Source organism: Flexivirga caeni, from assembly GCF_003724155.1.
Lineage (GTDB): Bacteria > Actinomycetota > Actinomycetes > Actinomycetales > Dermatophilaceae > Flexivirga > Flexivirga caeni.
Genome location: NZ_RJJQ01000015.1, coordinates 1 through 56677, shown reverse-complemented (window position 1 = coordinate 56677; position 56677 = coordinate 1). Strand labels below are relative to the sequence as shown.

The following is a 56677-nucleotide window of genomic DNA, read 5'->3' as shown; positions in this document are numbered from 1 at the left end:
TGCAACGAATTCGCGTTGTCATAGATCGCGATCAGCGCCTGCAGCGTCGTGCGTATGTCGTTGAACTGCATCTCCTGCGCGTGCAGCGACCGGCCCGAGGTCTGCACGTGATACTTCAGCTTCTGGCTGCGCTCGTTCGCGCCATACTTGTCGCGCATCGCCACCGCCCAGATCCGCCGCGCCACTCGGCCGATGACGGAATACTCCGGGTCCATGCCGTTGGAGAAGAAGAACGACAGGTTGGGCGCGAAGTCGTCGATCGCCATCCCGCGCGCGAGATAGGCCTCGACGTAGGTGAACCCGTTGGCGAGGGTGAACGCGAGCTGGCTGATCGGGTTCGCACCGGCTTCGGCGATGTGGTAGCCGCTGATCGACACCGAGTAGAAGTTGCGAACCGCGTTGGCAATGAACCATTCCTGGATGTCGGCCATCATCCGCAGGGAGAACTCGGTGGAGAACAAGCAGGTGTTCTGGCCCTGGTCCTCCTTGAGGATGTCCGCCTGCACGGTGCCGCGCACGGTCGCCAATGCCTTCGCCCGCACCTGCGCGGCCTCGGTCTCGCTCGGCTCGCGCCCCTGCTCGGCGGCGAACTTCGCCAGCTCCTGGTCGATGACGGTGTTGAGGAAGAACGCCAGGATCGTCGGCGCCGGACCGTTGATCGTCATGGACACACTCGTCGACGGCGACGTCAGGTCGAAGCCGTCATACAGCGCCTTCATGTCGTCCAGGGTTGCGACGGAAACGCCCGAGGTGCCGACCTTTCCGTAGATGTCGGGCCGCAGATCGGGGTCTCGCCCGTAGAGCGTCACCGAGTCGAAGGCTGTCGAGAGACGCGTAGCCGGCTGACCTTCGGAGAGCAGCTTGAAGCGCCGGTTGGTGCGGAACGGGTCACCCTCGCCCGCGAACATCCGCGCCGGATCCTCATTGTCCCGCTTGAACGGGAAAACCCCTGCGGTGAACGGGAAGTATCCGGGCAGGTTCTCCCGCCGCAGGAACGACAGGAGCTCGCCGTGATCCTGGTAACGCGGGAGCGCGACGCGGCGGATCTTGTTGCCCGACAAAGACTCCTTGGTCAGCGAGGTGCGGATCTGCTTGTCGCGGACGTGCACCACCTGCTCGTCGCCGCTGTATGACGCAACCACGCCCGGCCAGTCGGCCAGCGTCCGCCCGACCGAGGCCGGCAGATCCTGCCCGGCCTCGTCGATCAGGTCGGCCAATTCGCGGGGAGCCTTGTCCCCCAGCGCATCCCGCGCGGTCGTCAGGTGCTGCACGCGCCGCACGGCGTCGACATAGGACTCGGTGTCGGCGTGATATCCGTGCACCGTCTCAGCGATCTCCGCGAGATAGCGCACCCGTTGCGGCGGCACCACCTGGCGCAACACCGACGAGTGTCGCACTGCGACCGGAGCAAGGGCACCATCAGCGAATTCCATTCCCTTGCCGGCGACCTCGGACTTGAGCTCCTGGAAGAGCGCGGTGACGCCATCGTCGTTGAACGTCGCGGCGGAGGTGCCGAAGACCGGCATGTCGTCGGGCTTCTTGCCGAACGCTTCCCGGTTGCGCACCATCTGACGGCCGACGTCGCGCAGGGCATCCAGCGCGCCACGACGCTCGAACTTGTTGATCGCCACGACATCGGCGAAGTCGAGCATGTCGATCTTCTCGAGTTGGCTGGCCGCACCGAACTCCGGTGTCATCACGTAGAGGTTGACGTCGGCGAAGTCGACGATCGCCGCGTCGCCCTGGCCGATGCCGGGCGTCTCCACGATCACCAGGTCGTATGCCGCGGCCCGCAGCACGGTCAGCACCTCGGCGAGTTCCTCGGGGACCTCGCGCCCGCCGCGGGTGGCGAGCGAACGGAAGAAGATGCGTTCTCCGTCAAGGGAATTCATCCGGATGCGGTCGCCCAGCAGGGCGCCGCCACCCCGCCGTCGCGTCGGGTCGATCGCGACGCACGCGATGCGCAGCTTGTCCTGCTGATCCATCCGGAAGCGGCGGACCAGCTCGTCGGTGAGACTCGACTTGCCGGAGCCGCCGGTGCCGGTGATGCCCAGGACGGGCGTGTGCCGAGACGACGCGGCATCCCGCAGTTGCTCCAGCAATTCCGGCGCCAGCACGCCCTGCTCGGCGCCGCTGATGGTGCGGGCCACGGCCGCCCGGTCGCCCGAGATCACCGCGTGGGCGTCGGGACGCGACACGTCATACACATTGAAGTCGCAGTCCTTGATGACCTCGTTGATCATGCCGACCAGCCCGAGCCGCTGACCGTCCTCCGGGCTGAAGATCGTGACACCGGACTTCCGCAGCCGGGCAATCTCCTCAGGCACGATGACCCCGCCGCCACCGCCGACGACCCGGATGTGGCCGGCCCCGGCGTCGCGCAGCAGCTGCGTCAGGTATTCGAAGTATTCGACGTGCCCGCCCTGGTAGGAACTGACCGCGATGCCTTGCGCGTCCTCCTCGATCGCCGCGTCGACGACCTCCTGCACGCTGCGGTTGTGCCCCAAGTGGATCACCTCGGCGCCCTGGCTCTGCATGATGCGTCGCATGATGTTGATCGACGCGTCGTGCCCGTCGAACAGGCTCGACGCTGTGACGATGCGGATCGGGTTGACGGGGACGTGAAGCGCAGGTGCCTCGGACATGGGATCTCCACTCTGGCTGGGTGCCTCAATGGTAGGACGTCCAAGTATTAGCGACCAAATGCGCTGACTAACGAATCACCTCACGGCGGCCATCGGCTGCTCGCCGGGTCCAGCCGCGCCGGTCGAGATGTTCCAGCAGGGGTATGGCGACCCGGCGCGTCGTGCCGAGCGCCGTCCGGGCCTGGCTGACCGTGAACGGGCCTGGCAGCCGGGCAAGCTCGCGCATCGCCAGCGCCGGGGCGGTCGGAAGCAGCACGATGCCGTCGGCAAGACGGAGCAGGCGGCCGGCATGCTCGGCAGCGGCGAGCTCGCGCCGGCCGAGGCCGAGCGCCGTGAGCTCGTCGGCGTCCGGTGCCGCGAAGGAATCGGCGTGCAACCGTGCCTCGACCGCCGCGATGCCCGGCTCGGCCGGACCGAGATCAGCGGACTCATCCGGAAGCGTCACCGCCGGGCCGCGCAGCGCCAGCCCGGCCTCTCGAACCACCAGGTCGAGCAGTTCCGTGTCCGGAAGCCGGCACGCGTCGGCGGCGGCCTTGCGAGAAAGCCCGGGCGACAACGGGTCCCGCGACCGATCGGCCAGCAGAGCTGCGTGCAGCTGGGCCGCCCAGCGCCGTACGGCGTCCTCGTCGAGCCACCAGTCCCCTTCTGCGCGGACGCCTTCGAGCGGCAGGTCCGGCATGCCGATGCCCATCCGCCGCAGCATGTCGTCACGCACCGCACCGCGTCGCCGCAGCTCGACCCGGATGTCCCCGGCCCGGTTGGCGGCGGCGAGTTGCGCGGCACGCTGCCGCCCGGAGCCACGCCGACGCAACGGCGGCGGGTCGACGTCGAGCACCTGGACCCCGGCTGCGATCGGCGCAGCAGTGTTGTCGCGCAGGATGATCCGGTCACCGACGGTGATGGGCAGTTGGCGTCCGAGGGTAAGCCGGCCGGTCTCGGCATCGAACGGCCGCAGGCGGGCCGGCACCGACGCCGTGCCCAGGTGAATGGTGACTTCCGCCGCCGTCTCGTCCAGTTTGCGCCCGCTGGTCCGTCGCACGTCGATCGAGTCGGTCAGGTGCCACACGCCGGGCGTGAGCAGCACATCTCCCCGGTGGATCTCGTCCGAGCCGATCGACCGGAGATTGAGGGCGACCCGGCTCACCGGGCCGATGCTGTCCACCGCGCGCCCGTGTTCCTGCACACCGCGGATCGTCACCTCCTGGCGACGGCCATCACCGACGAGCAGCAGCCGGTCGCCGGTCCGGAGCGTGCCTGCGGGTAGCGTGCCAGTGACGACGGTTCCCGCCCCCTTGATCGAAAATGCTCGGTCGATCCACCAGCGAATGCGGCTGCCGGGCAGGAGTTTCGGCGTTGCAAGCAACGCGCCCTCCAGGACCGACAGCAGCTCCGGCAGTCCCTTGCCGGTGACGGCCGAGACGGGCACGATGGGTGCGTCCTGCAGGCCGGTCCCGGCGAACTCCTGCCGAATGCGAGCCGCCACCTCGGGCACCCGCTCGGCAGCCAGATCCGCCCGGCTGATGACGATCACCCCGTGTTCGATGGCCAGCGCCGCGACCGCATCGCGGTGGTCGCCCGACTGCGGACGCCAGCCTTCGTCAGCAGCGACGACGAAACAGACGAACGGGGCCGGGCCGAATCCGGCGAGCATGTTGCCCAGGAATCGTTCATGGCCCGGCACGTCGACGAACGCGACTCGCACACCGGAAGGTGTGGTCGTCGAGGCGAATCCGAGGTCGATCGTCAGACCGCGCCGCTTCTCCTCGGCCCAGCGGTCGGGGTCGGTCCCGGTGAGCGCGCGCACCAGGGTGCTCTTGCCGTGGTCGACGTGACCCGCGGTCGCGACGACATACACCGTTATCGCCCCAGGGCAGCGACTACGGCTGCCGTCAGCCGCTCGTCGTCGGCCTCCGGCACGCACCGCAGGTCGATCAGGCAGTGTCCGCCGTGCACCCGCGGCAGCACCGCTGGATCGCCGACACGCAATGCGGGAGCAAGGTTTTCGGGCAACGCCACAGCCCAGCCGCCGAGTGGGACTCCGGGCGCGCCGCCACCACCGACGCGGCCGTCATGCGGCACCACCTCTCCGTCGGTCGCCGCGGCCAGCAGGGCCGCTCGCTCCGCCAGGCGGTCCGAGTCCGCGTGCAGCGAGGCTGCGGTCGGCGTCACCGGGCCGTTGAGTGTCGCTTCGAGTGCGGCGAGTGCGAGCTTGTCGGCCCGGACGGCGCGGGCGAGAGGGTGCTGCGCCATACGGTCGACAATCTCCTTGCACCCCAGCACAATTCCTGCCTGCGGGCCACCGAGCAGCTTGTCGCCGCTTGCGGTGACGACGTCGGCCCCTGCCGCCAGCGTGGTGCCGGCGTCCGGCTCGTCCGGGATGACCGGGTCGTGCTCGAGGAGCCCACTGCCCAAGTCGACGAGCAGGGGGAGCTTGTTTTCGGTTGCCACTGCGCGCAGTTCGGCGACCGTGACCGATGCGGTGAAACCATCGACCCGGAAGTTGCTCGGGTGGACCTTGAGAATGGCGCCGGTGTCGGGCCCGATGGCTTCGGCATAGTCGCGCAGATGCGTGCGGTTGGTGGTGCCGATCTCGCGCAATCGTGCACCCGTCGACGCAATCAGGTCGGGCAGCCGGAAACCGGCGCCAATCTCGACGAGTTCGCCTCTGCTGACGATTATTTCGCGTCCTTGCGCGAGTGTGGTCGTGGCCAGGACAAGCGCCGCCGCGCCGTTGTTGACGACGAGCGCCTGCTGCGCTGCGGGGCAGCGCGCGAGCAGGGCGTCCCGGGCCGACAGCCCACGCTTGGAACGCGCGCCGGAGGGGAGATCCAGCTCGACGTCGACGTACCCTGCGGCCGCGGTGACCGCGTCGATCGCCCCCGGCGACAGCGGAGCCCGTCCGAGGTTGGTGTGTATGACGACACCCGTCGCGTTGAGCACCGGACGCAACCCGGTCGGTGGGCGCTGGAGCGAGTCGGTCAGCACGGCGACGACCTGTTCCGGCTCGATCTCACCGCTGCGGGCCTGCTGCTGCGCCGCGGACACCAGGCGCCGCAGGGCATCCGGGCCAAGCCGGCCGGCAGCCGCCGCGACCTCGGGCGAGGCAAGCAGCGCGTCGGTGCGCGGGATGCGGCTGCGCGGATCCTGCGGCGACATCGGCACCTCCGGTCGGGTACGACATGAGTTTGGCGGAGACGGACGGGAATCGAACCCGCCAGACCGAGCTGCTCGGTCTCACCGGTTTTGAAGACCGGGGGGCCCACCAGGAACCCTGACGCCTCCACCCGCCAACCTACCCGCTCCCCCCTCTCGCGAGTGACGGCTTCCTCGCCGAGCGACGGTGCAATTACGCCGTCGCTCGCCGAGGAAGCCGTCTTTCGGCGTGGTGGGGCGGCACGTCATACGCTCGTACGTATGACCGGCATCGAGACGCGGCGACTGACCGATTACGCGCGCGGGGGCGGCTGCGCGTGCAAGATCCCCGCGGGTGAGCTGGAGGACGCGGTGCGCGGCCTGGTCGGCCAGACCGGTCCTGATGTGCTCGTCGGCCTCGACGACGGCGACGACGCTGCCGCGGTGCGCGTCCGCGACGACCTGGCGGTGCTGTCGACGGCTGACTTCTTCACACCCGTCGTGGACGACGCCTATGACTGGGGACGCATCGCCGCGGCGAACGCGTTGTCCGACATCTATGCAATGGGCGGGCGGCCGGTCGTCGCGATCAACCTGGTCGGCTGGCCGCGCGGCGTGCTGCCGATGGAGCTGATGACCGAGGTCCTGCGCGGTGGCCTGGACGTCGGCCGGCAAGCCGGTTGCCCGGTCATCGGGGGGCACACGATCGACGATCCCGAGCCGAAGTACGGTATGGCGGTCACCGGTGTCGCGGACCCGAACCGGTTGCTACGCAACGATTCCGGAGCCCCGGGTATGCCACTGACGCTCACCAAGCCGATCGGTGTGGGGCTGCTCAACAACCGTCACAAGCAGACCGGGGAAGTCTTCGAGGCGGCAGTCGCGTCGATGACCGCGCTCAACGATGCCGCGGCTGCGGCCGCACTCGCGGCCGGTGTCACCGCCGCGACCGACGTGACGGGCTTCGGACTGCTCGGCCACTTGCACAAGCTGTGCCGCGCATCCGGCATCGGCGCCGTGATCGAGCGGTCCGCGGTCCCTGCGGTCGACGGCGCCCTCGATGCGCTCGCCGCGGGCTACGTCTCCGGCGGGACGCGGCGTAACCTGAGCTGGGTGCGCCCGCACCTGGAGACCGCGGCAGGCATCACCGACGACGACCTGCTCTTCCTCGCCGACGCCCAGACGTCCGGCGGGCTGCTGGTGGTCGGCGAGGTGCCCGGCTACCCGGTGATCGGGCACACGGTCGCTACTCCAGGCATCGAGATCCGCTGACCAGGTAGCGCACCCGTCCCGTTCTCGCGACCGTTGCCGGTTAGGTACAGGTTCGCGGCGAAATCACGTGCCGAAACAGCGACCGTTGCCACTTGTGCACGCGACCCGTGGTCAGTGGTCGGACAAGCGAACTCAGCCGACGGTGGTGATCGAGTCGTCCGTGATGCCGGCGGCGCGACGCTCTTCGAGGCGACGGCGCTGCGGCTCGATCGTGTAGCGCGGATCCTTCGCCGAGTTGATGCCTGCCTCCAGGATGCCGAAACGGGTGCAGGCCGAGGCCCCGAGCAGCGCGATACCAGCGAGGGCCGCGGGCAGACGATGGCCGCCGAGCAGCAGCGCACCGAAACCGCCTGCGGCTGCAAGGCGTTCGCTCCAGCGCAGCAGCGTGCCCGGCCGGCCCTGGTGCAGCGGCTCGGCCGCGACCGGGTCCATCCGGCGCTCCATCCAGCGCGTCCCGATCAAGTCACCAGCAACGCCGATCACCGCAAGCACCCGGGCCGGGCGGGTCTCGCGGGTCGGCGTCGTCACCATCGCCAGCCCACTCGCGGCCAGGCTGGCCGAGCTGACGAACACGAATGGCAGGTCGCGGTGGGCAGCGTTCCAGGTCGGGTTCGCGGTGTCGGACAGCAGCACGGCGGTGTATGCCGCCAGCGGTGGCCCGAACGCTGCGGCAACCGCCCCGCCCACCGGCTCGGCGAACGACAGCAGACCACGAAATGGCCCGAGCGGCAGCCGGTTTCGCGTGAGCCGGTCGATTTCGGACACGGCAGCCACCCCCATGCCGCCGCTGTATGCCGTGAGGATCCACGACCCGATGCTCATCGGCGAGGTCGGCTTGATGGTGCGCAGCATGTTGTAGAAGCGGTCCGGCCGGCCGAGGTCGGCCACCAGCGCAGCACCGCCGATCGAGACAGCAGCGATCGCGCCGAGTCGAGCGTTGCGGCACAACAGTTTTCGCCCGGTCAACTGGGCACCGAAGGCGAGCAGCCCGGAGCCGCCGGCCACCCCGCCGAGGAAGAGGTATGACGCGATCAGGTCTCCCCACGGCGGTGGCTTGACGATCGCGCGGCCGTAGTATGAGGTGAACTCCACTTCGGGAACCATCATCATCTCGGCCGAGCCATCGGTGCGCTGCCGTCGCTTCGGACGCCGAATCCGCCCGAAATTACGACCTTTTCGGCGCGGTTCCGGTGGCCGGAACTGATCGAAGTCGGATGTGCTCACCGGCCACCGCCGACGAACGCGACGACGGCCGCTGCGACCATCCCTGCCGCGGCGAAGCCCGCACGCCGGAACATCACCTGCAGGTCGGCCGTCGGCACCCGCGGGTCCGGTGGCAGGCCGTAGACCTCCGGCTCGTCGAGCAGCAGGAAGACCGACCCCGTGCCGCCGACTCCGTCGAGTTCGTTGGCGCCATACAGCCGCGCCTCCGGCATACCCTGCTCATGCAGTTCTCTGACCCGATCACGAGCAGCCGCAACGAGTTCCGCGTGTTCACCGAACTTGATGGACGTGGTCGGGCACGTCTTGGCACATGCCGGGGTCTGCCCGTCGACCAGGCGGTCGTAGCAGAGTGTGCATTTCTGGGCGACTCCCCGGCGGGGCACCTTCGGCTGCTCGCCCTTGCGCTCGCCCTCCCGGGTGGTGGGTGCGGCCGTGCCGTCGCTGCGGCGTTCGATGACGCCGAACGGACAGCCGGCGACGCAGGTGCCGCACCCGTTGCACACGTCGGGTTGCACCACGACAGAACCGAATTCAGTGCGGAAGAGCGCTCCGGTCGGACAGACATCCAAGCACCCGGCGTGCGTGCAGTGCTTGCACACGTCGGAGGCCATCAGCCAGCGGAACTCCGCGGTGTCAGGTGGGGTGCGATCGACGGGCGCGTCGGCGGTCGGGGCGCCGATCCTCGGCATACCAAGATCGACCAGGCGGCGCCCGGACTCGCGGGCCTGCTCGACGCGCGCGGCGTCCTGCTCGATGAACGCGACGTGCCGCCAGGTGCTCGCGCCGAGCCCCTGGGTGTTGTCATAGGACCAGCCGGTGAGTTCGAGATCCCCGTCGCGCGGATTGCGGTTCCACTCCTTGCACGCCACCTCGCACGCCTTGCAGCCGATGCAGATCGAGGTATCGGTGAAAAACCCTCTGCGCGCTTCATGCTCGGTCCAGCCGGAGTCGGTGGCAGGGTCGGTCGGGCCAGACAGCTCATGCGCCCAGCCACCGCGCACCGGGTTCCAGGAGTTCACCATCGGGTCCATCCTTCCTGGTCTCGGTCGTCGCCCGGCGCCGGATCGTGCAACTCGGCCGGCGGATCGGTGATCCGCTGGTTATCAGTCTGCACGGTCACCCCCGCCCGTTCGTTGTATGACGCGAGCAGCGCCTCGGCCGCGGCTCCGCGTGGCCGCCGGCCGGCGACGATGTCGCACGACCCGACTTTCGACTCCTGGATGAGCACATTGGGGTCCAGTGTCACCCCGATCAGGTCGTTCGCGGCATCGCCTGTAACGAGTGCTTCGTTGCCGACGCCCCAGTGGTAGGGCAGCCCGATCTGGTGCACGGTGCGGCCGTCGATCGTCAGCGGCGTCATTCTCTCGGTGACCAGCACTTTCGCCTCGATGACGGCCCGTGGCGACACGATGGTCGCCCAGCCTTCGTTGACCAGACCGCGCTCCGCGGCAAGCTGCGGGGACACCTCGCAGAACATCTCCGGCTGCAACTCGGACAGGTAGGGCAGCCAGCGGCTCATCCCGCCGGCGGTGTGGTGCTCGGTCAGCCGGTAGGTCGTGAACACGAACGGGAACACGTCCGCACCCTGCTCCCCCGCACTGGGCGCATCCAGGTTGTCCTCGCGCGGGTAGATCACTCGTGCCGGACTCTGCTGCTGCGGATAGAGCAGATTGCGGACCGGAGACTCCTGCGGCTCGAAATGGGTCGGCAATGGACCGTCCACCAGCCCGGACGGCGCGAAAAGCCAGCCCTTGCCGTCCGACTGCATGATGAACGGATCGTCACCGCCCAGAGCCGCCGGACCGCCCAGAGCGGGATCCGGCCGGCTGTGCGGCGCGCGGTCGACCGGGAAATCGGGCACGTCGTCCCCGACCCAGCGCTGCTGCTCCTCGTCCCACCAGATGTACTTCTTGCGGTCACTCCACGGCTTGCCGTCCGGGTCTGCGGACGCGCGGTTGTACAGGATCCGCCGGTCGGCCGGCCACGCCCAGCCCCACTGCGATTGGCTGACGCCTGCGCCACCACCGGGCACCCGGCGCGCTGCCTTGTTCTCGTCGCCCGCGAACACCCCGGCATAGATCCAGCATCCGCTCGACGTGGAGCCGTCCGCCTTCAATTCGCCGAAACCAGAGACCAATTCGCGCTGACCGTGCTCGCCGGTGCGGTAGCCGTTGATCTCACGCAGGACCGCCTGCGGGTCGGGGTTGCCGGTCTCGTCGTCGGGGTAGTCCCAGGTCATGTCGAGCAGTGGGCGGTCGCGTTCATCGCCCGAATCAGCGACAAGGCTGCGGATGCGCTGTCCCAGCTCCAGGAAGAAGTCGAGCTCGCTCTGGCACTCGCCCGGCGGCTGCACCGCCTGGTGCCGCCACTGCAGCAGCCGCTGCGTCTGGGTGAAAGAGCCGGCCTTCTCCACGTGGGTCGCCGCCGGGAGGAAGAACACCTCCGTCTCGATGTCCTCGGTGCGCACCTCGCCGGACAGCACCTCCGGCGAGTCCTGCCACCAGGTCGCACTCTCGATAAGGCTGAGGTCGCGCACGACCAGCCACTTCAGGTGCCGCATCGCCTCGCGCTGCAGCTTGCCATTGGCGGACCCGACGGCCGGATTCTGGCCCAGCACGAAGTAGCCCTCGACCTGATCGTCGATCATCGCCATTGCGGTCTCGTAGGTGCTGTGTGGACCGGTCAGCCGCGGCAACCTGTCGAAATACCAGTCATTCTCGGCGGTTGCGGCATCCCCGAAGTAAGCCTTCATCAGGCTCACGAAATAGGTGTCGGCGTTCGCCCAGAAGCCCTTCTGCTGCGTGTTGCCGACTGCGGCCAGGTAGGCGTCCAACGTGTCGTGCCGACCTGCCACCGGCATCGGCAGATATCCCGGAAACAAATTGAAAAGCGTTGGTATGTCGGTAGATCCCTGAATGCTGGCATGCCCTCGCAGCGCCATGATCCCCGAGCCGGGCCGGCCGACATTGCCGAGCAACAGCTGCAGCACCGCCGCGGTCCGGATGAACTGGGCGCCGAAGGTGTGCTGCGTCCAGCCGGTGGCATACGCCCAGCAGGTGGTGCGCTCCCGGCCGGAGTTGCCGGTCACCGCGTCGGCGAGATAGATGAAGTCGGCTTCGGAGATGCCGCACACCTGCTGGACCAGTTCCGGGGTGTAGCGCGCGTAGTGCCGCTTGAGGATCTGGAAGACGGTCCGGGGGTCTTGCAGCGTGTCGTCGCTGCCCTCGTCATACGCCCAGGTGGTGTTGTCGTAGGTGCCGGTCTCGGGGTCGAACCCGGAGAAGAGTCCGCCGAGGTCCTCAGTGTCGCGGAAGTCGGCGCTGACCAGCCGCGCCGCGTTGGTGTAGGCGAGCACGTAGTCCCTGAACCACAGGTCATGGGTCAGCACGTGGTTGATGAGCGCCCCGAGCAACGCGACGTCCGATCCGACGCGGATCGCGATGTGCTTGTCGGCCACGGCAGACGTGCGCGTGAAGCGCGGGTCGACGTGAATCACCTTGGCACCGCGGGCTTTTGCTTCAGCGACCCATTGGAATCCGACCGGGTGCGCCTCCGCCATATTGCCGCCCTGCAGCACGATGCAGTCCGCATTGGCCATGTCTTGCAGCGTTTGGGTGGCGCCGCCGCGCCCGAACGAGGTCCCCAGACCGGGAACCGTGGCGGAGTGTCAAATGCGGGCTTGGTTCTCGATCTGGATCGCGCCGGCCGCGGTGAAGAGCTTCTTGATCAGGTAGTTCTCTTCGTTGTCGAGCGTCGCACCACCGAGCGAGGCAATGCCCATGGTGCGGCGCAGGATCCGGCCTTCGTCGTCGCGCTCCTGCCACCTGTTGCGCCGGGACTGCACGAAGCGCTGCGCGATCATCTCGATGGCGCTGTCCCGATCGAGTCGCTCCCACTGCGTGCCGCGCGGCTTGCGGTAAAGCACTTCGTACTGCCGGCCGGGCGCGTTGACCAGTTGCTCGCTCGCCGAACCCTTGGGGCACAGCCGGCCCCGGGAGATCGGCGAATCGGGGTCGCCCTCGATCTGGACGACCTTCTCGTCCTTGACGTAGACCTGCTGGCCACAGCCGACCGCGCAATAGGGGCAGACGCTCTGCACCACCCGGTCCGCGGTGGTCGTGCGCGGCTGCAGGTCGCGGGTGGTGGGCGACGTCGCAGCGACGCCGCGCCCGGTCCTGTCGCCGGTGCGCAACTGCCGGACCACCGGCCACTGCAGCGTGCTCAGCCTGCCCACGAGGTAACTGTAGCCACCTCGATGAGTCCGCAGTCCTCAGTCGACTCCCCATTGACGCTCGAGCCCGCCATTGACGCCGCTGCTGCGGCGTCAATGGCGGGTTCGAGCGTCAGCCGCGGTTTCGATCGTCAGTCGGCGAGCGCGGGGACCGAGTCACCCGGGACCGGGCCGCCCGTCACCGAGTCGCCCACAACGGGTCCCTCGGTGTTCGGCCGCCAGCCCAGCGCCGGCGCGACGTGCTCGGCGAAGGCCTGCAGCACATGCGCGTTGTAATCGACGCCGAGCTGGTTCGGCACGGTGAGCAGCACGGTGTCGGCCGCCATGACCGCGGCATCGCCGCGCAGCTGCTCGATCAGCCGGTCGGGCGCGTCGGCATACGTCTTGCCGAACGTGGAGTGGAAACCGTCGATGACGCCGACCTGGTCGCCGTCCTGTGCGCCGCCGAAGTATGCCGCGTCGAGCTCGTCGACGATCGGAAAGATGCTGCGGGAGACCGAGACTCGCGGACGACCGGTGTGACCGGCCGCGGCATACGCCGCCCGGAAACGGTCGATCTGTTCCCCCTGCAGGTCGCCGAACGCCTCGCCGTTGGCCTCGGTGAGCAGCGTGGACGACATCAGGTTGAGCCCGAGTGCGCCGACCCACTCGGCGGTTTCGCGAGTGCCCGAACCCCACCAGATGCGATCGCGCAAACCCTCGGAGCGCGGTTCGATGCGCAACCGGGTGCCGGGCAGCGTCCGCTGCGGGTCGGCGTCGACCATCCGCTCGCCGCTGATCGCGTCGAGGAAGGTCGCGAACTTGGCCCGCGCCAGATCGCCGCCGCGCGGATCCTGCGCGCCGGTGTAGCCGAACGCCTCGTAGCCGCGGATCGCGGTCTCGGGTGAACCGCGGGAGATCCCGATGGCCAGCCGCTGATCGCTCAGCAGGTCCAGCGCACCGAGTTCCTCGGCCAGCTGGAGCGGGTTTTCGTAACGCATGTCGATCACGCCGGTGCCGACCTCGATCCGCCGGGTGCGCGCCGTGATCGTCGCCAGCAGCGGGATCGGCGAGGAAAACTGGCGCTCGAAGTGGTGGACCCGGAACGAGGCGGCATTGACACCGAGCTCGTCCGCCGCGACAGCGAGTTCCACCGACTGCTTGAGCGCCGCCGCTGCGTCGGGAGTCTGCGATCCGCGGACCGGCCCGTAATGCCCGAAACTCAGGAAACCGAAGGCTTTCATGGAAAATTCAACAACCACCGGATGCCGACTGTTCCCAGGCTCGGGTGGAGGCCGTCGGCTGGGCTACGGCTTCGGCCGTAACCATCGGCGGCACCAACGTCCCGTGTCGCACAGGATCAGTCGGCGATCAGCGACCACAGCCCGTCGGAGCCGGCATCGCGCACGATCGCCGCGAGCCGGCGATCCCACTGGTCCACCGAGCCGAACTCAGCACGCCAGGCCAGCGCGGCACGGGTGAATCGGTGCAGGTCGTGCTCGATCGCCGTACCGATCGCGCCATGCACCTGATGGGCGTTGCGAACGACAGTGGTCGCGGCGTGACCGGCACACGACCTGGCGACCGCGATGCGGAACAGCACCTCGTCGCCCGCCCAGTCGGTGCGCATCGCTGCGGCGAGCGCCGCCTCGGTCGCGGCTCGCGCGAGCGCGCACTCTGCGGCCATGTCGGCGATGAGGTGCTGCACCGCCTGGAAACGAGACAGTGGCCGACCGAACTGATGGCGGGTGGTCGCGTGCTCGCAGGACAACGCCAGGGCCCGGTCGAGAGCCGCACACACCTGGACGGCACGTGCGACTGCGCCTTTCCGGCGGTGCTGTTCGACCAGTGAGCCCTCGATGGGGGTGCCCTGCACCGCACCGAGGTCGACGGAGACCCCGTCCCGGGGTTCACCGATCACGTTCGTCCCGGGGACGATCTCGGTGGTTCCGGACGGGTCGACATCGGCGACCAGCCAGCCGCCGCCGGCCGGCCAGACGAGGACCAGGCGCTGCGCACATCGCGCCCAGGCCACCGCGAGCGCCAGGCCGTCCACGTCCACCTCGGCGAGGGTGCGCAATCGGTCGTCCACCGGCAACCCGGCTGCCTCGAGCAGTGAGCAGGCGAGCAGATCGTGCTCGGCCAGCGGGGCGCGAACACCCGACGCAGCAGCCGCGGACAACAGCTCTGCCGCCTCCAGCCAGCCCGCACCGCTGCCTCCGGAATCCTCGGAGCCGGTCAGCCGGGCGAGCCCGAGTCCGGTCAGCTCCTCCCAGAGCGCGCCGTCGAAGACGCTCGCATCCTGCTCGCCGGCGGCAGCATGCTTGGCGAAGACCGCCTGCATCACACCGGACAGATCACTGTCGACACCCGGAAACGTCGTCATCGCAGCCCCAGCCCGCGCGCGATCATGCCACGCAGGATCTCGCTCGTCCCGCCGCGCAGGGTGAAGCCCGGCCGCTGGTCCAGCCCGGTGTCGACCAGCTCCCGCCATACGGGGTCGGGCGGTTCCTCGTCACCGGTCAGCAGCGCTGCCACTTCGGCAATGTCACCCTCGGTGGCCGTGCCGAGCAGTTTGACCACGGCGGCGGGAACGTCTGCCGGCTCGTGCCGCTCGAGCGCGCCGGCCACGGCGGCCGACATTTGGTGCAGCCCCGCGACGCGGCCGACGAGGCGACCGAGGTCGGCGCCGTCGTGCCGGCGGGTGAGCTGGGCGAGCAGCGGGAACGTGGACAAAAATCGCTCCGGGCCGCTGCGCTCGAAACTGAGCTCGGACGTGACCTGGGTCCAGCCCGCGCCGATCGTCCCGAACACCTGCTCGTCCGGGACGAAGACATCGGTGAAGAAGACCTCGTTGAAGTGGTGCGACCCGCTCATCGAGACGATGGGCCGGATGCGGATCCCCGGTGAGTCGAGGTCGACGAGGAACTGGCTCAGCCCATCGTGCCGGTGCGCGGGGTCGACCGGCGAGGTGCGCACGAGCGCGATGAACGCGTGTGCGAGATGGGCGCCCGAGGTCCAGATCTTCGATCCGTTGAGCTGCCAGCCACCGTCCGCCCGGACGGCGGAGCTGTGCACGCTGGCAAGGTCCGAGCCCGAGTCGGGTTCGCTCATACCGATCCCGAAGAAGACCTCACCGCGCGCGATGCCCGGCAGGTAGCGCTGCTTCTGCTGCTCGGTGCCGTACGTGAGCAGGGACGGGACGATCTGCCGGTCGGCAATCCAATGAGCCGCCACCGGCGCGCCGCCCGCGAGCAGCTCCTCGGTGACCACGAACCGTTCGAGGAACGAGCGGCCGTGCCCGCCATACTCCTGCGGGACCGTCATACCGAGCCAGCCGCGCGCGGCGAGCGCCCGGGTGAAGTCCTCGTCCCACGCCGACAGCCAGCAGTCGACGCGTGGGCGGTAGGCGCCCCGCCCGCGCTGGTCGGCCAGGAACCGTCGCACGTCGTGCCGTAACTCGGTGGTCGCCGCCGGGTCCGCTGACATCGGCGGGACGAGCCGCAGGGCCGCGCTCACGTGGTGCGCCACCTCTCCAGGCTGCGCTCGTGTTCCGGATCGAGATGCGCGAGCGGCTGCATCGCCGCCGCCATACCGAGCACTGACTCGAGCGCACCGGTGCGGGACTCCTGCAGGAGCCGTTTAGCCATCCGCAACGACTCGGCCGGGTTCTTCGCAATCCGCTCGGCGAGAGCGCCGGCCTCGGCCAGCAGGTCCTCGTGCGGCACGACGGCACTGACCATGTTCCATTCCCTGGCGGTGGCGGCGTCGATCCGCTCCCCGGTCAGCGTCATCAGCGCGGCCCGCTCGTAGCCGACGGCACGGGGTAGGAACCAGGTCCCGCCGTCACCGGGGATCAACCCGATCGAGACGAAACTCTCGGCGAACGAGGCCCGCTCGGATGCAACCCGGATGTCGCACATCATCACCAGGTCACAGCCGGCGCCGACGGCTGCCCCGTTGACAGCCGCAATGATGGCGACCTCCAAACGCTCCAGTGCGCGCGGGATTCGCTGGATCGAGGACACATAGGCACGCCGCTGCTGGCGCGGATCCAGCCCGAACATGCCCTGCCGGTCCGCCATCTCCTTGACATTGCCCCCGGCGGAGAAGATCTTGCCCGCGCCGGTGAGGATCACCGCCCGGACGTCGAGATCCTGGTTGGCTGCCTCGACCGCCTCCTCGAACGCCGCCACGAAATCCAGACCGGTGATGGCGTTGCCGACGTGCGGGACGTCGATCGTCCACGTCTGCACGTGCCCAGAGGTGCTGACCACCAGGGGTGAGTTCATCTGCGGTTACCTTTCTGCGCTGATCAGGGTGTCAGAGGCGAGACAATCGCGAGTGACCTGCTCGACGGATGCTATGCCGCAGAGCGCCATCGTGAGGTCGAGTTCGGCGACCAATCGCTCCATCACCGCCTGGGCACCGGACGCGCCATCGATGGCCAGGCCGTAGAGCCAGGGTCGCCCGATCAGCACCGCGGATGCCCCGAGGGCGAGCGCCGTGAAGATGTCCGCACCACCGCGGATGCCACTGTCGAAGAGCACCGGCACGCGACCGCCGACCGCCGGAGCCACCGCGTTGAGTGCGTCGAGCGAGGCGACGGCACCGTCCACCTGACGGCCGCCGTGATTGGACACGACGATCCCGTCGACGCCGTGGTCGAGTGCGGTCTCGGCATCTTCAACGGACTGAATTCCCTTGAGCACTATGGGAAGACGAGTCCAATCCCGCAGCTTCGCCAGATCGTCCCAGGTCAGGCCGGGACTCGGGAACACGTCGAGGAAGGTTTCCACTGCCGCCCGTGGCAACGGGGACCGCAGATTGTCGCGCAGCGAACCGGGGTAGTGCCGGCTGATCGAGACGAGCGTGCGTATGGCGGCCGGCGTCGGGCGCTGCGCGGGAGTCGCCGGCGCATCGAGGTCATCCGAGCCGGCTGCCCGCCGGTCGACCCTGGCTCGCACCAGGTCCAGGAACACCGGGTCGGAGAGGTATTGCGCGATGCCTTGTCCCTGCGCGAAGGGCAGGTAACCCAGGTCGAGGTCCTTGGTCCGCCAGCCGAGCACGTGCGTGTCGAGCGTGACGACGATCGCCTGCGCGCCGGACGCTTCGGCACGTCGCACCAGCGATGCGGCGAGATCGTCGCTGTTGCTCCAATACAGCTGGAACCACATCGGATTGGCGCCCAGTGCCTGCGCGGTCTCCTCCATCGGCACCGAGCCCTGCGTGGAGAGAACCATCGGCAGCCGGAGAGCGCGGGCAGCCGTCGCGACCGCACGCTCGGCATCCCGGTGCGCCATCTCGAGCACCCCGACCGGTGCGAAGAGCACCGGAGCACGCAGGTCGTACCCGAAGAGAGTCACCTCCAGCGAGCGCTCCCGCACATCGCGCAACATTCGCGGAACGATCGGATATCGCTGGAACGCAGCCTGATTCGCTTCGTCGGTGCGCTGCATCCCGGCGCTGCCCGCGACATACGCCCAGGCCTGTCGGCTCATGCGGCGTCGCGCCGCGGCATACAGCGCCGCCGGCTCGACGGGCACTCGCGGCCGGTGACCGTAGGCTCCCGCCGAGTAGATGGCTGCCTGCACCGCCCGACCGACGCCGGTGGGTTGCATCCCGTGCCTCCTTCAGTCGACCTGCACGATCTCGGTCAGCAGTTCGCCGGCCCGGTAGTGCGCCAGCCGCAGCGCGGGGGCGCCGGCCGGTGTATCGGCGAGAGCCGGGTCGTCGGTGACCGCCCGCAGCACCCCGACCACTTCGGCGCTGATCCAGATGCCCTCCGCGTGACGGGCGCGCATGAGTTCGTCCATGCGGGTGCGTTCCTCGACCATGCACAGGAAGGACGACCCGAAGACGATCGGCAGCCGCCCGAAGCCGAAACCTTCGGCAGCAACGACGTCGAAGGCGTCGCGGCGAGAGACCACGATGTCCTGCTCGTCGACGAGTTGCGCGGCGCGCAGGATGCGTTCCTGCACGTCGACCTCCTCCGGCTCCAGCTGCGCAAGCATCCGCTGCATGACGTCCGGCTGTCGCGCGTCCAGCGGATGCAGGTCGTAACCACGCCGCGCCGAAATGTGCTGTCCGGCAAACAGATCCGGCTCGAACGAGTCAGCCACCAACTCCAGGCCGGCCGCCGCCCCCACCGCGACGAGCTCGACCGCGACAGGACCCGCGAAGGCATCCCGCAGATACCGGTCTGCCAGGCGGAACATGCGCACGCCCGCCGCGGGGTCGTTGCGTGGCAACGGGTGCTCCTGCAGCAGCCGGCCGATCGGGCCTCGCCGGTCGCGCAGCCGCTCGGTCCACAACTGGTAGGAGCGATTGTCCGGGGCCATCGTCCCGTCGAGCACGGGGAAGTATGCCGCCAGCGCCTGCTCCCCGTCGTCCAGCCGCAGGTCGAGGCTGGTCGCGCGCAGCAGCCGTTGCGCGGCGTGCCAGTCACCGAAATCGACCCCGTATGCCGCGAACGCAGTGAACGTCCGGTCGTCGAAACCGGTCTCGGCACCGGCAGTGGCGCACCACTGCCGGTAGAGCGGGCCGGCAAAGCGCTCGGCGGCAGCGGCGAACGCCGCCCTGCTTTGCGTGGTCTGGCTCATGCCGCCTTAATCTACGTGCCCCTAGATGGCCCTCGGCGAACAGCCGGGCCGCGCGACCGAATGCCTCACCGGGCAACGAATCTGTGCGCCGCCCCTGAGGCTTCTGGCACGGCGGCACAGCGCGATCACTCCGTATGACGGACCTGGCCGGTTGTGCTGGCCGGCATGAACACACCACCAGTGCCACATCCGAAAAGAACTGCAACCCCTCTCGATCGACGGGGACTGGTCGGCCCGGGAGTCGTCGCCGGCACCGGCATACTGACCGCGTGCTCGTCCGGCGGCGCCTCCACCACGGCCGCCGGCAATACGAAACCCACCTCGAGGTCCGTCATACGGCCAGTTCGGCGATCTGCAGCAGGTTGAGCGCCGATCCCTTGCGCAGGTTGTCGGCGCAGATGAACAACTCGATCGAGTTCGGGAAGCCGTCGACGCGTCGAACGCGGCCGGCAAAGATCGGGTCAGCTCCGACAACGTCGACCGGAGTCGGCCACGCGTCATCGAGAGAATTCGCTGAATCATCAAGAACGACAACTGAATTGGATGACTCAGTGAGGATCCGCACGGCGTCGTCGCGGTCGGACTCGGCGGCGAAGGTCGCATGGATCGACACCGAGTGGGTGCGGACGACAGGCACCTGCACGCAAGTGACCGCCACGGGCAGATGGGAGACCCGCAGCAGGCTGCGCAATTCGTCGCGCACCGCGCTCTCGGTCGTCGTCGCTCCGGCATCCGCCTCGTCGCCGACCCACGGGATCACGTTGAACGCGATCGGAGCCAGGAAGGGCGAGGTGCCCAGGTCGGACAACATCCGGCGCACGTCGCCGGGCGACTGGCCGACGCCCTGGTTGCCGGCGAGCTCCATGGTCTCGTCATACAGGCGAAGCGCCCCGCCGGCACCGGCGTCGGTGACTGCCTGGAACGTGGTGACGACCACGGAGGTCAGCTGCCACGCGCTGTGCAGCGAGTGCAACGCGCCCACCATCATCAGCGTCGCCGCGCTGGGACTGGCGACGATGCCGGATTCCGGCGCGCGCGCCGCGTCCGGATTGATCTCGGAGACCACGAGCGGCACCTGCGGCGTGTGCGTGAACGTGCCGGAGCTGTCGACGACGATCGCGCCCGCCTCGACCGCGATCGGCGCCCATTTCGCGCTCACGATCGCCGGCACCGCCATCACGACGACGTCCGCGCCCGCAAGCGACTCCGCACTGAGTGCGCGGACGACGACCTCGCGGCCGAGGATCGAGACACGCCGGCCCGCGGAACGACTCGACGCGATGGGCCGGATCTCGCCCCAGACGTCATCACGGGTCGGGAGCAAGGAGAGCAACGACATGCCGACGACGCCTGTCGCGCCGACGACCGCCAGGGTTGGTTTGCCTCCGGTCGCCATCTCAGCGCCCCGCGGCGATGACCTCGGCGATCTGGATCGTGTTGAGGGCGGCGCCCTTTCGCAGATTGTCGCCCGACACAAAGAGCACCAGGCCCTTGCCGTCCGGCACCGACTGATCCTGCCGGATGCGTCCGACGTATGACGGGTCATTGCCCGCAGCCTCCAGCGGCGTCGGCACGTCGGTCAGCACGACCCCCGGGGCCGCGCCGAGCACTTCGCGCGCACGGTCGGGGCTGATCGGCCGGTCGAACTCGGCATGTATGGCGAGCGAGTGTCCCGTGAAGACCGGCACACGGACACACGTGCCGGAGACAAGGAGGTCCGGCAGCCCGAGGATCTTGCGCGACTCATTGCGCAGCTTCTGCTCCTCGTCGGTCTCCTCGCTGCCGTCGGCGACGATCGACCCGGCCATCGGCAGCACGTTGTAGGCGATGGGGGCGACATACTTCTTCGCCGGGCCGAGTTCGACGGCCGCGCCGTCGTAGGTCAGCGACTCCAGGTTGCCCTCGACGCCCTGGCGGATCTGCCCGGCGAGTTCCTCGACGCCGGCCAGCCCGGACCCGGACACCGCCTGGTAGCTGGCCACGATCAGCCGGCGCAGGCCGGCCGCGTCGGTGAGCGCCTTCAGCACCGGCATCGCAGCCATCGTCGTGCAGTTGGGGTTGGCGATGATGCCCTTCGGCGGGTCCGCGATCTCCTGCGGGTTGACCTCCGAGACGACCAGCGGCACGTCGGGGTCGCCGCGCCATGCGGAGGAGTTGTCGATCACCGTGACGCCGGCGGCAGCGAAGCGCGGCGCCTGCTCGCGTGAGGTCGCGCCACCCGCGGAGAAGATCGCGATGTCGAGGCCGGCCGGGTCCGCCGTCGCAGCATCCTCGACCACCAGTCGCTTTCCCTGCCAGTCGATCTCCCGGCCCTCGGACCGTGCCGAGGCGAAGAGCCGCAGCTCCTCGACCGGGAAATCCCGCTCCGCGAGCAGCCGCAGCACCACGCCGCCGACCTGCCCGGTCGCGCCGACCACTCCAATGTTCAATCCCATGGGACTACCTTCGCTCATGAAGCTCGTTCTCCGCGAGCGCCCCGCGGGGGGAACTCATCTGCCAGTGCCGCCGTAGACGACGGCTTCACCCTCGCTGGAGTCCAGCCCGAACGCCGTGTGCACCGCGCGGACCGCGTCGTCCAGCAGGTCGCCGTTGGTGACGACCGAGACCCGGATCTCCGAGGTCGAGATCATCTCGATGTTGATGCCGGCGTCGGCCAGCGCCTGGAAGAGCGTCGCCGACACACCCGGGTGGCTGCGCATGCCGGAGCCGACGAGCGAGAGCTTGCCGATCTGGTCGTCATATTGCAGCGACTCGAAGCCCAGCCCCGCCTTGGCGTCCTGCAACGCCTGGACGGCACGCTGGCCGTCCGCCTTCGGCAGGGTGAACGACACGTCGGTGCGACCGGTCGCGACCGCCGAGACGTTCTGGACGATCATGTCGATGTTCACCTGCTGCTCGGAGATCAGCGTGAAGATGGCGGCGGCGCTGCCCGGCGTGTCCTTGACACCGACGACCGTGATCTTGGCCTCGCTGCGGTCGTGCGCGACACCGGCGATGATCGGGGCTTCCACGTCGTCTTCTCCTTCGACTGTTGCTGGGTAGACCCAGGTGCCCTCGCGATAGCTGAACGACGAGCGCACGTGGATCGGCAGGTTGAACCGCCGGGCATATTCGACGCACCGCAGCATCAGGACCTTGGCGCCCGACGCGGCCATCTCCTGCATCTCTTCGTTGCTGATGCGGTCGACCTTGCGGGCGCTCGGGACGATGCGCGGGTCGGCGGTGAAGATGCCGTCGACATCGGTGTAGATCTCGCACACGTCCGCATCGAGGGCGGCGGCCAGCGCGACCGCGGTGGTGTCAGATCCGCCACGCCCGAGGGTGGTGATCTCCTTGGTGTTCTGGCTGACGCCCTGGAAGCCCGCGACGATGACGATGTGTCCGTCGGCGAGCGCCTGGGTGATCCGGCCGGGGGTCACGTCGATGATCCGGGCCTTGCCGTGCGCGTCGTCGGTGATCACGCCCGCCTGCGAGCCGGTGAACGACCGGGCCGAGTCGCCGAGGTTGGCGATCGCCATCGACACCAGCGCCATCGACATCCGCTCCCCGGCGGTCAGCAGCATGTCGAGTTCGCGCTGTGGCGGGGCGGGCGAGACTGCGTCCGCGAGCTCGAGCAACTCGTCGGTGGTGTCACCCATGGCGGAGACGACGACGCAGACTTGGTTTCCGGCCTTGCGCGTGTCGACGATGCGGCGCGCCACCCGCTTGATGCTTTCGGCGTCGGCAAGCGACGATCCGCCATACTTCTGGACCACGAGAGGCACTGCGCGCGATTCCCTTCGGGGACGTCGGTTGATCACATTCCGGCGCCGCTGATTCTACCGGCGGCCCGTGATGCCCCCGCTGCCGACCGCATGCCGGACGCCGCGTCCATACTCCGGGATGGCGACGAGAGGGTGTCCGTCATACGAACCGCACAGGTATGGGAGGTGATTTCGGCTGGTGAGATCGAGGTGACAGACTTGCGGTGTGTCGAGTAGTTCGGAGCGGGTCGGCGACCTTACGTCGGAGCACAGCCAACCCGAGTCCGGGCCGGCACTGCTGCCACTGAAGTGGCGCGCATATCGGCCGCCGCACTGGTGGTTCGAGATCATCCTGATCCTCGTGCTCGACACCGTCTATGAACACCTGCGCGACCTGGTGCCGCTGCGGGAGAAGCAGGCATACGCCCGCGGATGGGATCTGTTCCACTTCGAACAGCACATTGGTTTCGACGTCGAGCTCACGCTCAACCACTTCGTGATGCGCCACCACTGGATCGCGCAGGCCGCCAACTACGGCTACGCCGTCTTCGCCATCCCGGTGATCGGCGTGCTGATCTGGCTGTTCGTCTGGCACCGCCGGGTCTACAAGACGGCCCGCAGCGTGCTCGCCTTCACCACGATCCTCGGGCTGATCGGCTTCTGGCTCTTCCCGACCGCGCCACCGCGACTGCTGCAGGGCGCCGGATTCGTCGACACGACGGTCTACTTCCACACCATCGGTTCCTGGGGCAGCCGGACGGTCTCGAGTCACTCCAACCTCTTCGCGGCCATGCCGAGCCTGCATTGCGGGTGGGCGCTGTGGGTCGGGCTGTCGCTCTTCTTCGTCGCACGGCACCCGGTGCTGCGCGCGCTCGGGGTCCTCTACCCGCTCTGGACGCTGTTCGTGGTGATGGCCACCGCCAACCACTTCATCGTCGACGCGATCGCCGGCTACTTCTGCGTCGGCGTGTCCGTGCTCGCGGTGTGGCTGCTCTTCGGCCACAACCCCTGGACCCCGGCGCGTGATGAGGGCGAACTCACGCTCACCCGCGACGCGAAGAAGGTCGCGGAGACGACCAAGGTCTGAGCGGCGCCCCGGCCCGCCCGGCTCAGGGGTGCAGAGCCTCGAACTCGGCGTCGGCGACCATGTCCTCGTCGGCGTCCAGCCGCAGGTGCGCCAGGATCGTCTGGACAACGCGCAGTGCGGCCGTCGAGCGCACACCCCACTGCGACAGATAGCTGAACTGCCACCACCACAGCGCCTCGGTCAACCGGGTCGCGTCGTAGTGCACGAGCCCGTGCTCCAGCGCCCCGACGATGTCCGCCAGGTCATCGGACAGCGCGCCGCGTGCGGGTTCGACCGACGTCACCGGGTCGACCACGTCGGCGTAATCGTCGATGCCGTCGAGCAGGTTGGCCAAGCCCATCCGCAGCGCGTCCAGGTTGCTCTCCGGGCCCGGGTCGGCCTCGAACCGCTCGGCGGGCACGACGTCCTGTATGGCGCCCAGCCGTGCTCCGGCGACCTGCAATTGCGACAACATCAGCAGGAGCAGCGGCAGCGCGGCGTCGGGCGCAGACCCCGTGGCGAGCTGCCGCACCGACTCGCAGAACGCCCGCGCGTCCTGCGCCGTCTCCGCGGCGAGCGTGCCGACTTGCAGGGCTTCGGTGTCAGGTGTCTCAGGCATCGACAACTCTCCGTCCTTCGAATGCGCGGCCGAGCGTCACTTCGTCGGCATACTCCAAGTCTCCCCCGACCGGCAGCCCGGAGGCCAGCCTCGTGACACGCAGACCCATCGTGCGCATGAGTCGCGACAGATAGGTCGCGGTCGCTTCACCGTTGAGGTTGGGGTTGGTGGCCAGGATGACCTCCTCGACCGGCTCGACACCCAGCCGTCGCACCAGCTCGGTGATCTTCAGCTCGTCGGGGCCGATGCCGTCGATCGGGCTGATCGCCCCGCCGAGCACGTGGTAGCGCCCCCGAAACTCGCGGGTCCGCTCGACCGCGACCACGTCCTTGGGTTCCTCGACGACGCAGATCAGCGTGTCGTCGCGACGCGGGTCCTGGCAGATGCGACACAGGGTGTCCTCGGCGACGTTGAAGCAGCGCTCGCAGAAGCGCACCTTCTCGCGCACGGTCGTCAGCACCTCGGTCAGCCGGGTCACGTCCGCCGGGTCGGCCTGCAGCAGATGGAACGCGATGCGCTGCGCGGACTTCGGACCCACGCCGGGAAGCTTGCCGAGCTCGTCGATCAGGTCCTGGACCACTCCCTCATACACGAAGGTCGAGCCTAATCGCCGGGCCCGACAGCGCCGCGCCGACGCACCCTGGCACCCTCCCCCTTTCGCGAATGACGGCTTCCTCGGCGAGCGACGGTGCAATCTCACCGTCAGTGGGCGAACTCGCCGTCAGTGAGGACGGGAGCTGTCACCCGGTCAGCCCGGCGGGCGTTCGTTGTATGACGAGGCGCGCTCCTGGCCGGACAGCGCCGCGATGGCGTCCATGATCTGGTCGGTGGCCAGGCGACGCGCCTTGCCGGCCGGCATCGCCGCGAACTCTTCCCCGAAGATCAGCGGCTCGCCGAACCTGACGGTCACCTTGGCGACGCGCGGGCGGTTGGACCCGATCGGCATGACCGCCGGGGTGCCGATGATGCCGACCGGCACGACCGGCACGTCGGCCTTCATCGCCAGGTGCGCGACGCCGACACGGCCGCGGTAGAGCCGGCCATCCCGCGAACGCGTGCCTTCGGGATAGATGCCGAACGCCTCGCCGTCGCGCAGCACCCCGAGCGCCTGGTCGAGCGAGTCGACCGCCGCACGGGAATCGTCGCGTTCGACCGGGATCATGCCCATCGCGTTGAACCAGGTGCGGGTCGCCACGCCCTTGGGGCCCGTGCCGGTGAAATAGTCCGCTTTCGCGAGGAAGACCACCTTGCGTGGGGCCACCATCGGGATGACGACACTGTCGACGAATGACAGGTGGTTGCTCGCGATCAGCACACCGCCCTCCCTCGGCACGTTGTCGCGGCCTTCGACGTGCGGGCGCCATACGGCCCGTAAGAGCGGCGCCACGGTCATTCGCGAGATCGGATAGAGAGGTCCGCCGGCCATCAGTCCACCTGCTCGTCGATCACGGTGGCGCCGAGCACCGCCTGCATCACCGGCAACCCGACCTCGCCCGGGTCGTCGACGTCCTCGTCGTCCATCGACTCGGGGACTTCTTCCTCCACCTTGACCTTGGCGGGCGCGGAAGACGTTGGCGCCGCAGGGTTTTCGGCCGTTGCCCACTCCGGCGGCGGTGCGCTGATCGACCCCCAGCCGCCACCACCGTCGCCCGCGCCGGAAGCTGCGGAGAGCCCTGCCTCGGCGAGCGCCTCGGCGGCACGTCCCCGACGGGGTGCAGTCGCCGGCGCGGCCTTCGCCGGTGGCTGGGGTGAGGTGTCGCTTAGTGGCGCAGCAGGTCGTGCCTCACGCGCGGGCGCGGGGTCCGGGGCTTCGGAGGTCGGCCGGGCGGGCGGGGCGGGTGAATCATCCGGCTCCGCCGGCAGGCTCGGCGACGGAGCGGCCGAGTCGGCACGCGCGGTCACCCGGGCCCGTATGCCGAGGGCGTCGAACAGCGCGGTCGCCACGACGTCCGGGTGCGGCGCGCGCTCGACGGTCGCCGCCAGGCCCGGACTGCTCGTGCCGAGGACCAGCGTCTCCCCGTCGAAGTCGGCCACGTGCGCGTGCTGACTCAACAGCGCCCAGGTCACTCGCTTGGCGCGCGCAATGCGATCGAGCACATCCGGCCAGGCGCGGCGTACGGCGTCGGTCGTCACGGTCCCGGCGGGTGCCTGGTCTCGGGATGCCTGGTCTCGATACGCTCCCCCGCTACGCTCCTCCGCTACTCGACCAGCGATTGTCGGCTCGTCCCGGACCGGCGCAGCAGGAGCCGGCACGTCGGCAGCCTGGACGGGCTGCGGCGCCGGGCCGGTCGTCGGCGCACAGTTCGGCTCCCGCGTCGGTGCCGGACCTGTCGTCGCCGCACGGTTCGGCTCCGCCGCTATCCGCCCACCACCACCGATGTCCATCCGGCGCTCGAGCCGGTCGAGGCGGGCGGCATACCCTTCCTCCCCGGACACCGCAGGCAGCAGCACCCGCGCGCAGATGAGCTCGAGCTGCAATCGCGGACCGGTGGCACCAGTCATCTCCGAGAGACCGGTGTTGACGATGTCGGCGGCACGGGACAACTCCCCCGGACCGAACGACGCGGCCTGCTGACGCATCCGCTCCAGCTGGTCCTCGGGGACGCCGCGCAGCACCTGCGCAGCACCGTCGGGCACCGCTGCGACGACGATCAGGTCGCGCAGCCGCTCCAGCAGATCCTCGATGAATCTTCTGGGGTCGTGGCCGGATTCGACCACTTTGTCGATCTGGCGGAAGACCGCGCCGCTGTCGCGAGCGCCGAGCGCGTCGACGGTCGCATCGAGCAGTTCCCCGTCGGTGAAGCCGAGCAGCGCAGCCGCCTCGGCATACGTCAGACCCGCCTCGCCCGACCCGGCGATCAGCTGGTCGAGCACCGACAAGGAGTCACGCACCGACCCTGCGCCGGCGCGCGTCACGAACGACAGCACCCCTGGCTCGACCGCAACACCTTCGGCATCGCACAAGTGCTGCAGGTAGTCGGTCAGCCGCGCGGGCGGCACCAGCCGGAACGGGTAGTGGTGGGTCCGTGACCGGATGGTGCCGATGACCTTCTCCGGCTCGGTCGTCGCGAAGACGAATTTCACGTGCTCCGGCGGCTCCTCGACGATCTTCAGCAGCGCGTTGAAGCCCTGCGGCGTCACCATGTGCGCCTCGTCGATGATGTAGATCTTGTAGCGCGACTGCGCCGGCCCGTATGACGCCCGCTCGCGCAGATCACGCGCGTCGTCGACACCACCGTGACTCGCGGCGTCGATCTCGATCACGTCGACGGTGCCGGACCCGCCCCGAGCCAGCGCGACGCAAGACTCGCACTCTCCGCACGGCGTCGGTGTCGGGCCCTGCGCACAGTTGAGGCACCGGGCCAGAATGCGGGCAGAGGTGGTCTTGCCGCAGCCGCGCGGTCCGCTGAAGAGGTAGGCGTGGTTGACGCGCCCGGTGCGCAGCGCCTGCATGAGCGGCTCGGTCACGTGCTCCTGCCCGATCATGTCGGCGAAGGTGTCGGGCCGGTAGCGGCGGTAGAGCGCGGTCGTCACGCACCTGACTCTATTCTCCTCCGCCCACACCGGGTGCGTGCTCCGTCCGGACCTGTGCGAAACGTCCCGCCATACCTGCGCACGCTGTCAGCGAGGAGTGCGACGATGACCGGAGCCACCGGGCCGAGCCGACCAGACGCCGGCGGGCGTGACTTCAGGGGCTGGACAAGGGGTCGTCAACCGTGACGGAAGGTAGCGTGGCAGTCATGCTGTCGTCGCGTCGGCTACGCACGCCGACCGCGTTGGCAATGACCTGCGCGATCGCCTTCGCACTCGTCTATGTCCTGTGGACCCCGCAGGTCCCGGACTTGGCGGCGCAGGTCGCGCGCGCGGACGTCGCCCGGGTCGGCGGCGCCCCCGTCTGGTGGGGCGGCTGGTTCGGCGGCATCACGCTGCCCAACTACAGTGCGATCGTTCCGTTTTCGATGGCGACGCTGGGCATCCGGCTGACCGGCGTGCTGGCCGTGGTCGTCAGCGCGTATGGCGGGGCGCTCCTCGTCGCCGACGCCCCGCGGCCCCGAGCGGGCGCGGTCGCGATCACCCTTGCGCAGGCCGCCGATCTGCTGGGCGGTCGCGTAACGTTCACGGCTGGCGCGGCGATCGGCATCTGGGCGCTCGTCGCGCTGCGCCACCACCGGGAGAAGACCGCGATCCTGCTCGGTCTGCTGTCCTTCCTGGGATCCCCGCTCGCGGGGTTCTTCCTCGGCCTGATCGCACTGGTCGTGGCGGTGCTGCGCCCCGAAAGGCGCCGGGTCGCAACGCTGCTCGCGATTTCCCTGGTGATCTTCGGCATCGGTATGTCAATCTTGTTCCCCGGCACCGGCACGATGCCCTTCCCGATCAGCGACGCGGCGCCCGCGATGCTGTCCTGTGTCGTCGTCTTCGGTGCATGCCACAACAAGCTGATCCGGGCGACTGCGGCGATGCTGGCAATCTCGTTCATCCCGCTGCTGATCGTGCCGCTCGCCATCGGCACCAACGCGACCCGGCTCGCGTGGCTCGCCGCGGTGCCGGTCATCGTCGCGTATGCCGAGGTCCGCAAGTCACTGATCTGGGTGTGCGCGCTGATCGTGGCGATCTGGCCGGTGAGCGACCTGGCCAACCAGTTGCTGCTGGCGCACCAGCCGTCGAGCAACTACACGTTCTACAAGCCGCTCGCGAACGCGCTGCAGGCCGACCAGCGGAGGCTCGGCAGAGCGGTGATCGGCCGGCGGATCGAGGTCGTCGACACCAAGAACCACTGGGGTTCGGCATACCTGACGAAGTTTTCGCTCGCCCGCGGCTGGGATCGCCAGGCCGACCAGGCAGACAACCCGATCTTCTATCAGCCGCACGCACTCAACCCGGTCAGCTACCGGCAGTGGCTGGACTCCCTCGCGGTCGGCTGGGTCGCGGTGCCGAAGGCGCCGCTCGACTACGCCTCCACCGCTGAGGCGGAACTCGTGCTTGGCGGCCTGCCCTACCTGCAGCTGACCTGGAGCAATTCCGACTGGCGCCTCTTCCGCGTCGTCAACCCGGCGCCGCTGGCGACCGGCGCCACGGTCATCGGCATCGACTCGCATGGCGTGGAACTCAAGGCGGTCGCCGGCCGCACGATCCAACTCAAGGTGCGCTACTCGGCGTATGTCGGGGCCAGCAACCCGGTCACCGACAAGCCGCTGCTGGCGTGCATCGTGAACAACAAGGGGTGGCTGCAGGTGACCGTCCCGGTGACCGAAACCGTCCGGTTGTCCAGCGATTTCGCTCCGGTGCGCTCCCAGGCGCCGGGCTGTGTCACGCCGGGCAAGTCCCCCGCGGCGACCCCCAGCGGGACTGGCTGAGCGCGCGCCCTCACGCGGGGTCCCCGCGAAGTATCGGAGGAGCGAAGCGGGGGAGAACTTCGTGGGCGCTCTCACCCGGGGTCCCCGCGAAGTATCGGAGGAGCGAAGCGGGGGAGAACTTCGTGGGGATGAAAGAACCCCTCGCGCACCTGGAAGAGCTCTCCTACCCTTGCTGCATTCCTGCCCTGGGGGAGTTCGGAAAGGTACCACCACACGAGGGGCCCGGCGCCCACTGTAGAACACCAGGCCTGCGGTCACGCAATCGAGGCGAGACCGCAGCAGCCGATTCGGTGTCCGGGCCGCGAGCGGGTATTCTCCTGCGCGGAGGATTCGCATAGTGGCCTAGTGCGCACGCTTGGAAAGCGTGTTGAGTGAAAGCTCTCAGGGGTTCGAATCCCCTATCCTCCGCCACAACACGCAGGGAGGGACCGCCCACGGTTTTTTTGGGCGGCCCCTCCCTGCGTTGTCTCCGAGGCGCTCGATTCGGGAGGAGGAGCGCAGCGACGACGGTTCCCCTATCCTCCGCCAGATGCCAACGGCGCCACCCACGACTTTCGAGTGGTGCCGTTTGCTATCGGACGCCTCCCCTGCTCGGCAGAACGCGCGCTCTACCGCGCGATCTGCATAGCGGCAGGGTCGGCGTACCGCACGTGCCACCGTAGATGGACCAAACACAGTCCATGTAGGTCTTCGATCGCTCACGTGACAACCCGCTGCAACGTGGGTGTGAACAACTGGAGCGCTCACACCGACACTGACACGGACACCGCCCCGTACGGGATAGTGGACAGGTGGACGAGCAGCTCACCCCGGACGAGGCGGCCAGGTCCCTCGCCGCGCTGGACCCGGTCACCGACCGCTCCAGACGTTTGGTAGCGACCGCCAACCTCAACCGCCCGCTGATCGCGTGGGGGTGCGCCTGGCTGGTGGGCGGCCTGGCGCTGCAGCTGGTGCGCGGGACCGCCGGTGTGACGGTCGCGCTCGCGGGCTGCGCCGTCGCGGTGGCCGCGACCTGGGGCATCCGCAGCCGAACGGTTCGCACCGGCAGGGAACGCCGGATCATGGCGGGCTGGTCGGCGCTGCTGGTTAGTTCGGCGCTGTTCGTGGTCATCGCGGCACCCACCGACCGTGCGGGCCCGCTGATCATCCCCGCCGCCGTGTGGGCCCTAGGCATGTTGCTCTTCGGCATCGCCGCGCCCGATCCGCCGCTCGCCGTCGCCGGTGGCGCGATCCTGCTGATCGCCGCCGCCGGGCGCGTCCTGCTGGACGACTGGGTCGTCCTGCTGGTGAGAGTGCTGGGCGGGCTCGCGATGGCGGTCACCGGCCTGGCCCGCCTGCGGGAGCGGGTATGACGACGCGGCGCCGCCCTTCACCCGAACAGCCGGCGCCCGCCGATCACACCGGGCCGCAGGACGCCGAACAGGTGCTCGCCCGGCTCGCCGAGGACCTGCGCCGGCCCTTCGATCCGGTGCTGACCGATCCGACCCGGTTGCGACTGCAGGCCGCACTCCAGGCGGTGCCGGACGGCGGAGCGATGAGCTTCACCGCGCTGCGCAAAGTGCTGCACCTGACCGACGGAAATCTGAACGTCCACCTGAAGACGCTGGTCGCCGCCGGTTTCGTGGACACCGAGGAGACCTGGACCGGTCGCCGCCGGACGACGTATTACCACGCGACTCCGGCCGGGCGAGCAGCCTTCGACGGGCATGTGCGCGCGTTGCGCGCGGTGATCGCGGCCGCTGACTGACTGCGGCGTGCGGCGATTTCCAGCACATACTCTGTCCGATAAAGTATCGTGCCGGAATGAGCGACTCTCGATCGTCCGGCGGACGCCCCAGCTACGGGATCGACGCGCCATACGTGCCCATCATCTTCCTGATCGTCGCCGTCGTGTTCATCGCCGGCGCCGCGGCCGGCGTTGCCGTGTGGTGGGTCGCGCTGATCGGCGTCTTCTTCCTGGCCCAGGCAATCTGCTATCTGCACGCGACGCTGCGCGGCAAGCACACCGCATGGTCCCGGCTGCTGGACGGCCTGCACCTGACCGGCGGCGAGCAGGTGCTCGACCTGGGCTGCGGTCGTGGCGCCGTCCTGCTCGCGGCGGCCGGCCGGCTGACCACCGGCCACGCGCATGGGCTGGACCTGTGGCGCTCCCAGGATCAGAGCGGCAACAGCCCCGACGTCACGCGCGCCAACGCCGTCGCGCTGGGCGTCGCCGACCGGGTCGACCTCGACACCGGCGACATGACGCAATTGCCCTATCCGGACGGGACTTTCGACGTGGTGGTCAGTTCGCTCGCGATCCACAACATCCGGGACGTCGAGGGCCGCTTCCGGGTGCTGGACGAGGCGCTACGAGTGCTGCGGCCCGGGGGGCGCCTGGTGGTCGCCGACATACGGACCGTCCGCCGGTATGCCAACCACCTGCGCAGTGTCGGGGCCGCCGAGGTGACGGTTCGCGGACTCGGCCCCGGCTTCTGGTTCGGCGGTCCGTGGCAGGCGACCAGCGTGGTCACCGCGACCAAACCGGCCGGCTGACCCGGCGAATCGCCGTCCCGGCGAGCAGTAACCGGACCGTGACCGACGCGTGACCCCGGGTACAGGGGTTCCCCTGCCCGACCACTCATACTGTCTGGTGACAGACATTCTTCTCGGGGCACACAGGGTGGCAGGATGGGGTTGACCCGCAGGCACGCGGTGGGGACGACCGTTGCCCTCGCACTCGCCATACCCGCACTTGCCGCGTGCAGTGGCTCCGGTTCGACACCGGCCGCGACGTCCAGTTGCTCGGCCGCGCTCGCCGCCCCGTCGATGAAGATCCCGCTCAGTTCGATCTATATCAACGTCTGGAACGCCACCGGCACGAACGGGCAAGCGGCCAGCGTCGCCGATCAGCTGAAGTGGCGCGGGCTACACATCATCGCGACCGGCAACGATCCGTCGGGCGAGTCTCCCCCAGCACACGCCGAGATCCGGTTCGGGCCGAACGGCAAGCAGATTGCGCTGACCGTCGCGCAACAGGTGAAGGACGCGGTGCTGGAGGAGGACAACCGCACCAACCCCAGTGTGGACGTCGTGATCGGCCAGAAGTTCGCGCTCGTGCCGGTGCCACCGCCACCGCCGTCGAAGATCACCGTCAACGTACTGAACGCCTTCGTCATACCCGGTACGGCGACCGACGTCGCCGCAGACATGCGCAAGCGCGGCTTCCACGTCGCCCAGGTCGGCAACACCAGCGACTTCTATCCCGACCACGCGGTCATCATCCGGTATGGCGAGCAGGGCGCGCCGGCAGCGCAGCGAGTTGCGTTGCAGTTCCACGATGTTCAGATGGTGCAGGACGGCCGCTCGAACGCCACCGTCGACATCGTGATCGGCAGCAAGTGGACCGACAGCGCCATCGTGCCGGCCGCGCAGGCGACGCCGAAGCCGACGCCATCGCCGACGCCCACGTGCAGACCGCTCACCACCGCGAAGAAGTCGCCGAAGAGCTCCTGAGCCGCGGCTGTGCGACGTGACCTTGTGCCTGTCTATGCCGCCGCGCTGCCCGAGAACGGGCGCGCCACGCGTGGACACGCGGACTTTCGCCAGGCAGGGACACCTAAGCTGGGCGCTGTGATCTTCAAGGCGGTGGGCGACGGGCGACCCTACCCTGATCACGGCCTGGTCAGTCCGAGGGACTGGAGCACCGTGTCGCCGCGCGTCGTGCGGCTCGACGAACTCGTGACGGTCAAGCGCACCCTCGATCTGGACACATTGCTGTCGGAGGATTCAACGTTCTACGGCGACATCTTCGCGCACGTCGTCGCCTGGGAAGGCGACCTCTATCTCGAGGACGGCCTGCACCGGGCGCTGCGCGCAGCCCTGCAGCAACGGCCGGTGCTGCATGCGCGGGTGCTGGTGCTGTGAGCAAGCGACCACCAGGGCTCAGGAGGGGATGCCCATGAGCAAGCGACCACCAGGGCTCAGGACGAATCGCCGCACCCGACGCAGGAGGGGGCGGCGATGAGTTACGTCCGCGAGGACGGCCTGGCCCATGCCCGGCGCCGCCGGCAGCGCCGCTCGATCATCGTGCTCGTTGTCGCCGTGCTGCTCCTCTTCGGCGCCCTGTTCTACGCGCTGGCGTTCATGCGCAAGTCGACCGAATCGTCGCCGTCGGCCTCGTCATCGTGCGCCGTGACCACCACCGCGCCGCCGCAGTCGATCTTCACCCTCAACGTCTACAACGCCTCATCCGACAGCGGTGTCGCGAAGCGGACGGCCGCGGCCCTGCAGACGCACGGGTTCACGATCGGCACGGTCAGCAACGACCCCTACAAGGAGTCACTCAGCGGTGTCGGACAGATCCGCTTCGGGCCGAAGGGCAAGAAGGACGCCACGACGTATGTCGAGAAGTACCTCCACGGCGCGACCCTCGTCCAGGACGGCCGCACCGACGACTCGGTCGACGTGGTGCTGGGCGACGAAGCTCCCACGATCAAGTCCGCTCCCCCTGCAAAGGTTTCGCTCCCGCCCGGCTGCTCGACCCCCACGCCGTAGCTCGCCTGGGTGGCCGAGTAACCGGAGGAGCGCAGCGAGGGAGGCGTATCGAGGCTGCTGCCTCGCATCCGTTTTGGCGCGATCGCAGCGGTCCGGTACTCTCGTCGGCGGTGGCGTGTCCGAGCGGCCGAAGGTGCAACACTCGAAATGTTGTGTGGGGGCGACTCCACCGTGGGTTCAAATCCCACCGCCACCGCCAAGAAGAGGGACCCCGACACGTATTTCCGTCGGGGTCCCTCTTCGTGTGATTGGATGCAGCGGGATTTGGGAGGAGCTGGGGGCCGCGAGGAACGAGCGGGCGCACCAGCGACGGTTCCCACCGCCACATCCAGCGAAGAACCCCGGGAAACCGGGGTTCTTGCTGTCCTGGACAGTAATGGGCAACCCACTGGGCACGAAATGAGCACGCGAACCTGCAGCTGCGCCATGCCCTCAACCTCCGACGAGGCCCCCGCATCCCACGGCGGGTAATATGTTTTATGCGTACAACGGTGGATCTCCCCGACGAGCTGATGCGGGCCGCCAAGGCGCGAGCCGCGACCCGTGGGGAGTCGCTGAAGGACCTCTTCGAACGTGCCGTGGCCACCGAGATCGGCCGGTCGCGGCCAGGGCGACGAGTGTCGTTCCCGCTGGTCGGATCTGACGATCCGACCGTCACCCAGGCCGACATCGAAGCGGCCGACGCGCTTGCGCAGGAAGCAGACGACCTGCATCAGGCGTTCGGGTGACTCTCCTCGATGTCGGGCCGGTCCGGTGTCTGCCGAGTGACGGCGATGAGCCTGATGCGCGTCCTGTCCAACCCTGCCGTCATGTCCGCCGACGCGATGAGCAGCCGCCAGGCGTGGGATGTCGTAGATATCGTCCTGTCCGACGAGCGGTTCGATTGGCACGATGAACCAGTCGGGATCACCGATGGGTTCCGGCGCCTGTCGGCGACCGACGATCGCAGCCACAAACTGTAGGCCGACGACTACCTAGCGGCGTTCGCACTCTGCATGTCGAGCTCGCCGACAACCCTGGATCGCAAGCTCCTGGACCGCTACCCCGAACTCGACGTAGTTGTCATCTGACCCGCTCGCTGGGAAAACCTGGGTGCGTTTGCGGGCTTCGCTCCGGGTCAGTCCACCTGGCCCGCGGTGAGCGCTGGCAACAGAACACCGTCGATGAGCGTTTCCGCAGTGCCGACGTCAAGCCGCGTCCGCCGCATGACGACGTTCCGGAACGCGATCGCGGGCAGGAGCCCGCCGATCAACTCGATCGGCGCCGATGCCTTGATCACCCCCCGATCCGTCCAGCGCCGGATCACCGCGGCCAATGCCGCGGCGGGCGGCGCGCCGATTGCGTCATACGCGGCCTTGCCGAGCTCGGGATGGCGCGTCGCGTCGCTGAGCAGAGCGCCCATCACCAACGCCGCTTCCTCGTGGCCACTGGTGTAGTGGCGCGCGCACTCGAGCAGATCCCCCCGAAGTGAGCCGGTGTCAGGAACGACCACCGGGGCCTGGAGCGCGCGCACAGCGGCGATGACCAACTCGGACTTGCCCGGCCAGCGCCGGTAGAGCGCAGCCTTCCCGGTCCCAGCAGCTTTGGCGACTGCTTCGACGGTCATGCCGTCATACCCATGCTCGATCAGCAAGCGCCGAGTGACGGACAGCATCGCCGACTCCAGCATCGGATCCCGCGGCCGTCCGGCGCGCCGGACGGCCGGAGCCGACTCAACGCGAGACTCGGTCGACCGCTGGGCATCCGGGGGGCTGTCGAGTCGGCTCACAGCGCAATCCTATCTTTCGGGACTTGTTAGTTCCGTATTATTACGGTACTAATTGGTCTCGTAATAGCTTGAAGGCAACTCAGCATCAGGGAGCCCGACATGTCCCACCTCGTCACACCGCCCCACGCGCATCCGGCGACACCAAGCTCACCAGCGACCACACGCCTCCCGTGGTCCACGACCGGCATCCTGGGCGGCGCGGCCGTCCTCGCCGTCGCGGTCAATGCGCTGGTTGCCGCGATTGGCGTCCAGACAGGTGCAGACCACGCCTTCGGGCCGCTGCAGCTGCCGGTCTTCGGTCTGTTCACCGTCGCCGGGCTACTTGCCGGCTGGGTCGGTTGGTCCATGCTGCTGCGTCGAGCACGGCAGCCGCGCACGACGCTTCGCATCGTCGTTCCGGTCGCCGTGATCGCGTCGTTCACGCCCGACCTGGTGCTGCTGGCAACGCGGTTCATCCCCCACAGCAACCTCGCCGGGGTGCTCGCACTGATGACCATGCACCTGGTGGTTGCCGTCGTCGGCGTCCCTGCCTACGCAGCGGCCTCCCACCGGCGGCGCCGCTGAGACCCGGGCCTGCCCACATCTCCCGCCGAGACAACTCGGCTGAATCCCGAAGAATGACAGGAGAAGAAGATGACCGGAAAGCGCGTGTCCCTCATGATCGGCTTCGGCCTGGCCGGCGCAGTCGTCCTCGGCGGCACGGTGTCCGCCGGAGAGGCACTTGCCGCCCATGGCGCCGGTCCGACCCCATCGGCAACCACCCAGCCTGCACGACCCGCATTCGCACCGCACTGCACCGGTGGCCCCGACTTCGGCCCGGGCCGGATGCGACCGGCCAGCAAGGTGACCGGCACCGAATTGGCCAAGGTCACCGCCGCAGTGAAAGCCAAGAAGCCACGCGTGCAGGTCAAGGCCGTGCTCAAGGGCCGTGACGGCACCTACTTCGTGCTCGGCACGGACGACGGGAAGCGCGCGTTCGTCACGGTCGACAAGAACCTCACTTCGGTCACCGAGCACACGGGTGGCCCAGGACCCTGGGGCCCTGGCGGACCGGGAAGCCCGTGGCGTCCGTAGCCCGCCCGGTCACAGCCGGGGCGACGGGTATGACGACTACGTCATACCCCGTCGTTGTTCGGTCCGGGCAGGATCGGACCGACCCGCAGGAACGGGCCGTTCTGCGGCGGTTTGCAGGTGATTCCCTGCATCGGCACGAACGCCGCCTGGTAGGAATCCGGCGGGTAGACCCGGATGCCGCGCACCTTCATCTGTGTGCAGTTCGACTTCTGCGGCGCGCTGGACAGGAAGAGCCCCGCGGAGGCAGTGGCGTTCGGCTGGATGACAACCTGCTGGTGACCGATGATGCGCTGCGCCGCCGATCCGACCTGGTGACCATCGTTGCCGGCGACATACGACACCCCTGGCGCGCCGGTGAGCTCACAGGCCGCCTTGCCGATGTTGGTGAACTGCAGCGGCCGATGCGCACCCTGCATGTCGGCGTTCCCCATGCCGACGGAGACCTTCAGTTGCGCGACCGTGCATCGCGGCACCTGCTTGCCGGCTGACGACGTAGCGGGGGCAGGCGAACTCGTGGACGTGCTGCTCGATCCCCCTGCCGATGCGGTCGATGAGGTGCTCGGTGCCTGGCTGGACGACTGTCCTGCGCCGCTCGATGTGGACGAACTCGCTGGCGACTGCGCGGCGGTCTTTCCACCGCTCGAGCTGCATCCGGTGAGGAGCAGCATCAGCCCACCGGTGGCGGCCAGTGCAATGCGTGCGCGTTGCATCGTGATCATCTCCCACTCACGGCCGATCGCTCAGTGATCGACCTCTGCTTCGTATGACGCCGAAGACCGTCCGCAGGTTGGGTCGCTGATCTCAGCGCTGATCGAGAAGCCCTCGTACATAAGCCAATTGCCCCAGATGCTGAGTGATGTCACCGATCACCGAAACGATGCGCACGGCCGCGGTCACCGGCGGATCCCAGCGCTCATCGACGATGCGCTCGTAGTCCGCCGGGGTGTGCAGTTGCGTGACCACCTCGACGCTCAGGTCGTGAACCGCTGCGTGGTAACCGATCAGCAGCGACGCGTCAGGCACCGTGAATGCGCCGACGTCCGCACTCGTCTGCCCGTAGCCGATGGCGCCCTCGTCATACGGCAGCCCGAAACGCGCCGCCCAGCCGCCGCTGGTCCACGCCTGCTCGACGTCGCCGACCCCCGCGAGATGGTCGTCCTGCACCCGGGTGAGGTGCCAGGCGAGCCAGCCGATCGGGTTCGCGTCCGGAGCGGGGCGCCACCTCAGTTCCTCTGCGCTCAATCCGTCCAATTGCGAAGGTAGTTCGTCGCGCACCCGAGTGAACGCGTCGACCAGGATGTCCGTCGTCAGTGTCGCCATGTCAGCCATGACCCCACTCAACCACTCCCGCCGCCTTGCCGCTCCCGCGCGGTATGGCGCAGACTGATCGACGTGGCACTGACCGAGAACGTGCACCGCACCCGCGCCCACTTCGCCGGTATGGCGGTGCTTTTCGGTCTGCTCGCGTCTCTTGCGGGTGGCACCCCCTCGTCAGTGGTCATCAGCGTCGTCATCGCGACCGCGTTGCTGGCCCTCGTGGCGCTGCACGTCGTGCTCCCTCAGCCGGCCGCGCAGGCAGGCGTCGGACCGCACCGCGCGCGGGCGCCGGACGTCATACTCCCGAGCACTCATCCGGACGCAGCCGGCCATTCCCGGCCGCGAGCACCCGGGGCGACTGCGGTGGCCCCGGCCTGACCCACTGCTGGGGTCACCTCCGATCACCCGTCAATTCCCTTGATCCGGAGGCTCTTTCGCCATGCATATTCTTGCCGTGCTCGACCCGTTCGTCCATCTCCTCTATGCCGTCGTCGCGCCGCTGGCGAGGCACGTTCCCGCGGCGGCCCTGGTCGTCGCGCTCACCCTGCTGACCCGGCTGGCACTGCACCCGCTGATGCGCCGGCCGGGCCTGCTCACCGCGCTCGCGCAAGCGCCGGTCTTCGCGACGATCTACCGGCTCTTCACCACTCCGGTGATCGCCGGCCAGCAGAACCTGCTGCTCGACCAGTCACTGCTCGGCGTCCCGATGTCCGGGCATCTGCTGGTCGTCGGCGTGCCGGGGATATTCGTGCTCGGCGTGGTGCTGGCGCTCATCGTCGCGGTCGCCTGGCTCACCGTGCTCGACACCCGCACGCACCTGCCGGAACTCGCGCTTCCCGCAGGCCAGCCGCCCGAGGTTGCCGCCGTGGCCGAGCGGATGCGGCGGGTGACGCCATACCTCTCACTCGGGTCGGTGCTCTTCGCGGCGTTCATGCCGCTGGCCGCGATGCTCTATCTGCTGACCAGCTCCACCTGGAGCCTGCTGGAGCGCCGGCACCTGCGCGCCGCTGCCGCGCTCTGATCGAGAGGACCCACAACGCATTGAGGGGACCCCAAAATCGGCCCTGTTATGGGGTCCGCTCGATGCATAAGGGGTCCTCTCGATCAAGTGGCACGCCGGGTCGCGACGACCGTCACCTCGTGCCGGTTGTGCTGCAACTGCCGCATGAAGCTGGGGTCGTAGGCCTGCGTGAGCACTGCGAGTGCGTCGTCGATCTGCTTCTCGGGGTTGTTGGTGCCGAGTTTCAGGGTGACGATCGCCGATCCACCAGGCCGCAGCAGCCGCGCTGCCTCCACCATCGTGTGCGCGGTCAGCTGCGGCACCATCCGCATGTCGTTGACGATCAGGTCGACGGCCTCGCCGTCATACGCCTTCACGAAGTCACCGGCAGTCTGCCGGTGGTGTATGACGCCAGGGAGCGCCAGCACCCGCTCATCCAACGCTGCCGGATCGACGGAGTGCACGGTCCGAAACCTCTGGGAATGCACGATTCTCGTCCAGCCGCCCGGACTGGCCCCAAGGTCCACCGCGACATCGCCGCGCGGCGCCTCGACGTACGAGAAGAGTTCCTCCAGCTTGAACTCCGCACGCGACACCTGCTCCGGCCGCGTCGCCAGCCGGATGCGACCGCCCGGCCAATCGCACAGCGACACCGCGGCCGGGTTGACTCCTGCGGTGATCCGGTCGGTGCCGATGCACACGCTGCCGACGGTGTCGGCGCCCGTCGTGACCACCCGGATCCCGTTGTCCAGCAACAGTTCCAGCAACGGGCGGCGCACCTTGCCCGGCGCGAAACCGGCGTCGCCGCTGTCCCAGGTGTGCAGGCTGATCGTGTCGCCGACGTCCAGTGCGGCGAGCAGCACGCTGGCCGCCCACTCCGCGAGCGCCGCCGCGGTGTCAACGCTGCCGGCGCCCCGCACGGCGTCCGCGCGCGCGAGATGCCGCACCAGGGGGATCTCGCCACCCCAGCACGCGTCGGCCGCGCCGGCGAGATCGCCCGAACCCAGGTGCGCAACACCAGCGTCCGGTCCGACGCGCTGCACCTTCGTGACATCCAGGGCAGCGCGCAACTCCGCGACAGCGAAGCGGTAGTAGTCGGGGGCGACGGAGAAGAGGATCGGCGGTTCCACGTCGGACATCGTCTCAGGCCGGCACGGATCGAGCGGCACAGAAATGCATTGAGCGGACCAGAAATCCGGCTCGCATATGTGTGCCGCTCGATGCGTTAGTGTGCCGCTCGATCACCGAAGCGGCGCAGCAGCCGGAGGTCGAATGCGCGCCCGGTTGCCGCGGGGCATGAAGATCAATGGCCCGCCACGTCATACGACCGCGGGCCTTCCCCGTCACGAATTCAGGGAGCACAGGGTTCGCCAGTCTCGGCCGGTATGTCGTCAAGCACCCGTGGCAGATCATCGCCGACTGGATCGTGGCTGCCGTCGTGATCATCGCGCTCGCCCGGCGCTGCTGAACAGCAGCAACGAGAGCGACTTCCTGCCGCGGCACTACGAGTAGATCAAGGCAGCGGACGTGCAGGCGAAGGCGTTCCCGGCCGCGTTCACCCCGACCATGATCGGCGTCTTCGAGCGCACCGACGGCAAGCCGCTGACCACCGCGGACCAGGCAAAGGTGAAGTCCTTCGCGGCCGAGATCAGCGCCAAGAAGATCAAGAACGTCCAGCAGGTCATCCCGGCGCCCGCGTCGCCCAAGAAGCTGGTGCAGACGCTGCTCTTCGAGACGCCACAGCAGACGCGGGACAACTACAAGCAGCTCAACGACACCGCCCAAACTGTGCGCGACCAACTCCATGCGATGGTCAAGGGGACGGGTCTCTCGCCTGCGGCATCGTGATGGCGGCCTTCGTGATGGCCACGATCTTCACGCCCGCGCTCACCGCGCTGACCGGCCACCTCGCCTGGTGGTCCGGTCACGCCGACGAGAAGTCGTCCGAGGCGGCGAGCGCGTAGGGCCGGTCCACCCTGATCGTGCGGCACACCAACGCATTGAGCGGCACAGCAATTCACCCGAATTATTGTGCCGCCCAATGCGGATATGTGCCGCTCAATCACACAGCGCCGGGGCGCGCACCACCCGGTAGCGCACGAACACGGGGATCGAGACCGCAGCAACGAGCACGAGCACCACCACCAGCACCCCGCCACCGGCAGCGGTGACGGCCGTCCCGGCGACCGCGGCAAGACCGCCGTGCGCGACATCCGCGATGCGCGGGCCACCTCCGACGACCACGGTGAAGACACCCTGGAGCCGGCCGCGCACCTCGTCGGTGGCCGCCTCCTGCAGCATGGTCGACCGGAACGCGGCTGACGCCATATCGGCCGCGCCACCCACCACGAGGCCGGCGAGCGCGATGGCGAGGAACCCGTCGGGACGGCCGCCCGCCATACCGACCGCGACGCCGAAGACGATCATCCCGGCACCCCAGACGACGATCGCGCAGACCACCGCCAGGCCCTGGCGCTCGACCCGCGAGACCCACCCGGAGAAGATCCCGCCCAGCACCGCACCGGCCGGGATCGCCGCGAACAGCAACGCGAACACGACACCGCCGTCGATGGGGCCGCCGAAACTCTGGTGCGCGACCTGCGGGAAGAGCGCCCGCGGCATGCCGAACACCATCGCGATGATGTCGACCAGGAACGACATCAGCAGCACCTTGTGCTTGCTCAGGTAGGCGAATCCGTCGATGACGGAACGCAGTCCGGCCTTCGTCACATTGCGGTGCTCCGGCGGCATCGACGGCAGGGCGATCACCGCCCAGAGCGTCGCGAACAGGCAGATCGTGTCGGTCAGATAGAGATACTGGTAGCCGAGGACGGGGATCAGCGCGCCGCCGACGAGCGGGCCGGCGATCGCGCCGAACTGCATGACGGTCATGTTCAGCGAGTTGGCGGCCGGCAACTGGTCCAGCGGGATCAGCCGCGGCAGGATCGCCGTCCGGGTCGGCTGGTTGACCGCGAAGAACGCTTGCTGCACCGCGAAGAGCACCAGGATGAACCACACGTTCCGCAGCCGGACGGCCGCCTGCAGCCAGAAGATCGCACTGCACGCAATCAGCCCGACGGTCGACATCAGCAGCAGCAGCCGCCGGTCCATCGCGTCGGCGAGCGCCCCGCCGTACAGGCCGAAGACGACGAGCGGGACCAGCCCGAAGACACCGGTCAGGCCGACGTATGCCGAACTGTCCGTCTCGGCGTAGATCTGTGCCGGCACCGCCACGACCGTGAGTTGCGCCCCGATCACGGTGATGATGTTGGCGGTCCACAACCGCTGGAAGGCTGGAACGCGCAAGGGTCGGGTGTCCGCGAAGACGCTGCGGAGACGGCTCACTGGGGTCCTGTTCGGCTCGGAAGGTTCCGGGGAACAATGTAAGCCCCCACCGAGTCCGCAATGGAACGTGCGACCGTCTTTCGGACGTCGTTAGGCTGCAGCGAAACACTCGGAGGGTCTCAGGCGACATGGAGCGCACGAACGGCACGCAGATCGGTGGCCGCTACCTGCTGGACTCGCGGATCGCCGGTGGCGGCATGGGCGAGGTATGGCGCGGCACCGACTCGGTGCTGGAGCGCCCCGTCGCGATCAAGCTGCTCAAGACCGGGCTGACCGACGACCCGGAGTTCCTCGCCCGCTTCCGCACCGAGGCACGCAATGCGGCGCGGCTCAGCCACGGCAACATCGCGCAGGTCCACGACTACGGCGAGGACAGCGGCACGGCGTTCCTGGTGATGGAGCTGATCGAGGGCGAGCCGCTCTCGCAGGTGATCGCCCAGCGTGCGCCGTTGCCCGAAGCGGACGCCGTGCACCTGCTCGTGCAGGCGGCCAACGCACTGCACGCAGCACACGCCAAGGGCATCGTGCACCGCGACGTGAAGCCCGCGAACATCGTGGTCGACGACGAATCCGTCGCCAAACTCACCGATTTCGGCATCGCGCGGGCGCTCGACGCGTCGTCGATGACCCGTGCCGGAGAGGTCATGGGGACGCCGCAATATCTCGCGCCGGAGGCCGCAATGGGCAAGGAGGCAACGGCGGAGTCCGACGTCTACTCGCTGGCCGTCGTCGCGTTCCAGCTGTTGACCGGGCGACTGCCCTTCCATGCCGACACGGCGATCGGGTTCGCGCTCGCGCACGTGCAGCAGCCCGTGCCGCCGCTGCCGGACTCGGTGTCCGCGCCCTTGCGTGCGGTCATCGAGTCCGCGATGGCCAAGGACCCGGCCGCGCGGCCACAGGGCGCGACGGAGTTTGCGCGACTCCTGCAAGCCGCGATCGCTGGCGAGCGGACGTCACCGCGTCACCTGGCGCCGGTGCGCGTCGCGCACCTGCCGGAAGGACAGCCCGCGACACCCGTCGCTCCGACCGCCGTCATCGGGTCGGCACGCCAGGCCGTCTTCACCTTGTCGCGCGGCCAGAACGCACCGCTGTCGTCGACGCGGCTGTCCGTGCGGGTGGAGGCGACCAGTGGTGCGCCGGTCGACCTCATCGCGTGCGAGGTCGGCGCCGGCGAACATGCCATCGACGACGAGAGTCTGGTCTTCTTCAACAACCGCACCTCCGCGGACGGCGTCGTCCGGCTCACCGACTCCGGCCGGGTCGAGTTCGACGCGTCGGCTCTCGGTGAGCAGGTGCGCGCGGTCGTCGTGGGCGTCGCGGTCGACCCTCCCGCCATACTCGGGGAACTCGCGGACCTGCGCACGACCGTGTATGCCGGCAACGGCGACCAGGGTGAGGAGTTCCGCCTCCCGGCACAGTTGACCGACGAACGCGCGGCAGTGCTGGCCCGGATCTACCGTCGCGGTGACACCTGGAAGGTCCGCAACGTGTCCGCAGGCTGGCAGTCCGGCCTCGAAGCGCTGGTCGACTCCCTCGGCCTCGCCGTGGCGTCCCCGCCCTCCCCGTGATCGAGAGGACCCCAAACCGATCGAGTGGACCCCATGTGGGGCCCAATATGGGGTCCGTTCGTGATCTAAGGGGTCCTCTCGATCAGGTGGGGGGTGCGCACGCGGACACCCGTCAGGGCAGCGGCTGGAAGCGCCGTAGCCGCAACGAGTTCAGCACCACGAAGACTGACGAGAACGCCATCGCGAACCCCGCGACCATCGGCCCGAGCCGGCCGCTCATCGCCAGCGGGATCGCCGCCACGTTGTAGCCGAATGCCCACACCAGGTTGGCCTTGATCACCCGTAACGTGCTGCGGGACAAGCGGATTGCGTCGGCGGCACCGCGCAGGTCACCACGCACCAACGTCAGGTCGCTTGCCTCGATGGCAACATCGGTGCCGGTGCCCATCGCGATGCCCAGGTCGGCCTGGGCGAGCGCGGCAGCGTCGTTCACGCCGTCACCGACCATCGCGACCACCCGCCCGGAGGCCTGCAGCTCGCGCACCCGCGACGCTTTCTCCTCCGGCAGCACTCCGGCGATGACCTCGTCGATGCCGACAGCCGCCGCTACCGTGCGGGCTACCTGCTCGTTGTCGCCGGTGAGCAGCACCGGTGACAGGCCCAGCCGGCGCAGCTCGGCGACCGCGGTCGCCGAGCTCGGCTTGATCTCATCGGCGATCGTGATCAGCCCGCGGGCGGCGGCGTCCCAGGCCACCGCCACCACGGTCTCACCGGCGCCTTCCGCGTCCCGCATGGCCGATGCGAGTTCGGCCGGTAGTTCAACACCGCTGCGCTGCAACAGGTTCGGGCGCCCCACGATGACCTCGCGGCCGTCGACCTCACCGGTGACGCCGAGACCGCTGACATCCGTCATCCGGTCGACGGGCAATAGCGTGCCGTGCTCTGTGGCGGCGTCGGAGATCGCCCGGGCAATGGGGTGCGCGGACCCGTGTTCGAGCGCGCCAGCCAGCGCGAGCACGTCGCCTTCGTGCTCCCCCTCCGCGGGTATGACGCGCACCACCCGCATCACGCCCGTCGTGACCGTGCCGGTCTTGTCCAGCAGCACGGTGTCGACGGTGCGAGTGTTTTCCAGCACCTCCGGGCCTTTGATGAGCAGCCCCAGCTGCGCGCCGCGCCCGCTTCCGACGAGTAGCGCAGTCGGCGTCGCGAGGCCCAGCGCGCACGGGCAGGCGACGACGAGCACGGCAACCGCGGCGGTGAACGCGGTCACGACCGATCCGCCGATGATCGCCCAGCCCAGGAAGGTCAGCACCGCGAGCACCAGCACCACCGGCACGAAGATCGCGGACACCCGGTCGGCCAGGCGCTGCACCTGCGCCTTGCCGGTCTGCGCCTCCTCGACCAGCCGGCCAAGCTGCGCCAGCGCGGTGTCCGCGCCGACCCGCGTGGCCCGCACGACAAGCCGGCCTCCCTCGTTCACGGCGGAGCCGGTGACTGCGGAACCCGGTCCGACCTCGACCGGCACCGACTCCCCGGTCATCGCCGAGTTGTCCACCGCCGAGGTGCCTTCGACGACCTCGCCATCGGTCGCGATCTTCTCGCCCGACCGGGTGACGAAGAGGTCACCGACGCGCAATTCCTCGACAGGGATGGTGGATTCGCGCCCGTCGCGCAGCACCGAGACGTCCTTCGCACCGAGCTCGAGCAGTGCTCGCAGCGCGGCTCCGGCACTCCGCTTGGAGCGCGCCTCCAGATAGCGGCCGGTCAGCAGGAACGCCGTCACCCCGGCGGCTGCCTCCAGATAAATCGTGCGCGAACCCTCGCTCGGCGCGGTGGTCAGCGAGAAGCCGTGGTGCATGCCCGGCATGCCGGCATCCCCGATGAAGAGTGCATAGAGCGACCAGCCGAACGCCGCGATCGTGCCGATGCTGACCAGCGTGTCCATCGTCGTCGCGCGATGCCGCAGTCCTGCCCACGCGGCCCGGTGGAAGGGCAGACCGCCCCAGACCACCACGGGCGCGGTCAGCACCAGCGAGAGCCACTGCCAGTTGCGGAACTGGAACGCCGGCACCATCGCCAGCACGATCACCGGCGCCGCGAGCACCCAGCTGACGATCATCCGGTGCCGCAACTGCGCGGTCTCGTCGGGCACGGGAGCGGCATCCTCGGCCACCGGACGCGCTGGTTGCGGGACCGCTGCGTCATACCCTGCAGCCCGTATGGCGCCAATCAGCTCCTCGGTCGAGACCCGCTCGGGATAGGACACTTTCGCCTTCTCCGTCGCGAAATTGACTGTCGCGTCGACGCCGTCGATCTTGCGCAGCTTCTTCTCGATGCGCATCGCGCACGAGGCGCAGGTCATCCCGGTGATGCCGAACTCCACCTGCAACGGTGCGTGGTCCTGTGTCGTCATACCTTGCTGGCTCATCTACGCGTACCTCCAGACACCGCAACCATACCCCCCATGGGTATATTCCGTTCACGGTGACCCGCCCCCAACGCACCTGCGCCGGCCGCTCTCCTGGTCGCCTACGCTGCTGTCCCGTGACCGATGCCCCCAACGCAGCCACCCCGGACGCCTACTACCGCCCCGTGCGGCCGGGCGTCTACCAGCCGACGACGCACGTGCAGGGCGCGTGGCAGGAAACCGAGCAGCACATGGCCCCCATCAGCGGCCTGATCACGCATGAGCTGGCGATGCACGAGCATCGCGCCGGCATGCAGATCGGCCGGATCTGCTTCGAGATCCTCGGCATGATCCCGTTGCAGGAGAGCACGATCCGGGTCGAGACGATCCGGCCGGGCCGCACCATCGAGCTGCTCGAAGCCACGCTGACGATCGGCGGGCGCGACATCATCCGGGCGCGAGCCTGGCGACTGGCAGTGTCGGATCTGGGCGAGTATGCCGGCAGCGAACTCCCGGCCATGTCCGGCCCGGAGCACGCCGAACCGATGCCCATGTCCGGCGAGTGGCCCGGCGGCTACATCCGCTCCCTGCAGGTTGCCGCCGTGCCGGGCGGCCGGGGCGGCCGCCGGCAGGCCTGGGTCCGCTCCAGCCACCCGTTGATCGACGGCGTCGAGGCGGCGCCGCTGGCGGCATACACGATGCTCGTCGATACGGCGAACGGCATTGCAACGCGGGTGCGTCCGGACGAGTTGATGTTCCCGAACGTCGACCTGACGCTGCATTTCGTGCGCCGGCCCGACCCGGCGTGGGTCGGGCTCGACACGAGCGTCACCTTCGGACCGGACGGACTCGGCCTCACCTCATCCGTGCTGCACGACGTCCACGGGCCGGTCGGCCGGGTCGAGCAGTGCCTCACGGTCCGTCGCCCGCCAGCTCGATAGCACTCCGGCTCCGCCCAGCCACCCGGGCAGATGCAGCGGCCGGCGGCGCAGGACGCGCCATGCCGCCAGCAGCACCACCGCATAGAGCAGGCCGGCGATCTCATCGGTCACGTAGTGCTCACCGGAGTAGATGAGCGTGAACGACATCAGCGCCGGGTAGAGCAGCAGGAACGGCCGCACCCACCGGCGGACGCTGAACCAGAAGAAGCCGATGACCAGGGTCGCGGTCGCCAGGTGCAGCGACGGCATCGCCGCCACCGGGTTGGACCGATCCTGCGCGTCGCCGAGCACCTGGGCGGCGCCGTGGAAGTCCAGCCACGACCACCCCTGCCCGGACAGCCGATAGACCGGCGTGCCCGAGATGTAGCCCTGCTGCGACGCGAGCCACGGCGGACTCATCGGGAAGACGAAGTAGGTCGCAATGCCCGCAACGGCGAGCGCGACGAGCAGCGCGGCCCAGGCGCGGAACCGCTCGCGGGAGCGGATCCACAGCACCGCCGCGACGATAGGCGACACCATGAAATGGCTGCAATAACACAAAGTGATGAAGATCGACCACCACGGAGCCTGGTTGACGGCACCGCTCAAGTGCTGCTGCACCCACTGACTGGGCAGGTGCCCGCCGAACAGCCATTCGTCGACCCGGATCGGGAAGGTCACGTGCAGCGGCATGCCGATGCGGTTGATTGCGCCCTGGATCGGGAAGCCGTCGATGAAGCCGCCGCTGAAGTATGACGCGGCGCCGTAGCTGTAGTCGTACAGGAGCAGCACTCCCTGGAACGGCAGCCAGTCCAGCATCATCCGGCCCCACGCCCGCCAGCCCTTGCCGATGCAGACGGCGCTGAGCCCGGTGACGATCCACAGGGTGAGCCCGGCGCGGTCCATCGGCACGCCACGGGTCACACAGAAGATGGCGAGCGCGACCAGGTAGACACTGATCGCGGCCCAGCGCACGACATCCCACCGCACCCGGGAGAGGAGTGAAGTGGGGACGCTCTCCTCCCCTGCGGCAACCATTCGCGACATAGTAGAGGGCGACCTGTGGAGCGAACCATGTGTTCCCGATGAATTGTCCGGGCCGGACGGGTTCGCGCCGCATGTGGCAGGCTCGGTCCCGAGAGCGCGTGGTGTATGACGGGCCGCGCCGGCATACGAATGAAAGGTCGCAGGGCTATGAGTGGGATCGCGTGGAAGGTGCTCGCGACGGTGTCCGGCATCGCGGCCGGCAAGGCGGCGACGAAGGTCACGACCTCGGTGTGGAAGACCGCGACCGGGAACAAGCCGCCGACCGGCAGATACGACCCGGAGTTCTCCGCGATGCAGGTCGCGGTCTTCACCTTGGTGTCGACCGCGGTCACGGCCGGGTTCAAGGCGTTCGCCCAGCGCAAGGCCGCGGACTACTACACCCGCAGCGCCGGAACGCTGCCGCCGCCGATGCTGAAAGCGCAGCAGAAGGCCGCGGACAAAGCGAAGGCTGACGCGAAGGCTTCCGCCCGGGCGTGACCCTGCGCCGGGTCCGGCGTCTTCTGCTGCCTGTTCAGAATCCTCACAGGTCGGTTAGGCTCACCTTATGAGCAACGCGAGGACCGACGATGCTGCCCGGGCGGCGTCTGCCGATGACCCGCGCACCGACCTCGCGCGCACCGGAGACGTGGCCGGGCTGGTCGCCCAGCTCGACGCCGGTATGCCGGTGGACCTCGCCGATTCCTGTGGCAACACGCTGCTGATGCTGGCGGCATACCACGGCCACGCGGGCGCCGTGACGGCCCTGCTGGAGCGTGGCGCCGACGTCAACCGGCTCAATCATCGCGGCCAGTCGCCTTTGGCAGGAGCGGTTTTCAAGGCTGCGGACACGGTGGTCTGGCTGCTGCTTGACGCCGGCGCGGACGTGCAGGCGGGGTCACCGTCGGCAGCCGCGACCGCCGAGCTCTTCGGCCGCGGCGACTTGTTGCGCTGAGGTCCCGTCGTCCGGCTCAGTCACCTCACCCAGGGCGTGCCGGCCCCGCGAATCTCCTCGAACGCCAGCCAGGTCCGGGTGCCGAGCACGCCCGGGATGGCCTGGATCCGTTCGAGCACGAGGGTACGCAGCGCCTGATTGTCGGGCGCATGCGCGAGCGCCAGCACGTCGAACTCGGACGCCAGCAACGAGATCGAGTCGATGTAGTCGAGTTCGGCGAGCGCGGCCGACACCGACCGCCAGGTGTTCTGCTCGATCTGCAGCGCAATGTATGCCGTGGTGTGCAGGCCCGCCAGGTGCGGCACGATGCGCGCCCCGAATCCGGCAATCACCCCGTCGTCCAGCAGCCGCTGCAGCCGGGCGTAGGTCGCCGCGCGCGACAGGTGCAACTGCTCGGCGAGCGAGCGCACCGACAGGCGCGCGTCACGCTCGAGTGCGCCGACGATGCGCCGATCGACCTCGTCCAGTGGTCGCGGGGTGGCCGACCGTCCAGCCGCGCCCGGACTGGACGGCTCCGTGGTTGACTGTTGTGGCGTCATACCTGAAGTATGCCGCCATACGTCTTGTATGACGCGCCCCATCGAGGCAATTTGCCCAGCTGGCGGCACACTGGAGTGATGGAGACCACAGCCCAGGCGATGACGGCTGCGTTGCTGCCCTCGCCCAATCCGGTGCAACTGATCGACCCGACCGGGGCAGAGGTCGAGCAGGCGGGCACCCGGCGGGACTACCCGATGCCGAGTGCGGCACGGCTGCGCGAGATCTGGCACGCGATGGTGCTCGGCCGCCGGTTCGACGCGCAGGCGACGGCGCTGACCAAGCAGGGACGGCTGGCCGTCTATCCGAGCTCGCGCGGCCAGGAGGCGTGCCAGGTGGGTGCGATCTTGTCGATCACCGCGGACGACTGGTTCTTCCCCACCTACCGCGATTCGATGGCGCTGGCCAGTCGCGGCATCGACCCGATCGAGGTCCTGTCGCTGCTGCGCGGAGACAGCCACTGCGGCTACGACCCGATCGCTACGCACACCGCCGCACAGTGCACCCCGCTGTCGACACAGCTGATCCACGCGGCAGGCGCGGCATACGGCGAGAAGCGGCGCGGCACCGACCACGTCGCGCTCGCCTTCATCGGCGACGGCGCCACCAGCGAAGGCGACTTCCACGAGGCGCTCAACTTCGCGGCGGTTTTCGAGGCGCCGGTGATCTTCTTCGTGCAGAACAACAAGTACGCCATCAGCGTGCCGCTTTCGAAGCAGACCCGCGCACCGTCGTTGGCCTACAAGGGAATTGGGTATGGCGTGGCCGCCGAGCAGGTCGACGGCAACGACCCGGCCGCGGTGCTCGCGGTCATGGATCACGCGGTCGAGCACTGCCGCAGCGGCAAGGGCCCGTTCCTGATCGAGGCGCACACCTACCGCCTGGAGTCGCACACCAACGCCGACGACGCGACCCGATACCGCTCGTCGGACGAGGTCACCGCCTGGCTCGAGCGGGACCCGATTGCCCGCGTCGAGGCGTGGCTGCGGGGCCGTGGCGAGCTCAACGACGACGTGGTCGCGGCGACGAGGGCCGCCGCCGAGGCACTTGCCGCGGAGGTCCGCGAACGCATGAACACCGACGTCACCGTCGACCCGATGTCGTTGTTCGACAACGTTTTCGCGCAGCGGACGCCACAACTCGACGAGGCTCGCGCGATGGTCGCGGCCGAGCTTGCCGCCGACTCGCAGGAGGTTTCGTCATGACGGTGACCATGGGCGGCGCGCTGAACGCCGCGTTGCGCGACGCGCTCGCCGCCGACGACAATGTGCTGGTCTTCGGGGAGGACGTCGGCACCCTCGGCGGTGTCTTCCGCATCACCGACGGGCTGACGAGTGAGTTCGGCGAGCAGCGTTGTTTCGACACCCCGCTGGCCGAGTCCGGCATCGTGGGATTCGCAATCGGCTTGTGCCTCACCGGTTTTCGGCCGGTGGTCGAGATGCAGTTCGACGCGTTCGCCTACCCGGCATTCGAGCAGATCACCTCACACGTCGCGAAGATGCGCAACCGGACCTCCGGCCGGGTCGGGCTCCCGCTGGTCATCCGCATCCCGTATGCCGGGGGCATCGGCGGCGTCGAGCACCACTGCGACTCCAGCGAGGGCTACTACGCGCACACCCCGGGCCTGAAGGTCGTCACACCGTCCGACGCGGCCGACGCCTACAGCCTGCTGCGCGAGGCGATCGACGACCCGGACCCGGTGATCTTCCTGGAGCCGAAGGCGCTCTACTGGTCCAAGCAGGAGATCGAACTCCCTTGCACGCGAGCGCCTTTCGGCACTGCGAAGGTCCGCCGCGACGGAGACGACGTCACCCTGGTCACCTACGGTGCATCCGTGCCGACCGCCCTCAAGGCAGCCGAGGCGGCGGCCGACGAGGGCTGGAGCGTCGAAGTCATCGACCTGCGCACGATCGTCCCCTTCGACGACGAGACCGTGGTGCGCTCGGTGCGGCGCACCGGCCGGTGCGTGGTCCTGGCCGAGGCCCAGGGTTTCGCGGGCGTGGGTGCCGAGATCGCCGCGCGCGTGAGCGAGCGGTGCTTCCACTCCCTCGCCGCTCCGGTGGGCCGGGTCAGCGGGCTGCCCACGCCATACCCTGCCCCGATGCTGGAGAAGACCTACCTGCCCGGCGTCGAGCGCGTGCTGGACGCGATCGCCCGGCTGCAGTGGGACGACCAGCCGGACCTGACCTACGCGGAGGTCGGCGCTCGTGGCTGAGCAGACGTTCACACTGCCGGATCTCGGCGAAGGGTTGACCGAGGCCGAACTCGTCGAGTGGCTGGTCGCCGACGGGGATGAGGTCGTCATCGACCAGCACGTGGTGGTCGTCGAGACGGCCAAGGCGACCGTCGAGGTCCCCTGCCCGTATGCCGGGCGCGTGCACACCCGGCACGGGTCCGTCGGCGACACGATCGCCGTCGGGGCCGCATTGATCACGGTCGACTCCGACGACGGCGCAGCCGGCACGTCCGGTGCGGTGCTCGTCGGCTACGGCACCTCCGAGGGGGCCAGCACATCCTCGGCCACCCGGCGTGCGGCGCGCCACCGACGTGCCGCACGTTCCACCCCCACCACGCCCGCCCCCTCATCGCCAGTGACGGCTTCCTCGCCGACTGACGGCGGTATGACGCCGTCACTCGCTCGCCAGACCGTCACTCGACCTGCGAGCGCGCCCAAGGTCATCTCTCCCATCGTGCGCAAACTCGCGACCGACCACGGACTCGACTTGCGCACCATCACCCCCGGACCGGATGGCGTCATCCGCCGTAGCGATGTCGAAGCCGCTGCCGCAATCACGCTGGCCGGTCGAGGAGAACCGGAGACGGTGGCCGGGCAAGGAGAACCGCAGGCCCTGGCCGGTCGAGTAGCGCCCGAGGAGCGCGGCGGAGCAGACACGGATCGAGACCGGCCCGACAGCCGCATCCCGCTCACCGGTGTCCGCCGCGCGGTCGCCGAGAAGCTGACCACCTCGCGCCGCGAGATCCCCGACGCGACGACCTGGGTGGACGCGGACGCCACGGAGCTGATCGAGGCGCGCCGCGCGATCGGGCTCGAACGCGCGGGGCTGCTGGCGCTGCTCGGCCGAATCTGCGTCGCTGCCCTGCGCCGCTACCCGGAGCTGAACGCATCGGTCGACACCGGAAGCCAGGAGATCGTGCGCCACGGCGCCATACATCTGGGGTTTGCCGCCGACTCACCGCGTGGGCTGGTGGTGCCGGTCGTGCACGACGCGCACCTGCTGACGACACGGCAGCTCGCCGACCGTATGGCGCAGCTGGTCGATGCGGCCCGAGCCGGCACGCTCGCTCCCGCCGACCTGACCGGCGGGACCTTCACCCTCAACAACTACGGCGTGTTCGGGGTCGACGGCAGCACCCCGATCATCAACCATCCCGAGGCCGCGATGCTCGGTGTCGGGCGCATCATCGACCGGCCGTGGGTCGTCGACGGCGAGCTCGCGGTGCGCAAGGTGGTGCAACTCGGGCTGACCTTCGACCACCGGGTCTGCGACGGCGGGGTCGCCGGCGGCTTCCTCCGCTTCGTGGCGGACGCAGTGGAGCGTCCGCTCCGGTTGCTCGGGGACCTGTGAGCGGCGCGGGGCCTTCGCCATACCACCTGCCACGGGGACGACGTACACTCGCGCGGGTGATGGGCGTGACGAAGAAGAGGTCGCTGCGACGCGGGCTTGCGACGGTGGTTGCGGGTGTGGCCGTCGTCGGTCTGGTGGCCGGCTGCGGCGACAAGATCGTGAAGAAGAGCGATCTGCAGTCGCAGATCAAGGAGAAGGCGAGCGCGGCGGCGACCGGTTCGAAGATCGGCGACGTGCACTGTGACAGCGACCTGAAGGGGAAGGTCGGCTCGACGAGCAACTGCACGGCGCAGATCGACGGCAAACAGGTGGCACTGGTCGCCACCGTCACCAAGGTCACCGACAAGATCTACTACAACATCAGTCTCGCCAAGTGACGACCTGCGAACGTCGCACGCGCGTATGGCGTTCGGGCACACTCAGCAATGAAGACGTCGCTTTGGGCGACCTCCCGCAACTGCTCGACCAGGAGGACACCCTCACCTGGGTGGACCTGCTCGATCCCACCCAGGATGACGTCCAGGATCTCGCCGATGCTACCGGTCTCGACAAGCACACGGTCGAGGACGCGCTGAGCCAGAGTGAGCGGCCCAAGGCGGTGCGTTTCCATTCGTACGTCTTCGTCACCTGCTTCACGGTCGAAGGTATGGCGGAGGATGACGAACTGCACCGCCTCTCGATCATCGTGCTGCCTCGGGCCGTCGTCACCGTCCGCCTGGGCGGCGACTTCCCGATCGACACGGTCGAAGCGACCTTCGAGGATGATCCGGATCTCGTCGGGCTCGGCCCGCGGGCGCTGCTGCACACGATCCTGGACACCGTGGTGGACGGCTATTTCAGCGTCATCACCCGCATCGACGAGGCCGTCGATGACCTGGAGAGCAGCCTGTTCGACCAGCAGCACGCCGGGCCGGCCATCGCGCGGCGGGCCTTCACCCTGCACAAGGCGATCAGCCGGATGCGTCGGGTGACCTTGCCGATGCGCGAGGTCGTGACCACGATGCTGCGGCGAGCCGCCGGGGAGCAGGATCGCCGGGGCCTGCTGCCCTACTACGAGGACCTCTACGACCACACGATGCGCGTGGCCGAATGGTCCGAATCCCTGCGCGACACACTGGAATCCGTCCAGGACACCAACCTGGCGCTCGGTGATGCGGCGCTGAACAACATCATGAAAAAGCTCACCTCGTGGGCCGCCATCATCGCCGTACCGACCGCGATCACCGGGTGGTACGGACAGAACGTCCCCTACCCCGGATTCTCCAAGGAGTGGGGTTTCTGGTGTTCCACCCTGCTGATCGTCTGCATCGCGGTCGGCCTGTACGTCATCTTCAAGCGTCGCAACTGGTTGTGAGCACATGACGCGTATGCCGGTGGCGTTCCATTGGAGCGGCGGCAAGGACTCCGCGCACGCGCTCGGCCGGTTGTTGACCGATGAGCGGTATGACGTGCGGTGCCTCCTGACCACGGTGCACGCCGTGAGGGACGAATCCACGGTGCACGGCCTGCCAACGGCGTTGCTGCAGGCTCAGGCGGCTGCCATTGGTCTGCCACTGCGGATTGTCGAACTGCACGGTGCTGGCCTCGACGGGTATAACGAAGCGATGGAGGTCGAGACGCGCAGGCTTCGCTCGGAAGGGATCACCGGATGTGCATTCGGGGACCTGGAGCATTCAGATGTGTTGCAGTACAAGGAAATTCAGTTTGCGCCACTCGGTGTGAAGGTCATCGAACCGCTGTGGGGCATGTCGCCGCAGGAGTGCAGCGAGGACTTTCTCGCCAGCGGCATCGAGGCCATCACCGTGGTCGTCAACGCGGCAGTGCTCGATCGAGAGCACCTTGGCGTGCCAGTCGACAGGTCCTTCGTCCGCACCCTTCCGGCCGGATGCGATCCGTGCGGTGAATTCGGCGAGTTCCACACCTTCACCTGGAACGCCCCCTACTTCAGCTCACCGGTGCGGTTCGCCATCGGTGACAGCGAACGCATCGAGCGGCGTATCAGCACCTCGTCCGGAGACCAGGAGTTCGCCTACTGGCGGCTGCACCTTCGCGCGGTCGGTACACGGGCACGGTAGGCGGCACCCCGCGCCTTTCGCCCCTTCGTCGAGCGGGGTACTTCGGCATCGAGCGGGGTACTTCGGCATCGAGCGGGGTAGAAAACCGGCCGGTGAGCGTGCGTGGTTGTACCCCGTTCGGTGGGCTTCTACCCCGCTCGGTGAGGGGAGCGCGCAGCTCGAGGTCGTATGCCGGTCGGCGCGGCTGTACCCCGCTCGGCGAGAGGAGCGCGCAGCCCGAGGTCGTATGCCGGTCGGCGGGTTTGCACCCCGCTCGGAGAGACGAGCCCCATCGGGCACTCGAAGAGCCATCACACGGAAAGCCAGGGATCAAGATCTGCGGGGGCTCGACGGCCAGTATCAGGCGCCGCAGGGGCCAGGCTTGCCGCACTGGTCCGGTGCCGCTCAGGCAGGTGCGCTGCCGGTCCCAGGTCAGGCAGCTGTCTTGCCGGGGCCGCGATGCTCAGGCTGCGTCGCGGGTGGGCATCCGTCCGGGGGTCAGGTCCCAGCACACCCCGGCCGCGGTGACGGCCGCGAGCAGCCCGAGCCGGTGGACCAGGTGGTGGTGGAAGACGCACAACATGGCCGAGTTGATCAAACACGTTTCCCCGCCGGCCCACCATGGGTTCACGTGATGCACTTCGCACATGCCCGGTGGCCGGTCACACCCGGGGAAGGTGCACCCATGTCAAGGGCCAGTGATTTCTGCCCAGGGGCGGTCGTGAGACCTGCCCGGTGACGGTCACGAGAATTGCCCGGTGATGGCCGTGGGATCTGCC

General features: G+C 68.7%; 56 protein-coding genes, 3 tRNA genes and 1 other RNA gene (1 of these 60 cut by a window edge). 30 read left to right on the top strand and 30 right to left on the bottom strand.

Features of this window, described 5'->3' with window-relative positions; translation table 11 throughout:
- The 4 genes from icmF to EFY87_RS13860 form a co-directional block, all read right to left on the bottom strand.
- A protein-coding gene (gene icmF, locus EFY87_RS13875; protein ID WP_123272087.1) for a fused isobutyryl-CoA mutase/GTPase IcmF crosses the window boundary here: on the bottom strand, window positions 1-2645 show its 5' portion. It extends 586 nt beyond the left edge of the window; 2645 of the gene's 3231 nt are visible here — the first part of the coding sequence; the start codon lies at window positions 2643-2645; its stop codon lies off the left edge, out of view.
- Between the two features lie 67 nt (window positions 2646-2712).
- Window positions 2713-4500: a selenocysteine-specific translation elongation factor gene (selB, locus tag EFY87_RS13870; protein WP_123272086.1), complete on the bottom strand. Its 1788-nt coding sequence runs from the start codon at window positions 4498-4500 to the stop codon at window positions 2713-2715.
- Between the two features lie 2 nt (window positions 4501-4502).
- The gene (gene selA / locus EFY87_RS13865) at window positions 4503-5801 is read right to left on the bottom strand and encodes an L-seryl-tRNA(Sec) selenium transferase (protein ID WP_123272085.1); all 1299 of its coding nucleotides are present in this window, start codon (window positions 5799-5801) and stop codon (window positions 4503-4505) included.
- A gap of 30 nt (window positions 5802-5831) precedes the next feature.
- A tRNA-Sec gene (locus EFY87_RS13860) sits at window positions 5832-5927 on the bottom strand.
- A gap of 132 nt (window positions 5928-6059) precedes the next feature.
- Here EFY87_RS13860 and selD point away from each other — a divergent pair.
- On the top strand, window positions 6060-7049 hold the full coding sequence (selD, locus tag EFY87_RS13855; RefSeq protein ID WP_123272084.1) for a selenide, water dikinase SelD: 990 nt from the start codon (window positions 6060-6062) through the stop codon (window positions 7047-7049).
- Window positions 7050-7181: 132 nt separating this feature from the next.
- Here selD and nrfD read toward each other — a convergent pair whose 3' ends face one another.
- From nrfD to EFY87_RS13790, 12 genes are all read right to left on the bottom strand, one after another.
- Complete coding sequence (nrfD, locus tag EFY87_RS13850; protein ID WP_123272083.1) at window positions 7182-8273, bottom strand: NrfD/PsrC family molybdoenzyme membrane anchor subunit; 1092 nt, start codon at window positions 8271-8273, stop codon at window positions 7182-7184.
- A complete protein-coding gene (locus tag EFY87_RS13845) occupies window positions 8270-9295 on the bottom strand; it encodes a 4Fe-4S dicluster domain-containing protein (protein WP_123272162.1) in 1026 nt (341 codons plus the stop codon). Before EFY87_RS13845 ends, nrfD begins: the two co-directional genes overlap by 4 nt.
- A complete protein-coding gene (gene fdnG / locus EFY87_RS13840; RefSeq protein ID WP_245988647.1) occupies window positions 9289-12507 on the bottom strand; it encodes a formate dehydrogenase-N subunit alpha in 3219 nt (1072 codons plus the stop codon). The genes EFY87_RS13845 and fdnG overlap by 7 nt, the downstream gene beginning before the upstream one ends.
- 128 nt (window positions 12508-12635) lie before the next feature.
- Window positions 12636-13727 carry an LLM class flavin-dependent oxidoreductase gene (locus tag EFY87_RS13830; protein WP_123272080.1) on the bottom strand — a complete coding sequence of 364 codons (1092 nt, stop codon included), beginning with the start codon at window positions 13725-13727 and terminating at the stop codon, window positions 12636-12638.
- Window positions 13728-13843: 116 nt separating this feature from the next.
- Window positions 13844-14869 carry an acyl-CoA dehydrogenase family protein gene (locus EFY87_RS13825; protein ID WP_123272079.1) on the bottom strand — a complete coding sequence of 342 codons (1026 nt, stop codon included), beginning with the start codon at window positions 14867-14869 and terminating at the stop codon, window positions 13844-13846.
- On the bottom strand, window positions 14866-16014 hold the full coding sequence (locus EFY87_RS13820) for an acyl-CoA dehydrogenase family protein (RefSeq protein WP_245988646.1): 1149 nt from the start codon (window positions 16012-16014) through the stop codon (window positions 14866-14868). The genes EFY87_RS13825 and EFY87_RS13820 overlap by 4 nt, the downstream gene beginning before the upstream one ends.
- Entirely contained in the window at window positions 15999-16775 is a 777-nt protein-coding gene (locus EFY87_RS13815) for an enoyl-CoA hydratase-related protein (protein WP_123272078.1), read from the bottom strand. The genes EFY87_RS13820 and EFY87_RS13815 overlap by 16 nt, the downstream gene beginning before the upstream one ends.
- A 6-nt stretch (window positions 16776-16781) precedes the next feature.
- Window positions 16782-18104 carry an alpha-hydroxy-acid oxidizing protein gene (locus tag EFY87_RS13810; RefSeq protein WP_123272077.1) on the bottom strand — a complete coding sequence of 441 codons (1323 nt, stop codon included), beginning with the start codon at window positions 18102-18104 and terminating at the stop codon, window positions 16782-16784.
- A 12-nt stretch (window positions 18105-18116) separates the two neighbouring features.
- Window positions 18117-19085: a DUF2332 family protein gene (locus EFY87_RS13805; RefSeq protein WP_123272076.1), complete on the bottom strand. Its 969-nt coding sequence runs from the start codon at window positions 19083-19085 to the stop codon at window positions 18117-18119.
- A gap of 331 nt (window positions 19086-19416) precedes the next feature.
- Window positions 19417-20481: an aspartate-semialdehyde dehydrogenase gene (locus EFY87_RS13800; protein ID WP_123272075.1), complete on the bottom strand. Its 1065-nt coding sequence runs from the start codon at window positions 20479-20481 to the stop codon at window positions 19417-19419.
- Between the two features lies 1 nt (window position 20482).
- On the bottom strand, window positions 20483-21538 hold the full coding sequence (locus EFY87_RS13795) for an aspartate-semialdehyde dehydrogenase (protein WP_220093634.1): 1056 nt from the start codon (window positions 21536-21538) through the stop codon (window positions 20483-20485).
- Window positions 21539-21574: 36 nt separating this feature from the next.
- A complete protein-coding gene (locus EFY87_RS13790) occupies window positions 21575-22849 on the bottom strand; it encodes an aspartate kinase (RefSeq protein WP_123272073.1) in 1275 nt (424 codons plus the stop codon).
- Between the two features lie 205 nt (window positions 22850-23054).
- On the opposite strand from EFY87_RS13790, the gene EFY87_RS13785 reads away from it, so the two are divergent.
- A complete protein-coding gene (locus EFY87_RS13785; protein ID WP_123272072.1) occupies window positions 23055-23915 on the top strand; it encodes a phosphatase PAP2 family protein in 861 nt (286 codons plus the stop codon).
- A 22-nt stretch (window positions 23916-23937) separates the two neighbouring features.
- On the opposite strand, the gene EFY87_RS13780 is transcribed toward EFY87_RS13785, so the two are convergent.
- From EFY87_RS13780 to EFY87_RS13765, 4 genes are all read right to left on the bottom strand, one after another.
- Window positions 23938-24513, bottom strand: a complete 576-nt coding sequence (locus EFY87_RS13780; protein ID WP_123272071.1) for a DUF5063 domain-containing protein — start codon at window positions 24511-24513, stop codon at window positions 23938-23940.
- A complete protein-coding gene (gene recR, locus EFY87_RS13775) occupies window positions 24506-25105 on the bottom strand; it encodes a recombination mediator RecR (protein ID WP_123272070.1) in 600 nt (199 codons plus the stop codon). The genes EFY87_RS13780 and recR overlap by 8 nt, the downstream gene beginning before the upstream one ends.
- Before the next feature lie 156 nt (window positions 25106-25261).
- On the bottom strand, window positions 25262-25939 hold the full coding sequence (locus EFY87_RS13770) for a lysophospholipid acyltransferase family protein (protein ID WP_123272069.1): 678 nt from the start codon (window positions 25937-25939) through the stop codon (window positions 25262-25264).
- Complete coding sequence (locus EFY87_RS13765; RefSeq protein ID WP_123272068.1) at window positions 25939-28047, bottom strand: DNA polymerase III subunit gamma and tau; 2109 nt, start codon at window positions 28045-28047, stop codon at window positions 25939-25941. Before EFY87_RS13765 ends, EFY87_RS13770 begins: the two co-directional genes overlap by 1 nt.
- Window positions 28048-28253: 206 nt before the next feature.
- Between EFY87_RS13765 and EFY87_RS13760 the strand changes: the two genes are divergently transcribed.
- A complete protein-coding gene (locus tag EFY87_RS13760; RefSeq protein WP_148043339.1) occupies window positions 28254-29867 on the top strand; it encodes a hypothetical protein in 1614 nt (537 codons plus the stop codon).
- Window positions 29868-29996: 129 nt separating this feature from the next.
- Here the strand turns inward: EFY87_RS13760 and ffs are convergent.
- Window positions 29997-30093: signal recognition particle sRNA small type (ffs, locus tag EFY87_RS13755), an RNA gene on the bottom strand.
- A 97-nt stretch (window positions 30094-30190) separates the two neighbouring features.
- Between ffs and EFY87_RS13750 the strand changes: the two genes are divergently transcribed.
- The 10 genes from EFY87_RS13750 (at window position 30191) to EFY87_RS13705 (ending at window position 35365) form a co-directional block, all read left to right on the top strand.
- Window positions 30191-30278 (top strand) — tRNA-Ser (locus EFY87_RS13750).
- A 380-nt stretch (window positions 30279-30658) separates the two neighbouring features.
- On the top strand, window positions 30659-31219 hold the full coding sequence (locus tag EFY87_RS13745; RefSeq protein WP_123272066.1) for a hypothetical protein: 561 nt from the start codon (window positions 30659-30661) through the stop codon (window positions 31217-31219).
- Window positions 31216-31614: a transcriptional regulator gene (locus EFY87_RS13740; RefSeq protein WP_123272065.1), complete on the top strand. Its 399-nt coding sequence runs from the start codon at window positions 31216-31218 to the stop codon at window positions 31612-31614. Before EFY87_RS13745 ends, EFY87_RS13740 begins: the two co-directional genes overlap by 4 nt.
- Before the next feature lie 56 nt (window positions 31615-31670).
- The gene (locus EFY87_RS13735) at window positions 31671-32402 is read left to right on the top strand and encodes a class I SAM-dependent methyltransferase (protein WP_123272064.1); all 732 of its coding nucleotides are present in this window, start codon (window positions 31671-31673) and stop codon (window positions 32400-32402) included.
- A 135-nt stretch (window positions 32403-32537) separates the two neighbouring features.
- Window positions 32538-33362: a LytR C-terminal domain-containing protein gene (locus EFY87_RS13730; protein ID WP_123272063.1), complete on the top strand. Its 825-nt coding sequence runs from the start codon at window positions 32538-32540 to the stop codon at window positions 33360-33362.
- A 117-nt stretch (window positions 33363-33479) separates the two neighbouring features.
- On the top strand, window positions 33480-33773 hold the full coding sequence (locus EFY87_RS13725; protein WP_123272062.1) for a type II toxin-antitoxin system VapB family antitoxin: 294 nt from the start codon (window positions 33480-33482) through the stop codon (window positions 33771-33773).
- A gap of 96 nt (window positions 33774-33869) precedes the next feature.
- Window positions 33870-34403, top strand: coding sequence for a LytR C-terminal domain-containing protein (locus tag EFY87_RS13720; protein WP_123272061.1), 534 nt, complete (start codon window positions 33870-33872; stop codon window positions 34401-34403).
- A gap of 109 nt (window positions 34404-34512) precedes the next feature.
- Window positions 34513-34602 (top strand) — tRNA-Ser (locus tag EFY87_RS13715).
- Window positions 34603-34894: 292 nt separating this feature from the next.
- The gene (locus EFY87_RS13710) at window positions 34895-35131 is read left to right on the top strand and encodes a hypothetical protein (RefSeq protein WP_220093633.1); all 237 of its coding nucleotides are present in this window, start codon (window positions 34895-34897) and stop codon (window positions 35129-35131) included.
- A 45-nt stretch (window positions 35132-35176) separates the two neighbouring features.
- Complete coding sequence (locus EFY87_RS13705) at window positions 35177-35365, top strand: hypothetical protein (protein ID WP_123272059.1); 189 nt, start codon at window positions 35177-35179, stop codon at window positions 35363-35365.
- Window positions 35366-35520: 155 nt separating this feature from the next.
- On the opposite strand, the gene EFY87_RS13700 is transcribed toward EFY87_RS13705, so the two are convergent.
- Window positions 35521-36171 (bottom strand): TetR/AcrR family transcriptional regulator, encoded by a 651-nt coding sequence (locus EFY87_RS13700; RefSeq protein ID WP_245988645.1) that lies wholly within the window; start codon window positions 36169-36171, stop codon window positions 35521-35523.
- 99 nt (window positions 36172-36270) lie between these two features.
- On the opposite strand from EFY87_RS13700, the gene EFY87_RS13695 reads away from it, so the two are divergent.
- Window positions 36271-36735, top strand: a complete 465-nt coding sequence (locus tag EFY87_RS13695; RefSeq protein ID WP_123272058.1) for a DUF6069 family protein — start codon at window positions 36271-36273, stop codon at window positions 36733-36735.
- Window positions 36736-36804: 69 nt separating this feature from the next.
- Window positions 36805-37245 (top strand): hypothetical protein, encoded by a 441-nt coding sequence (locus EFY87_RS13690; protein WP_123272057.1) that lies wholly within the window; start codon window positions 36805-36807, stop codon window positions 37243-37245.
- A gap of 41 nt (window positions 37246-37286) precedes the next feature.
- Here EFY87_RS13690 and EFY87_RS20355 read toward each other — a convergent pair whose 3' ends face one another.
- Window positions 37287-37718: a DUF4232 domain-containing protein gene (locus tag EFY87_RS20355; RefSeq protein WP_281276208.1), complete on the bottom strand. Its 432-nt coding sequence runs from the start codon at window positions 37716-37718 to the stop codon at window positions 37287-37289.
- Window positions 37719-37758: 40 nt separating this feature from the next.
- Here EFY87_RS20355 and EFY87_RS20350 point away from each other — a divergent pair, with 40 nt between their 5' ends.
- A complete protein-coding gene (locus EFY87_RS20350; protein WP_158607641.1) occupies window positions 37759-37992 on the top strand; it encodes a hypothetical protein in 234 nt (77 codons plus the stop codon).
- Between the two features lie 54 nt (window positions 37993-38046).
- On the opposite strand, the gene EFY87_RS13680 is transcribed toward EFY87_RS20350, so the two are convergent.
- Window positions 38047-38574 (bottom strand): mycothiol transferase, encoded by a 528-nt coding sequence (locus tag EFY87_RS13680; RefSeq protein WP_245988644.1) that lies wholly within the window; start codon window positions 38572-38574, stop codon window positions 38047-38049.
- Window positions 38575-38637: 63 nt separating this feature from the next.
- Between EFY87_RS13680 and EFY87_RS13675 the strand changes: the two genes are divergently transcribed.
- Window positions 38638-38940, top strand: coding sequence for a DUF6412 domain-containing protein (locus EFY87_RS13675; RefSeq protein WP_220093632.1), 303 nt, complete (start codon window positions 38638-38640; stop codon window positions 38938-38940).
- A 61-nt stretch (window positions 38941-39001) separates the two neighbouring features.
- On the top strand, window positions 39002-39583 hold the full coding sequence (locus EFY87_RS13670) for a membrane protein insertase YidC (protein ID WP_148043338.1): 582 nt from the start codon (window positions 39002-39004) through the stop codon (window positions 39581-39583).
- Window positions 39584-39666: 83 nt separating this feature from the next.
- Here EFY87_RS13670 and EFY87_RS13665 read toward each other — a convergent pair whose 3' ends face one another.
- On the bottom strand, window positions 39667-40701 hold the full coding sequence (locus EFY87_RS13665; RefSeq protein WP_245988643.1) for an SAM-dependent methyltransferase: 1035 nt from the start codon (window positions 40699-40701) through the stop codon (window positions 39667-39669).
- Window positions 40702-40868: 167 nt separating this feature from the next.
- On the opposite strand from EFY87_RS13665, the gene EFY87_RS20345 reads away from it, so the two are divergent.
- Entirely contained in the window at window positions 40869-41030 is a 162-nt protein-coding gene (locus tag EFY87_RS20345; RefSeq protein WP_158607640.1) for a hypothetical protein, read from the top strand.
- 59 nt (window positions 41031-41089) lie between these two features.
- Window positions 41090-41410 carry a hypothetical protein gene (locus EFY87_RS13660; RefSeq protein WP_123272054.1) on the top strand — a complete coding sequence of 107 codons (321 nt, stop codon included), beginning with the start codon at window positions 41090-41092 and terminating at the stop codon, window positions 41408-41410.
- A 210-nt stretch (window positions 41411-41620) separates the two neighbouring features.
- Here the strand turns inward: EFY87_RS13660 and EFY87_RS13655 are convergent, their stop codons facing one another.
- Complete coding sequence (locus EFY87_RS13655) at window positions 41621-42868, bottom strand: MFS transporter (RefSeq protein ID WP_245988642.1); 1248 nt, start codon at window positions 42866-42868, stop codon at window positions 41621-41623.
- A gap of 167 nt (window positions 42869-43035) precedes the next feature.
- Here EFY87_RS13655 and EFY87_RS13650 point away from each other — a divergent pair, with 167 nt between their 5' ends.
- Complete coding sequence (locus EFY87_RS13650) at window positions 43036-44475, top strand: protein kinase domain-containing protein (protein WP_123272052.1); 1440 nt, start codon at window positions 43036-43038, stop codon at window positions 44473-44475.
- A 112-nt stretch (window positions 44476-44587) separates the two neighbouring features.
- Here the strand turns inward: EFY87_RS13650 and EFY87_RS13645 are convergent, their stop codons facing one another.
- Window positions 44588-46843, bottom strand: coding sequence for a heavy metal translocating P-type ATPase (locus tag EFY87_RS13645; protein ID WP_245988641.1), 2256 nt, complete (start codon window positions 46841-46843; stop codon window positions 44588-44590).
- A gap of 116 nt (window positions 46844-46959) precedes the next feature.
- On the opposite strand from EFY87_RS13645, the gene EFY87_RS13640 reads away from it, so the two are divergent.
- The gene (locus EFY87_RS13640) at window positions 46960-47763 is read left to right on the top strand and encodes a thioesterase family protein (protein WP_123272050.1); all 804 of its coding nucleotides are present in this window, start codon (window positions 46960-46962) and stop codon (window positions 47761-47763) included.
- Here the strand turns inward: EFY87_RS13640 and EFY87_RS13635 are convergent.
- The gene (locus EFY87_RS13635; RefSeq protein ID WP_158607639.1) at window positions 47683-48780 is read right to left on the bottom strand and encodes a phosphatase PAP2 family protein; all 1098 of its coding nucleotides are present in this window, start codon (window positions 48778-48780) and stop codon (window positions 47683-47685) included. The genes EFY87_RS13640 and EFY87_RS13635 overlap by 81 nt on opposite strands.
- A 156-nt stretch (window positions 48781-48936) precedes the next feature.
- Between EFY87_RS13635 and EFY87_RS13630 the strand changes: the two genes are divergently transcribed.
- Both EFY87_RS13630 and EFY87_RS13625 read left to right on the top strand, forming a co-directional pair.
- Window positions 48937-49266, top strand: a complete 330-nt coding sequence (locus EFY87_RS13630) for a DUF4235 domain-containing protein (protein WP_158607638.1) — start codon at window positions 48937-48939, stop codon at window positions 49264-49266.
- A 67-nt stretch (window positions 49267-49333) separates the two neighbouring features.
- A complete protein-coding gene (locus EFY87_RS13625; protein ID WP_123272047.1) occupies window positions 49334-49720 on the top strand; it encodes an ankyrin repeat domain-containing protein in 387 nt (128 codons plus the stop codon).
- Between the two features lie 20 nt (window positions 49721-49740).
- On the opposite strand, the gene EFY87_RS13620 is transcribed toward EFY87_RS13625, so the two are convergent.
- Window positions 49741-50259 carry an Lrp/AsnC family transcriptional regulator gene (locus tag EFY87_RS13620; protein WP_123272046.1) on the bottom strand — a complete coding sequence of 173 codons (519 nt, stop codon included), beginning with the start codon at window positions 50257-50259 and terminating at the stop codon, window positions 49741-49743.
- Window positions 50260-50337: 78 nt separating this feature from the next.
- On the opposite strand from EFY87_RS13620, the gene EFY87_RS13615 reads away from it, so the two are divergent.
- The 6 genes from EFY87_RS13615 to EFY87_RS13590 all read left to right on the top strand — a co-directional run bounded on the left by EFY87_RS13615 (window position 50338) and on the right by EFY87_RS13590 (window position 55919).
- The gene (locus EFY87_RS13615; protein ID WP_123272045.1) at window positions 50338-51462 is read left to right on the top strand and encodes a thiamine pyrophosphate-dependent enzyme; all 1125 of its coding nucleotides are present in this window, start codon (window positions 50338-50340) and stop codon (window positions 51460-51462) included.
- Window positions 51459-52472 carry an alpha-ketoacid dehydrogenase subunit beta gene (locus EFY87_RS13610; protein ID WP_123272044.1) on the top strand — a complete coding sequence of 338 codons (1014 nt, stop codon included), beginning with the start codon at window positions 51459-51461 and terminating at the stop codon, window positions 52470-52472. The genes EFY87_RS13615 and EFY87_RS13610 overlap by 4 nt, the downstream gene beginning before the upstream one ends.
- Window positions 52465-53844, top strand: a complete 1380-nt coding sequence (locus EFY87_RS13605) for a dihydrolipoamide acetyltransferase family protein (protein WP_123272043.1) — start codon at window positions 52465-52467, stop codon at window positions 53842-53844. Before EFY87_RS13610 ends, EFY87_RS13605 begins: the two co-directional genes overlap by 8 nt.
- Before the next feature lie 65 nt (window positions 53845-53909).
- On the top strand, window positions 53910-54221 hold the full coding sequence (locus tag EFY87_RS13600) for a DUF4333 domain-containing protein (RefSeq protein ID WP_158607637.1): 312 nt from the start codon (window positions 53910-53912) through the stop codon (window positions 54219-54221).
- A complete protein-coding gene (locus EFY87_RS13595; protein ID WP_158607636.1) occupies window positions 54218-55198 on the top strand; it encodes a magnesium transporter CorA family protein in 981 nt (326 codons plus the stop codon). Before EFY87_RS13600 ends, EFY87_RS13595 begins: the two co-directional genes overlap by 4 nt.
- Window positions 55199-55202: 4 nt before the next feature.
- A complete protein-coding gene (locus tag EFY87_RS13590; RefSeq protein WP_123272040.1) occupies window positions 55203-55919 on the top strand; it encodes a Dph6-related ATP pyrophosphatase in 717 nt (238 codons plus the stop codon).
- A 442-nt stretch (window positions 55920-56361) separates the two neighbouring features.
- Here EFY87_RS13590 and EFY87_RS21180 read toward each other — a convergent pair whose 3' ends face one another.
- The gene (locus EFY87_RS21180) at window positions 56362-56496 is read right to left on the bottom strand and encodes a hypothetical protein (RefSeq protein WP_281276207.1); all 135 of its coding nucleotides are present in this window, start codon (window positions 56494-56496) and stop codon (window positions 56362-56364) included.
- Between the last annotated feature and the right edge of the window lie 181 nt (window positions 56497-56677).

What these genes read in the sequence shown, in the direction of transcription:
- selA (WP_123272085.1), bottom strand. Translation starts at nt 5,801, where the DNA reads ATGTCGCCGCAGGATCCGCGCAGCCGCATCCCGCGCACCGACGCGCTG.
- selD (WP_123272084.1), top strand. Translation starts at nt 6,060, where the DNA reads ATGACCGGCATCGAGACGCGGCGACTGACCGATTACGCGCGCGGGGGC.
- EFY87_RS13845 (WP_123272162.1), bottom strand. Translation starts at nt 9,295, where the DNA reads ATGGTGAACTCCTGGAACCCGGTGCGCGGTGGCTGGGCGCATGAGCTG.
- EFY87_RS13830 (WP_123272080.1), bottom strand. Translation starts at nt 13,727, where the DNA reads ATGAAAGCCTTCGGTTTCCTGAGTTTCGGGCATTACGGGCCGGTCCGC.
- EFY87_RS13825 (WP_123272079.1), bottom strand. Translation starts at nt 14,869, where the DNA reads ATGACGACGTTTCCGGGTGTCGACAGTGATCTGTCCGGTGTGATGCAG.
- EFY87_RS13815 (WP_123272078.1), bottom strand. Translation starts at nt 16,775, where the DNA reads ATGAACTCACCCCTGGTGGTCAGCACCTCTGGGCACGTGCAGACGTGG.
- EFY87_RS13810 (WP_123272077.1), bottom strand. Translation starts at nt 18,104, where the DNA reads ATGCAACCCACCGGCGTCGGTCGGGCGGTGCAGGCAGCCATCTACTCG.
- EFY87_RS13805 (WP_123272076.1), bottom strand. Translation starts at nt 19,085, where the DNA reads ATGAGCCAGACCACGCAAAGCAGGGCGGCGTTCGCCGCTGCCGCCGAG.
- EFY87_RS13800 (WP_123272075.1), bottom strand. Translation starts at nt 20,481, where the DNA reads ATGGCGACCGGAGGCAAACCAACCCTGGCGGTCGTCGGCGCGACAGGC.
- EFY87_RS13795 (WP_220093634.1), bottom strand. Translation starts at nt 21,538, where the DNA reads ATGAGCGAAGGTAGTCCCATGGGATTGAACATTGGAGTGGTCGGCGCG.
- EFY87_RS13780 (WP_123272071.1), bottom strand. Translation starts at nt 24,513, where the DNA reads ATGCCTGAGACACCTGACACCGAAGCCCTGCAAGTCGGCACGCTCGCC.
- EFY87_RS13770 (WP_123272069.1), bottom strand. Translation starts at nt 25,939, where the DNA reads ATGGCCGGCGGACCTCTCTATCCGATCTCGCGAATGACCGTGGCGCCG.
- EFY87_RS13760 (WP_148043339.1), top strand. Translation starts at nt 28,254, where the DNA reads ATGCTGTCGTCGCGTCGGCTACGCACGCCGACCGCGTTGGCAATGACC.
- EFY87_RS13740 (WP_123272065.1), top strand. Translation starts at nt 31,216, where the DNA reads ATGACGACGCGGCGCCGCCCTTCACCCGAACAGCCGGCGCCCGCCGAT.
- EFY87_RS13735 (WP_123272064.1), top strand. Translation starts at nt 31,671, where the DNA reads ATGAGCGACTCTCGATCGTCCGGCGGACGCCCCAGCTACGGGATCGAC.
- EFY87_RS13730 (WP_123272063.1), top strand. Translation starts at nt 32,538, where the DNA reads ATGGGGTTGACCCGCAGGCACGCGGTGGGGACGACCGTTGCCCTCGCA.
- EFY87_RS13720 (WP_123272061.1), top strand. Translation starts at nt 33,870, where the DNA reads ATGAGTTACGTCCGCGAGGACGGCCTGGCCCATGCCCGGCGCCGCCGG.
- EFY87_RS13705 (WP_123272059.1), top strand. Translation starts at nt 35,177, where the DNA reads ATGAGCCTGATGCGCGTCCTGTCCAACCCTGCCGTCATGTCCGCCGAC.
- EFY87_RS13695 (WP_123272058.1), top strand. Translation starts at nt 36,271, where the DNA reads ATGTCCCACCTCGTCACACCGCCCCACGCGCATCCGGCGACACCAAGC.
- EFY87_RS13690 (WP_123272057.1), top strand. Translation starts at nt 36,805, where the DNA reads ATGACCGGAAAGCGCGTGTCCCTCATGATCGGCTTCGGCCTGGCCGGC.
- EFY87_RS13680 (WP_245988644.1), bottom strand. Translation starts at nt 38,574, where the DNA reads ATGGCTGACATGGCGACACTGACGACGGACATCCTGGTCGACGCGTTC.
- EFY87_RS13670 (WP_148043338.1), top strand. Translation starts at nt 39,002, where the DNA reads ATGCATATTCTTGCCGTGCTCGACCCGTTCGTCCATCTCCTCTATGCC.
- EFY87_RS13665 (WP_245988643.1), bottom strand. Translation starts at nt 40,701, where the DNA reads ATGTCCGACGTGGAACCGCCGATCCTCTTCTCCGTCGCCCCCGACTAC.
- EFY87_RS20345 (WP_158607640.1), top strand. Translation starts at nt 40,869, where the DNA reads ATGGCCCGCCACGTCATACGACCGCGGGCCTTCCCCGTCACGAATTCA.
- EFY87_RS13650 (WP_123272052.1), top strand. Translation starts at nt 43,036, where the DNA reads ATGGAGCGCACGAACGGCACGCAGATCGGTGGCCGCTACCTGCTGGAC.
- EFY87_RS13645 (WP_245988641.1), bottom strand. Translation starts at nt 46,843, where the DNA reads ATGAGCCAGCAAGGTATGACGACACAGGACCACGCACCGTTGCAGGTG.
- EFY87_RS13635 (WP_158607639.1), bottom strand. Translation starts at nt 48,780, where the DNA reads ATGGTTGCCGCAGGGGAGGAGAGCGTCCCCACTTCACTCCTCTCCCGG.
- EFY87_RS13630 (WP_158607638.1), top strand. Translation starts at nt 48,937, where the DNA reads ATGAGTGGGATCGCGTGGAAGGTGCTCGCGACGGTGTCCGGCATCGCG.
- EFY87_RS13625 (WP_123272047.1), top strand. Translation starts at nt 49,334, where the DNA reads ATGAGCAACGCGAGGACCGACGATGCTGCCCGGGCGGCGTCTGCCGAT.
- EFY87_RS13620 (WP_123272046.1), bottom strand. Translation starts at nt 50,259, where the DNA reads ATGACGCCACAACAGTCAACCACGGAGCCGTCCAGTCCGGGCGCGGCT.
- EFY87_RS13615 (WP_123272045.1), top strand. Translation starts at nt 50,338, where the DNA reads ATGGAGACCACAGCCCAGGCGATGACGGCTGCGTTGCTGCCCTCGCCC.
- EFY87_RS13610 (WP_123272044.1), top strand. Translation starts at nt 51,459, where the DNA reads ATGACGGTGACCATGGGCGGCGCGCTGAACGCCGCGTTGCGCGACGCG.
- EFY87_RS13590 (WP_123272040.1), top strand. Translation starts at nt 55,203, where the DNA reads ATGACGCGTATGCCGGTGGCGTTCCATTGGAGCGGCGGCAAGGACTCC.